The organism is Embleya sp. NPDC059213, assembly GCF_042754445.1.
Taxonomy (GTDB): Bacteria; Actinomycetota; Actinomycetes; order Streptomycetales; family Streptomycetaceae; genus Embleya.
Genome location: NZ_JBHZAV010000032.1, coordinates 1 through 57,671, shown reverse-complemented (window position 1 = coordinate 57,671; position 57,671 = coordinate 1). Strand labels below are relative to the sequence as shown.

The following is a 57,671-nucleotide window of genomic DNA, read 5'->3' as shown; positions in this document are numbered from 1 at the left end:
CGTTCGGTAGTGTCGCGGGGTGGCCGCGCCGACGAGCAGTGGAAACCGGGTGGGCAGGACCGGGAGGCGCGCGGCATTGGCGCGCTCCGGGCGCCGGGTCGTGTCCTGGCTGCGGCATCACGTGCTGCCCTCGGACGGGTTCGCCCTGGCCGGACTGCTGGCCTCGGTCACCGCGTGCGGCCTGTTGTCGGACGTGAACGCGTCGTGGTTTCCCGCGACGATGGCGGTGGTGCCCATCCTGATCGGCGGGCTGGTGCTGCGGATGCCCAGCCTGTTGCTCCTGTACGCGGCCACCGCGGGTGTGCTGATCGCCCAGCACCAGGTGCACGACCCCGCGGAGGTCACCGGCGGCACCGTCCTGGTGGTCGGCGCGATCGCGGGCATCGTGCTGCTGATGGCGCGGATGCGGACCCGCCTGGGGGTGCAGTGGACGCGCGGCGAGTCGATGTTGTTCGACCTGCGCGACCGGTTGCGGGCCCAGGGCGAGATGCCGGTGTTGCCGCCGCAGTGGCATACCGAGGTGGTGTTGCGGCCGGCCGGTGGGCAATCGTTCTCCGGTGACTTCCTGGTCGCCTCCCGGGGGGCCGGCGGCGGGCGGGTGCTGGAGGTGGTGCTTGTCGACGTCTCCGGCAAGGGGCTGGCCGCGGGCTCGCGCGCGCTGATGCTCTCCGGCGCGTTCGGCGGGCTGCTCGGCTCGTTGCCCCCACGCGACTTCCTGCCGGCGGCGAACGACTACCTGCTGCGCCAGGAGTGGGCGGAGGGCTTCGCGACGGCGGTGCACGTCGTGCTCGACCTGGAGTCGGGCGACTACGAGTTGATCTCGGCGGGCCACCCGCCGGGCGTGCACTGGATCGCCGGTTCCGGCCGGTGGCAGGTGATCGAGGCGGTCGGCCCGCTCCTGGGGGTGATCGAGGACGCCGGCTTCGAGGGCGTCAAGGGCCGGCTGGGCCGAGGGGACGCGCTCCTGTTGTTCACCGACGGCATGGTGGAGCTGCCGGGCGAGGACATCGCCACCGGCATCGACCGCTTCCTCGGTGAGGCCGAGCGCATGGTCCGGGACGACTTCCGCGACGCGGCGCGGCGGATCGTGGCGGCGGCCGGCCGCAATGTGAGCGACGACCGCGCGGTGGTGTTGTTGCGCCGGCGCTGAGCGGCCCTGGCGGGCCGGCTCAACCGGAGCGGGGTTCGAGGGTCGTCGGTCGTACCGCCAGGGCGGCCAACTCGGTCGGCGTCCGGGGCAGCACGCCCGCCGGCGCCAGGCCGTGTGCGGCCAGCACGGCGGCGGCCGCGTGTGCCCAGGTCGGCCGCAGACTCGCCGCGGCCAGCAACGCGGTGTCCGCGAGCAGCACCGGGGCCGGCCCGGTGTGCAGCCGCCCGTCGGCGAGCACGGCCGCGTCGTCGGCCCAGCGCAGCGCGAGGTCCACATCGTGGGTGGCCATCACCACCGTCGTCCCGGCCGCGCGCAACTCGGCGAGGGTGTCCAGGAGCGCCTCCTGCCCGGCCGGGTCCAGGCCCGCGGTCGGCTCGTCCAACACCAGCACCTCGGGCCGCATCGCGATCGCCCCGGCGATGGCGGCCCGCTTGCGCTGGCCGAAGGACAGCAGGTGCACCGGCCGTTCGGCCAGCGCGGTGATCCCGAGCGCGGCCAGCGCCTCGGCCACCCGCGAGCGCACCTCGGCCGGGTCCAGCCCCAGGTTGAGCGGCCCGAACGAGACGTCCTGGGCCACCGACGCGGAGAACAACTGGTCGTCGGGATCCTGGACGACCAACTGCACGACGCGGCGCAGCGCGGTGAGCCCCTTGCGGTCGTGCCGAATCGGCACCCCGTGCAGCTCGACCCGCCCCGAGTCCGGCACCAGACCGCCGGTCAACAGCCGCAGCAGCGTGGTCTTCCCGCTGCCGTTCGGCCCGAGCAGGGCCAGCGCCCGCCCGGCCGAAACGGTCAGGGACAGGTCGCTCAACACCGGCGGCCCGTCCTGGTAGGCATAGCCGATCTCTCGTACACGCAACGGAATCACGGCACCACCGATACCAGGAGAAGGGTGGCGGCGACGACCGCCGCCACCAGGGTCAGGGAGCCCGCCACGAAGGCGCGCGAGATCGGTACCTCGTCCACCAGCACCCGCAGCCGCCCGTCGTAGCCGCGCCCGGCCAGGCCCGCCTCCAGCCGCTGGGCGCGGGCGAACGCGTGCACGAACACCGCCGAGCCGAGCCCGGCCACCGACCGCCAGCGGGCCCGCCGGGTGCGGTGGCCCAGCCGGCCGGCCTGCGCCTGGTTGATCCGCGCGGTCGTGTCGTAGAGCAGGAACAACATCCGGTACATCACCGCCGCGACGTCCACCACGGCGGCCGGGACACCCACCCGGGTCAGTCTGGGCAACACGTCCGACAGCGGCGTGGTGAACGCGAACAGCAACATCGCCAGACCGGCGGCACCGGAGCGGACCAGCAACTCGGCCGCGCGCCGCGGCCCGTCCTCGGCCCAGCCGACGCCGTCCGCGCCGATGGTCACGAGCAGCGTCAGGGCGCCGGTCGCGGCGAAGCCCAGCGGTGCCCGGGCGGCCCGCCACAGTCGCCGGGCGGGCACCTTCGCGAACCCGAACGCGATCACCAGCACGGTCGCGGCGACCAGCACCGCGCCGGGCCACGGCGGCAGCGCCACCGCGCATCCGAGCAGCCCGAAGGAGAGCACGGCCTTGTCGGCCGGATGGCGGCGGCGCCACGAACTCGCGTGCGCCGCCGCGTCGATCGGCAACACGGAATCAGCGACCCGGGACCGATACCGGTGCCTCGCCGGTGGTGTCCGCCGGCTCGTCGGGCGTATCCGCCGCCTCCGGCGCGAGTCGGCGCCGGGTGCGCTTGACGCCGAACATGTAACCGACCACGCCCGCGCCGAGGGCGGCCTGCAACGCGAACAGACCGGACTCGATCTCGCCGGACGGCGGTTCGTACAGCGGGCTGAACCACGGTTTGTAGTCCGGGTCGTTCTCGGTGATCGCGGTCTCCGCCTGGGAGTCGGCGCCGGTGAACGGCTCGTCCTTGTGGTCGCCCATCCCGAACACCACGGGCAGCGCCGCGAGCAGCACCACGGCCAGCACGATCAGCAGGTTGATCTTCGTCGAGCGCTTCACTTGCTCTTCTCCTCCTCGCGGGCGACCCGCGCGTCCGTGAGCACGCCGAGGCGGATGAGGTCGCCGCGACTGGACTGCCGCAGCAGGCGTACGACCAGCACGGTCAGCAGACCCTCGCTGATCGCCAGCGGGATCTGGGTGAGCGAGAAGATGCCGCCGAACTTGGCCAGGGCACCGGCGAATCCGCTGTCGGGGTCGGGGAAGGCCAGCGCGAGCTGCACGCTGGTGACGCAGTAGGTGCTCAGGTCGGCGACGAACGCGCCCAGGAACACCGCGACATCCAGCGGCATGGTGCCGCCGCGTCGATCGAGCAGCGAGCGGGCCAGCCGATAGGCGCCGTAGCCGGCCCACGGGCCGACGATGGCCATCGAGAACACGTTCGCGCCGAGCGTGGTCAGCCCGCCGTGCGCCAGCAACAGCGCCTGGAAGAGCAGGGTGATCGTGCCCAGCACGGCCACGATCGGTGGTCGAAACAGGATGGCGCCCAGCCCGGTGCCGGTGGGATGCGAGCAACTCCCGGTGACCGAAGGGATCTTCAGCGCGGACAGGACGAACGAGAAGGCGCCCGAAGCGCCCAGCAGCAGGGTGTTCTCGGGGCGGTCGCGCACCTCGCGGGTGAGCGCGCGGGCGCCGTGTACGACGAACGGGGTCGACGCGACGCCCCAGGCGACGGCGTGTTCCCAGGGTAGATAGCCCTCGGCGATATGCATGAGGAAGGGTCCCTCTCCAACACCTCGTGGACGGACGATCGCCGTGGCCGGTCTCCTGGCTGACGGGTCGTACGTTCACGTCTCCGCCTTCCCGGGGCCGCGCAAGCGGTCCCAGTGGCTTCCCCGAGGCGACGACTCAACGTTTCCGCGGGGATGGAGGAGAACTTCCCGATCACAGTGGCGAGGGCCGCGCCGGCATCGAACCGGCTTCCCGAACACCACGGCGAGCCGACACTAGTGGTCGGATGGACATGGCGACAAGGTGGCATTTGCAAACCGTGCGCAAGGCCACAAGAGGGGCGGAGCGGTCGAGCAATAGCCGCATTCCGGCACGCCGTCGAGGTGCGGGGACGGGCCGTTCGCGGGCGCGACGGGGGAGGGCGGCGGGTGGCACCGACCCGCGGCCCGACACCGCGCGGGCCGCTCAGTCCAGGCCGGGTCCGCGACCGCGGACCACCAGGGTGCCCGCCACCCGGTCGCCGACCCGCTGGCGCCGCTCGCTGGTGAGCACCGCGGTCAGCCCGATCGCCCCGAGCGCGAAGGCGTCGACGAGCAACAGCAGCCAACGGGTCCCGAGTTGGCGTCGGCCGGCGCGTCCCCCGGAGACGTCCACGACGCGGATGCCGAACACCTGCATGCCCCAGGTGCGCCCGTCGTGCTCGGCGGGTCGCAGCACCCAGTACCAGAACAGGATCGCGACCGCGACCACGACCACGCCGGCGGTGATCGTCGCGGTCAGCGGACCGCTGCGGATCGAACCGTCGGGGTGCGTGGGCAGCAGGACGAACAGGAACATCGCGGCTCCGGGCAACAGCGCCGACGCCACCACGTCCACCAGGAACTGGCCGAATCGACGCCACAACACCAACGGATCGAGCCGGCTCTCGACCTCGGGCAGCCACACTCGGGCACCCGACCGGGCGGGGCGCGCCGAACGCGCGAAGTGCTGCGGAAGGCTCCGTTCGTACATGCCTTTGTACTTTCCGCAACCGGGCGGGTTGACTCCCGCCGCGACCGGATATCGCCGAGATTGCGCCCGGTCGGCGCACACGGGTGCCGACCGGGCGGCAGCGGGTGATCGAGCGGTCACCGCAAGCGTGGGAACGTCGCGATCCGGTGACCGCGGCGATCAGAGCGTCATCGGCCCCTGGGCCCCGAACAGGTCCGGCTCGGAGCGGCTGATCACGTCGTAGAGCGGCTTGTAGTTGATCCAGGCCACCGTGTCGTTGCCCAGTTGCTCGCGGGTCAGCCGCGCGTTCTCCGGTGAGATCGGCTTGAGCTCGCCGGCCGCCCGGGCGAGCAGTTGCACCTGGCAGGAGCGCTCCATGGTGATGAACCACCACGCCGCGGCGTCGACCGACTGCCCGACCGTGAGCAGGCCGTGATTGCGCAGGATCAGCGCCTTGCGCGGGCCGAGCGTCTTGGCGATCCGGCGCCCCTCCTCGGCGTCGAGCACGACGCCCGCGTAGTCGTCGAACACCTCGTGGTCCTCGTAGAAGGGACACACGTCCTGGGTGATCGGTTCGAGCCGGACGCCGAGCGCGGAGATCGCCCGCCCGTGCACGGAGTGGCTGTGCGCCGCCGCGACCACGTCCGGGCGGGCCGCGTGGATCTGCGAGTGGATCGCGAACGCGGCCTGGTTGACGTGGAATCGGCCCTCGACGACCTGCCCGTCGTGGTTGACCAGGATCAGGTCGTCCACGGTGATGTGCTTGAACGACATCCCGAACGGGTTGACCCAGAAGTGGTCGGTGAACTCCGGGTCGCGCGCCGTGATGTGCCCGGCCACGCCCTCCTCGAAGCCGAATCGGCCGAACAGCCGCAGGGCCGCGGTCAATCGCTCCTTGCGGTGCCGGCGCTCCCGCTCGACGGTGTCGAACGTGGGCGGCAGCGCGAAGGTCAGGTCCGCGGGCGACACCGGTTGCGGCGGGGCCTGGGCCTGCACGTCCTGGGCCTGCTGGGCATCGGTGTCGGACATGTCCATCTCCTCGGACTCGGCGCGCGCGGGACTTCGGCCGACGCTACCGGCGAGTCACATCCGGGGACAGCCCTCGGCGGGCGTTCGTTCGTGCGAAGCCGGGGAGTTTAGCGCCCCGTCGTCGTTCGGGTCGGGTTTCCGGGAATTAAGCGAATATTGCCCGCAGTCCGCTTCGGGCTGCTTCTACGCTGCCGTTCAGCGAGTCCGGGACGTCGAGTTCGAAGCGGTCGAACTCGAATTACCGGATCCGCCCCGCGAAATCCGAGCACGCGCGGCAAAATGCGGGCGCGCGGGCAACTCGGGCGGGCATACGGCAACTCGACCGGCGCACACCAGGGGGAAGGGGCGCGTGACGTGAGCGGTGGCGGCGGGAATTCGACGGAGGTCGTCGGTATCGGCGCCCGGGCGCCCTCGGTGTCCGGCCTCGGGCGCGCCGATCCGGCGGTGTCCCGGGCCGGGACGGACCGGTTCCGGGGCGACTCGGGCCGGCGAGGGTCGCTCGCGCCGGGGTCGCCGGCGCGGAGCCCGATGGCGAGGAGCCGGCCGGAGATGGCACAACCCCCGAGGCGGTCCAGGCCGTCCCGACGCAGATCAGGCGACCCGCCGGTCGGGTCCGACACCGAGCGGGGCGCGGTGACCGAGACGAACGTCAGCGAAGCAGTCGAGGTCGACACCCCTGCGGCGGGCGCCGCCGAACCGATCGACCCGGTCCCGGTCGCCGTGCCGACCCCGGGTGACGCACCGCCCGAGGACGAGCCCGTCGGAGTCCACCGGAAAGCCGCACCGCCGATCGCCCCGGAGGCAATCATGGCCAATATGGAAACGGCCCTCAAGGAAGCAATGACGATCGAGGGCGCCGTGGGAGTGGCCCTGGTCGACTACACCAGCGGAATGGCGCTGGGAATTCTCGGCGGCAGCAAGGAACTCGACCTGAACGTGGCCGCCGCCGGAAACACCGACGTGATGCGCGCCAAGATGCGCACGATGGAGATGTTGCACCTCGGCGATCAGATCGAGGACATCCTGATCACGCTCGGCAAGCAGTATCACCTGATCCGGCCGCTCTCCGGGCGGGCCGGCAAGGGTCTGTTCCTGTATCTCGTGCTGATGAAGGACCGCGCCAATCTCGCGCTGGCCCGACACAGCCTCAAGCGGGTCGAGGAGGAGATCGAGGTCTGAGTTCGGGCCCGGCCGACGTGCCCGGGCCCGCCGTCCGGGCGCGCAGGCCCGTCCTCGATACCCCGGCGCCCTCCGCCACCCCCGTGCGGAGGGCGCCGTCGGGGTGTTCGGCGACACGTGTGGACGCTCTGGTCTCCCCGCACCGTCTCGGATATGACGGTACGTCAGATGTAGCGTCGAGTTCGACGTCGTACATCGCGTACGGATCGCAGCCGGATCCCGTACGGATCGTGTGCCCGAGTACCCGAGTCACCCGAGGAGCCGCATGTTGTCCGGCGAGAAGATCCTGATCACCGGTCCCGCGGGCCAGATCGCCTACCCGCTGACCGAGTACCTGGCCCGGGACAACGAGGTGTGGGGCATCGCCCGCTTCTCGAACCCCGAGGACCGCAAGCGGGTCGACGCGCTGGGGGTGACCACGCGCGCCGTCGACCTCGGCGCCGGGCGGTTCGACGAACTGCCCCGGGACTTCACCTACGTGCTGCACCTGGCCACCTTCCAGGGGCCCGGACTCGACTACGACGAGGCGCTGCGGGTCAACGCGGAGGGCACCGGGCTGCTGCTCCAGCACTGTCGCCGGGCCAAGGCGGCGCTGGTGATGTCCACCGCGTCGGTGCTCAAGCCGCAGCCGGACCCGATGCACGTCTTCCACGAGAGCGACCCGCTCGGCGACGCCAACGTCTCGCACGCGCCCACCTACTCGGTCTCCAAGACCGCCGAGGAGGCCGTATCGCGCTACTGCGCCCGCGCCTTCGACCTCCCGGTGGTGATCGCCCGGATGAACGCCTCCTACGGCCCGGGCGGCGGCCTGCCGACGATGCACCTGGACGCGGTGCTGGCCGGAAAGCCGATCGTCACCCGCTGGGATCCGTGCATGTACAGCCCGATCCACCAGGACGACATCAACAGCCAGACGGCGGCCCTGCTGGACGCGGCGTCCACCCCCGCGACGGTGGTCAACTGGGGCGGCGACGAGCCGGTGAGCGTGCAGGAGTGGGCGGCGCACATGGCCGGCCTGAGCGGGCTGCCGGCCGAGGTGGTGGTCCGCGAACAGCCCGGCACGCTGCGCGGACAGGTGCAGGACACGACCAGGCGCGCGGCCATCACCGGGCCGTGCGCGGTGGGGTGGCGGGCGGGGCTGGCGGGTGTGTACGCCGCCCGGCGCGGTGATTCGGCCTGACCGGGTCGGGCAGCCTACGGCTGTGCTCGATAGCGTCGAGTCTTCAGGTCTTACTCGCGCCGCCGCACAGCGCTCCACGTCACCGGACCGCGTCGCTGCGAGCGGCACCACGCAGGAAGGACAACGATCATGGGCATCCTCGATACACCCATCGCCACGCTGGCGGGGGAGAGCACGACCCTGGGCGGCGTCACCGAGGGCAAGGTCGCACTGGTCGTCAACGTCGCGTCCAAGTGCGGTCTGACCCCGCAGTACACCGGCCTCGAAGAACTGCAGAAGGAACTGGGCGCCCGCGGCTTCACCGTGGTGGGCGTGCCGTGCAACCAGTTCATGGGCCAGGAGCCGGGCAGCGCCCAGGAGATCCTCGAATTCTGCTCCACGACGTATGGCGTGACGTTCCCGCTGACCGAGAAGATCGACGTCAACGGTCCGGACCGGCACCCGCTCTACGACGTGCTCACCGCGGCCTCCGACGCCGAGGGCGGCTCGGGTGACGTGCAGTGGAACTTCGAGAAGTTCCTGCTCTCCGCCGACGGCGCGATCGTCGGCCGGTTCCGGCCGCAGACCGACCCGCACGACCCGAACCTGATCGCGGCGATCGAGAGCGTGCTGCCGAAATAGGTCGGTGGACGGGTAGAACGCCGGTCGGGTCGTCGGGGGCCCGGCCGGCGGTCGTGGGTCTGCCGGGGGTGGGCGTCCTTCGTGGGCCCTTCGCCGCGTCTTCGCCGGGCTCTTCGCCGGGTCCGGGGCCGGGTCGGGGTCTACACCAGTGCCCACACGGCGGTCGCGTCGTCGCAGATCTTGCCGCGCGGCCACCTGGCCCCGTCCGCGTCGGAGCTCTCCGCGGCCCGCACCCGGGCCAGCAGTTCGGCCGGCCCGAAGTGCCGCAGTGTGGTCATCAATCGATCCCAGTCGCTCAGCCCGTACCGGTCCACCAGTCGACTGGCCCCGTCGCTCAGCGCGGCCAGCGCGTGCACCTCGCCCAGCGCCAGACCACCCGTCAGCGCCTCGCCGGCCGCCGCCGGATCGGCCGCCGCGACCCAGTAGCCGCCGGCCACGTTCCGCGACATCCGCAGGGTGTCCAGGTACTCCTGATGTGCCGTCAGGTAGGCCGGACCGCCGACCGCGTGCTCGTCCCGGCGCCGCCGCGCGGCCACCGAGATCACGTCCAGGCGATCGTCGGTGACCACGGTCAGATCCTCGTCGCGCTCGATCAACAACGTCGAGTCGGACAACACGAGGTATTCCAACCGGTCCTCGACCACCCGCGCCACCACCGCCGTCGCGGCGGGCGCGTCCGGCCGGGCCAGATCGCAACCGTCCACGTGCAGCGCCGAGGTGTCCTCGATCGCGTCGTGCAGGCACTCGGCCAGGGACCGGTCCGGCCGCCCGGCGCTGTGCGTGAACAAGGCGGTGCCCAACCGCTGGACGAACCACGGGACGCCGTGCTTGCAGCCGTTCTCCGAACCGGACGTCACCCCGTCGAGCAGCACCATCGTCGTCGGCCCCGCGACGACGAAATCCTCGTTCGGCGTGCCCGGATGACCCGGTTCTGTCGCGAATTCCACGCGCATCGCGGACATCCCTCCCTTTTAGGTGCCACGCCGTACGGCTGCCCAGCCCTCGGGGGTGGGAAACGGTGGTTGATCATGCCCTATGCGCGGTAGCGGCCACATAAGTTCACAGCGGTTTCACGCATCGGTTTCGCGTGAGGTCTCGTGCCGGTCGGTGAACTGCCCCTAATCTCTGGCTGCGAGACACGTTCAGTGCCCACTTCTACGCGCGTCACCACTGAGCGCGCCATCCGAAGGGATCCCATGCTCGGGAACAGACGACGCCGCGGTCGCCTCGCCCTCACCGGCCTGGTCGCCGCGAGCCTGTTGGCGATGACCGGCCCGGCCATGGCCGACGCACGCGGCGGTCACGGCCGACCCACCGGCACGACGGACCTCGAATTCCTCGCGCTCAACGACCTGCACGGCAACCTGGAGGAACCGCAGGGTTCCGCCGGCACCGTCACCGAACTCGGCCCCGACGGCAAGCCCGTGGCGATCCCGGCCGGCGGCATCGAGCACCTCGCCACCCAACTGCGCGCGGAGCGGGCGAAGAACCCCAACTCGCTGACCATCGCGGCCGGCGACATGATCGGCGCGAGCCCGCTCCTGTCGGGGCTGTTCCACGACGAGCCGACGATCGAGGCGCTGAACAAGGTCGGCCTGGACGTCACCTCGGTGGGCAACCACGAGTTCGACGAGGGCAAGAAGGAACTGCAGCGCATGCAGTGGGGCGGTTGCCACCCGACCGAGGGCTGTTACACGCCCGGTCGCAAGTTCGAGGGCGCCGACTTCCAGTACCTGGCCGCCAACGTGCTCGACGAGCGCACCGGCCTGCCGATCCTGGCGCCGGTGACGATCAAGAACGTGGGCGGTGCCCGGGTCGGCTTCATCGGCATGACCCTGGAGGGCACGCCGGACATCGTCACGGCCGAGGGCGTCAAGGGCCTGAAGTTCAAGGACGAGATCAAGACCGCCAACAACATCGTGCCGTGGCTGCGCCTGATCGGCGTCGAGTCGATCGTGGTACTGCTGCACGAAGGCGGGTTGCCCGCGAGCAACGCGTACAACTACGACTGCAACGCGGGCGGCAACCTCGGTCTGTCCGGCCCGGTCGTGGACATCGCCAAGGGCCTGGACCCGGCGATCGACATGGTCGTCACCGGCCACACGCACCAGGCGTACTCGTGCAACATCCCGGACCCGGCCGGGCAGCCGCGACTGGTCACCAGCGCCTCGTCGTTCGGCAAGATGTACACGAAGATCGACGCCACCTACGACAAGCGCACGCGCGACATCGTGCGTACGTCGGTCAAGGCGACGAACACCGTCGTGCGCCGGGACACCCCGAAGGCCCCGGACCTGACGCAGTTGCTCGCCGAGTGGCAAAAGCTCGCGGCTCCGGTCGCCAACCGCTCGATCGGGTACATCACCGGCGACATCCGCGGCCGCGGCGCGACCACGCCCGAGTCGCCGCTCGGCGACGTGATCGCCGACGCGCAACTGGAGGCGACCGCGCCGGCCGACAAGGGCGGCGCGCAGATCGCCTTCATGAACCCGGGCGGGATCCGGTCCGACCTGCAGTTCGCGGCGGCCGGCGCCGAGGGCGACGGCGTCGTCACCTACGGCGAGGCGTTCACGGTGCAGCCGTTCACCAACATGATGCAGACCCTGGACCTCAAGGGTCAGGCCGTACTCGACGTGCTCGCACAGCAGTTCACCGGTTCGAACGCGGCCAACCCGAAGATCCTGCAGATCTCCAAGGGCCTGACCTACACGGTGGACCGGGCGCAGACCGGCGCGGCCCGGATCGTGGCGGGCAGCGTCAAGCTCAACGGTGTGCCGATCGACCCGGCGGCGACCTACAAGGTCAGCGCGAACGAGTTCCTGGCCGGTGGCGGCGACGGTTTCGCGGCCTTCAAGACCGGTACGAACAAGCTGGTCGGCGCGTCCGACCTGGACGCGCTGCTGGCCTACTTCGCGGCCCACTCCTCGGCGAGCGCGCCCCTGGCGCCGCCGGCGGCGGACCGGATCACCTTCATCGGGTGACCCTGTTCGGATGCTCCCGGAAGGCCCGGCCGCGATGCGGCCGGGCCTTTCTGACACATAGTCAGCCATTCGGGGCGAGTGCCTCGACACGCGGGCCGGCCGGCGGCCCGGGTGCCGGGCGCCGCCCCGATCTGGGCGACAATCGCCCCATGAGCACAACGAGACGCCCCCCGACCGGGGCCGATGTGGCCCGCGCCGCAGGCGTTTCGCGCGCGACCGTGTCGTACGCGATGAACGACGTCCAGGACAGCCGGGTCCCGGAGGAGACCAGACGCCGGGTCCGCGAGGTGGCCGCCGACCTCGGCTACGAGCCGCGTTCGGACGCCCGGTCGTTGCGGCGCGGGCGGACCGACCTGGTGCTCGTGCCGACCTACGAGGTGCCGTTCGGACAACTGATCCAGCGCTTCCTGGACGACCTGGCCCGGGAATTGCACGTCCTGGGACACACGCTGGTGATCCACGGCAATCCCGCCACGCACGGCATCGAGGCGGTGAAGGCGTGGGGCGCGCTGAATCCGGCGGTGGTGCTGGTCCTGCCGGAACGCATGTCGGCCGAGGGCGTCGAGTATCTGGCCGGGCGGGGCATCGCCGTGGTGGCCCTGGGCGAGAGTTCGGTTCCGGTCGCGCTCAGCCTCAAGGTCGACCACGTGGCGGCGGGGGGCCGGGCCGCCGAACACCTGGTCGAGCGGGGGCGACGGGATTTCGCCGTGGTGGTGCCGCGTGAGCCGGGCCTGGACGAATTGGGCCTGGCGCGGCTCACCGGCTTTCGTGCCGCGGCGGAGGGCGCGGGCGGGCGGGTCCGGGTGGTCGAGATGGCCGAGAATCCGGCCGAGGCCGCCCGGATCGCGCGGGAGTGGCAGGGCGAGGGCCGCCCGGACGCGGTGTACGGCTACAACGACGAATACGCGGCCCTGCTGCTCGGCGCGTTGGCCGACGTCGGCATCCGGGTCCCCGAGCAGATCGCCGTCGTGGGCACCGACGACCTGACGCTGTGCGAGATGGTCCGTCCCCGGTTGACCTCGGTCGCCTTCGAACAACTGATGCCGACGAGTGCGGTGGCGCAGGCCATCGTCGCGGTCGGCGAAGGGGACGTACGGGGAGATCTGACGCTGTGGCAGATGACCTTGCGGGCACGGGAGTCGAGCTGATTCGGCGGCGGGGCGCGGACCGGTGTCCACGCCCCGCCGCGCCTGGTTCGGTGCCTACGGTCGGGCGCTCGCCAGGAGCTTGCCGAGCTGGCGGGTGACGAGGTCGTCGGCGGGCAGGGCGGGCGTGGTCGCGGACAGGTCCGCGTTGCTGACCACCACGACCGTCGGGCCGACCCGGACCACGATCAGGCCCAGCGCGCCGCCCGCCTGGGGGGTCATGCCGATCGCCAGCGATTCGTCGCCGAGGGACGCGTGCGGGATGGCCGCGTACTTGTCGGTGCTCGTCGCGCCGTCGCCGTCGGTGGAGGCGACCGATGGGCAGTTCGCCAGCGCCGCGCGGCCCTTGGTGAACAGGTCCTGTGCGCCGGTACCGGCGAAGGAGAACAACTCGACGATGGTGAAGCCGGTCGGCGTCGGATCGCCCCGGGTCACCGCCGCCTGGGCGGCGGCGGCCGGTGCCGAGGCGGCCTGGCCGGGGCGGGTGAGGTCGATGAGTGCCTGGCAGTTGGTGTCCCGGGCGGTCTCCCGGGTCTCGGTGCCGTCCGTGCCGGCCTCGTAGGAGCCGGGCGGCATTTCCGCGGCGGTCAACAGGGCGGCGTCGAGGCGGGCCTGGGCGGTGGGGTCGGTCCCGTTGCCGTTGCCGGTTCCGTTGCCGGTTCCGGACGGGGCGGGGGACTCGTCGGTGGGTGGCAGCGCGGGCGGGGGTTCGCCGGGAGAGGAGGCCGAGGCGGGCGGCGCGGGGGCCGGCGGGGCGGAGCCGGCGGGCGTGCTCGCGGGTGGCGCCGGGGTGCCCGCCTCGGGCGTGGCCGTCGGCGCGTTCGGGTACTTGCGCGCCAACGCCTCCTCGTCACGACCGCATGCGGTGGCGGCCAGGAGCAGGGTCCCGGCGATCACCGCCGTGCTCACTCGGATCACGATTTTGCGCATGCAGCATTCCTTCAAAGAAGCTCGGTCGTTCCGGTGGCGGCCCGAACGCCGGACGAGGACGGCGATCGGGCCGACGGGATCCGATGGGCCGTCAGGAAGCGGAACAGCGGCCGACCGGCCGCCCGCTCACCCCACCCGCGAGCGGGGCATCCGGCGCCGGGTCGGGCGGAGTTCGCCGCTTCGAAGCCGAAGCGTCGGTGTCCGGTCGGAGCGGCCACCCCGTCGACAGGGGCAGCGAACGAGAGCGGCAACATCATGCTGGAACCTACTCGCCTTTGCCACCCGCGCGCCGGTGTCCCGGTCGGGAATCAGGACTTCGCCGCTGCCGTGACCCTTTCGACCTGCTTGGTCACCAGGGCGAGATCCGGCAGCTTGACCGTGTTGCCGGAGAGTTCCGCCGAAGCGACCACGATCAGCGTGGAGCCGACCCGGATCGCGATCGACGCGCGGGCGCCGCCGTCCTCGGGCGTGCTGGTGATCGCCAGGGTGTCGTCGCCGAGCTTCGGGTGGGCGACCTCGGCGTGCCTGGTCGTCGCGGTCTCGCCCTCGGGGTCCTTCGTCGACACCGACCCGCAGTTCTTCAGGGCCGCGCGCCCCTTGGCCATCACGGTTTCGGCGTCGGTGCCCGAGAAGGAGAACAACTCGCCACCGATCACACCGGTGGGGATCGGGCTGCCGATCGACACATACGCCTGGGCCGCGGCGGTCGGCTTCATGGCGCCCTGCCTCGGCAGGAACAGGTCGACGAGCGGTTGGCAGTCGGCGGGCGTCGCGGTCGCGCGGTTGCCGGCCCCCGCCGCCGCCTTCGTCAGGTAGACGCCCTGCGGGAGGTCGGCGGCGGTGAGTACGGCCTTCTCCAACTGTGGGCCGGTCAGCGCGGACGCCGCGCCGGCGGGCGAGGACGGGGCAACCGGCGGCCGGGTGTCGGCCGCCGGCGTGCTCGGACCCGGCGTGGCCGGCGCACCGGCGGTCGCCTTCCCGGTGTCCTTCTTGTCGTCGTCGGAACCGCACGCGGCGGCCGCGAGGACCAGTGCACCGGCGATCACGATCGAGGCCGGCTTGGACATGGATGTGCGCATGGAACGAGTTCCTCCGAGGAAGGTCGGCCCGCCGCGACGCCCGGGCCGGTTCGCCTCGACGCGGGAGGGCGACGAAGCGGGCCGCGAACGAGGGTGGCGGGCCTTCGGGAAATCGACACACCGAACCCGCGGCCCGGACCACGTCTCCCCACAAGACGGTTCAGCCGGCGACGAACGAGTCGGGGCTCTGCCGCGACGCGCTGCGAACCGGCTTGCCCGGCAGGCATGTTGGTGCCGATCGCCGCATCGCGAGGAGAGCGCCCTCATCTTCGGGTACCTCGGCGAACTTTGCCAACTATTTGAGCGGCGAGTTCGCCTGCGCGTCCTGCCACCAGGCCGGCAGCGCTTCCACGTGCTCCGTCCACTCGGCGGGCAACTCCGCCCGGATGCCCACGATCGAGCCGACGATCGCGCACGTGGTGTCCACGTCGCCGCCCGCGCTCGCGGTGGACCAGAAGGCCGCCGCGTAGTCGTCGAGGTGCCGGGCCGCGGACCACACCGCGAACGGGACCGTGTCGGGCGCGCTCACCTGGCGGCCGTTGCCGAGCAACCGGCCGATCTCGACCGAGTCCTGACGATCCACCAGATCCAGTGCGGCGCCCAGCCGTTCGCGCACCACACCGGCGGGGGTGCGATCGCGGACGAAGCTCACGAAGTCGCCCGCGCCCGGTTGGTCCGGAGTCGCCGCACCCGCCGCCGCGACGGCCACCGCCACCGCGCCGGCGATGCCCTCCGGATGCATGTGGGTCACCTCGGCGGACAACGTGGCCTGCGCCACCACCGCGTCCAGGTCGTCGGCGAACCACGCCCCCAACGGGGCGACCCGCATCGAGGCTCCGTTGCCCCACGACCCCTGGCCCTCGAACGGCGCGGCGGCCAGGGCCCGCCAGTCACCGCCCTGCCGGACCAGCCGCAACATGCGGTTCGTGGTCGGCCCGTAGCCCCGATCGAAGTCGTGCCGACGGGCGAAGGACTTGATCAACGCGTCCTGATCGACCGTGCCGTGCGACGTCAACTCGGCATGCAGCACGCACGCCATCTCGGTGTCGTCGGTCCATGGCCAACTGCCCTCGGGCAGGCTGCGATCGGCCAGGTGCGGAAGGTTGTCGGGGACGAAGAACTGGGCGCCGAGCGCGTCGCCGAGCGCGAGGCCGCGCAGCGAGGCGAGGGCGGAAGAGGTGTGCGTCATATGGGCGGTCATTATTCCGGTACGCGTGCTTGGATGTCCCGAGTGACGTCCCCTCAGATGGCGGAAACCGTCCCCGAGTTGCGGACACGACAGACTCCGCCGACGGCCGAGAAGCCGGCCGCGGCGGCCGAACGCCGAAGCGGGGCGGCCGTCCGCCCCCTGCCGCGCGGCCGCGCGTGACCCCGGCGGTCACCGTCGCCGTCCTCGGCTCGGCCGGCCTGCACGCGGCCTGGAACGCGCTCGCGCACGGCCTCAAGGACCGCCTCGGCACGATGGTGATGATCCAGGTGGCGAGCCTGGCCATCGGCCTGACCTGCCTGCCCTTCGTCGGCGTCCCGGCCGCCGGCGCCTGGCCGTGGCTGCTCGGCTCCGCCGCCCTGCACGTCGTCTACAACCTGCTCCTGCTGGAGACGTATCGGCTGGGCGACTTCGGCCAGGTGTACCCGATCGCCCGCGGCACCTCCCCGTGGGTCACCGCGCTGATCGGGGCGACCCTGCTGCACGAATACCTGACCGTGACCCAGACCGTCGGCGTGGTGGTGATCTCGGCCGGCATGCTCGTGCTCGCCCTGGCCGGCGGCATCCCGCGCCGCGCCGAGGCCGCCGCCGTGCTCGCCGCCCTGGCCACGGGCTGCGCGATCGCGCTCTACACCGTCCTGGACGGCGTCGGCGCCCGCTCGTCGGGCTCGGCCATGTCGTACGCGGCCTGGCTGTTCGTCCTCGAATCGGCGCCGACCATCCTGGTCCTGCGCCGCCGCCGCGACCCCGCCGCCGAACCCAACCGCCAACGCGCCTGGGGCCTACTCGGCGGCGCCATGTCCCTGGCCGCCTACACCCTCGTCATCTGGGCCCAGACCCGAGGCACCCTGGCCACGATCGCCGCCCTCCGCGAAACCTCGGTCGTCTTCGGCGCGATCATCGGCACCCTGATCTTCCACGAGACCTACGGCCGCCACCGAATAACCGCGACCATCCTGGTCCTCGCCGGCATCACGGCGATCAACCTCCCGTAGGGGTCCGCCCCCCGAAGCCGCACCCGGCCCCGCCGCCGGCCCGCTCCAGGCCCCACGCCCACCCATCCCGATCGGCGGCCATGGCCCCACGGTCCGCCACGGCGACACCCGGCACCCCCGGGCGCCACCACCCGATGGCTCAAAAGGCACAGCCCCCAGTCCGGCGCGCCGCCGCCGACCAGCGATAGCCACCCGGCATCGCCACGCCTTCACCGAGCACACCAGTCAAAACACCCACGATCGTGAGATTGCCGACGCTCTCGATGCGAAGGTGCGGGCGGTTCACAGGGCGCCGGGGCCGAAAACTACTCCGAAGAGCTGGAAGAGTCGGGACGAAGGTCGGCCGGCCGGGGGACCAACGTCCCGGCCATCCGGCACGAATTCGGCCCGCCGCCCACCAAACATCCGGACACGACAAAGGCCCAGATCAGAGAACCTGCCTCTGACCTGGGCCTTTACCTTTGGAGCGGGTGACGAGGATCGAACTCGCACCACTAGCTTGGAAGGCTAGGGCTCTACCATTGAGCTACACCCGCAGCTGGTGTGGCGTGCACGTGGCGCCTAGGTTAGCGGATTGGTGCGCGGCCAGTGCAGACTCTAGCGTGTCGTCCTCTAGACTTCATCGGGCGCCACGGGGCGTAGCGTAGTGGCTAGCGCGCCTGCTTTGGGAGCAGGAGATCGGGAGTTCGAGTCTCCCCGCCCCGACCACCACATCATGAATTCGCTGCAGGATGGATCGGTAGCACCGGTTCTGAACCTTCAGTGTGCCGTCAGGCAAGATGCACAGGCCCGGAAGAACAGCCCGCAGCAAGGAGACCCTTACCGTGAAGAGCGCCGTCGAGACGCTGAACCCGACCCGGGTTCGGCTCACCGTCGAGGTTCCCTCCGAGGAGCTGAAGCCCAGCCTCGACGCGGCGTACAAGAAGATCGGCAAGCAGGTGACGGTCCCGGGCTTCCGTAAGGGCAAGATCCCTGCGCGCATCATCGACCAGCGCTTCGGCCGTGAGGCCGTCTTCGTCGAGGCGTTCGATGACATCCTGTCCTCCTCGTACGGCAAGGCCGTCGAGGAGAACGAGCTGCGCGTCCTGGGCCAGCCCGAGGTCACCGAGGTCACCGACGTGACCGAGCTGGCCGGCGGCGCCGATCTGAAGTTCACCGCAGAGGTCGACACCCGTCCCGAGATCGAGCTGCCGGACTACTCCGGCATCGAGGTCGAGGTCGATGACATCACCGTCACCGACGAGGACGTCGCCGAGAAGATCGAAGAGCTGCGTGACCGCTTCGGTGCGCTGAACACCGTCGAGCGGGCCGCGGCCGAGGGCGACACCGTCGTCGTCGACATCGAGGCCAAGGTCGACGGCGAGGTGCTGGAGGACGGCGTCGCCAAGGCGATGTCGTACCAGATCGGCGGCGACACGATGCTGGACGGCCTCGACGCCGCCGTCATCGGTGCGTCGGCCGGCGAGACCAAGACCTTCGAGACCGAGCTCCAGGGTGGCAGCGCCGCCGGGCAGACGGCCGAGGTGTCGGTCGTGGTGACCACCGTCAAGGCCAAGGAGCTCCCCGAGCTCGACGACGACTTCGCGCAGCTCGCGAGCGAGTTCGACACGCTCGACGAGCTGAAGGCGGACCTGCGCGAGAAGCTCGACCACCAGAAGCTGCACGACCAGCAGAACGAGGGTCGCGACAAGGTTCTGGAAGCCCTGCTCGAGCAGATCGAGGTGCCGCTCCCGGAGAGCGTGGTCACCGAGGAGATCGAGCAGCGTCGTGGTCAGCTCGAGCAGCAGCTCGGCATGATGGGCATGGACCTGGCCAAGTGGCTGGAGATCCAGGGCCAGAGCGCCGAGGAGTACGAGACCGAGCTCCAGGACAGCGTCCGCAAGGGCATGCGTGCCCAGTTCGTGCTCGACGAGGTCGTGAAGAAGGAGCAGCTCTCCGTCAACCAGGAAGAGCTGACCCAGCACCTCATCCAGCGTGCGCAGCAGTCCGGCATGAGCCCGGACCAGTTCGCGCAGCAGGTCATGCAGTCCGGCTACGTGCCGGTCCTGGTCGGCGAGGTCGCTCGCGGCAAGGCCCTCGAGGTCATCGCCAAGGGCGCCAAGGCCAAGGACGCGTCCGGCAACGAGGTCAGCCTCGGTGTCGACCTGCACGCGGACGACGCGGACGACCACGAGGGCCACGACCACGCCGAGACCGAAGAGGTCGCCGCGTCGGACGAGGCCAAGGAGGAGAAGGCCGAGGCCTGATCCATCCCCCCGCGCGAACCGCGACCGCCGCCCGAATCGCGGCGTGAGCGCTTCCCGCAGCACCCCACACGTGGGCCCGATCACCGTCGGTTGGTGATCGGGCCCACGTGCGTTTCGGCGACCCGAACGAGGCATGTCCGGGCGATTCGGACCCGGCGCGTGACATACGGATCGTGATGACCCGTCACTCGATCCGCTCCACACGTTGGGTCCGGTGGTCCGAACATCCCGGCCCGGGCCGGGTTCGTCCAAGGCGTACGGGGGATCGCATGGGCGCTGATTTCGGAGTCGACCTCGCCTGGTTGCGGGGGATGGTGGGTGTCTTCAACGGCTGCGCGGAAAGCGCCGAGCGGGCGCTGCACGCCCCGGAGGAGACCGGTCCCATCCGGATGGGACCCCACAGGACTGGATGAACCAGGTGCGCGGACGGTTGGCCGGGACCACGCCGGTGGTCGGCCAGGAGATCACCGATCTGCTGCGGTACCTGGTTCTCGACGCCCGGGTCCGGCGGCGTGGCGGCCTCCGTCGTCCTGCGGCCCGCGGTCGAGCCGAGCACCTCGACCGAGCCGCGCAGCGCGCCGACCGCGCCGACCCGGGCTCCGGAGCCGGGCTCCTGGACCATGTACATCCGCGGGTCCCGGGCGGCTCCGGAGCTCTACTTCTACATGGGCGACCCCGACGCACGAGTCGTCCACCCCTTCCACCGCACCGGACGGTGACCCGCGCCGGACCGTGACCCACGCCGCCGCCCGCGCCCACCGCGACGCCCGGCCCACCCCGACGCGGCGCCGCACCCCGACCCCGGGACCGCCCTCGCCCGCCGTGACGATCCGCGCGACTACCCCGTTACCGCCCGGATATCGCCCTGCTGCGCTCTGGGCGAACAGTCCTGAGTCTGGGATGGCCTGCGACGATCCGCGCGTTAGGGTCGCTGTACGAAGGGGGTCACCCGCCACAAACGCAGGTGCCTCCCAAGGTCGACTTCGTGACGGCTCGGGATTGCCGTCGGAAACGAGCAGGTGGATACGTGACGAATCCGCAGATCGTGACTCCGGGGCTCGCGGTGCCCACTTCGCGTGCATCTCAGCCGGGTGGGATGGGGCTCGACGACCAGGTCTACAACCGGTTGCTGCGCGAGCGGATCATCTTCCTCGGCTCGGTGGTCGAGGACCAGATCGCCAACGCGATTTCCGCCCAGCTCCTGTTGCTGAACGCAGAGGACCCGGAAAAGGACATCTGGCTCTACGTCAACTCGCCCGGTGGTTCCATCACCGCCGGCATGGCGATCTACGACACGATGCAGTGGATCAGCAACGATGTCGCGACCGTCGCGATGGGCCTGGCCGCCTCGATGGGCCAGTTCCTGTTGACCGCCGGAGCCCCCGGCAAGCGCATCGCGCTCGCCAACTCCGAGATCCTGATGCACCAGCCGTCCGCCGGTCTCGGTGGTTCGGCGTCGGACATCAAGATCCAGGCCGAGCAGCTCCTGCGCACCAAGCGCAAGATGACTCGCCTGATCGCGCACCATTCCGGGCAGACCCCCGAGAAGATCGAGCACGACTCGGACCGCGACCGCTGGTTCTCCGCCGAGGAGGCCAAGGAATACGGCCTGGTGGACCACGTGGTTCGCAGTGCGGCCGAGGTGCCCAACACCGGCAGCACGAGCTGATATCGGCGCCCCGACACCGCTGACACGTCGGCCGAACCAGCCCCGGTCAGCTTCAGGTCGCCCAGCCACTGAGTCGAGTCCGCAGTCCCGGAGGGCTGAGATTTCCATGAATGACAATCTGTTCCACCGGCCCGAGGGCCTGGCACCGATGGCCTCGCGCAGCGCCGAGAGCCGTTACGTCCTGCCGCGCTTCATCGAGCGCACGTCGCAGGGCATCCGCGAGCAGGACCCGTACACCAAGCTGTTCGAAGAGCGCATCATCTTCCTGGGTGTCCAGGTCGACGACGCGTCCGCGAACGACGTGATGGCGCAGCTCCTGACGCTCGAGTCGATGGACCCCGATCGGGACATCTCGATCTACATCAACTCGCCCGGCGGTTCCTTCACCGCGCTGACGGCCATCTACGACACGATGCAGTTCGTGCGCCCCGACATCCAGACGGTGTGCATGGGCCAGGCGGCCTCCGCCGCCGCCGTTCTGCTCGCCGCGGGAACTCCGGGCAAGCGAATGGCGCTGCCGAACTCCCGCATCCTCATCCACCAGCCGTACAGTGAAACCGGGCGCGCGCAAGTCAGCGACCTGGAGATCCAGGCTCGTGAGATCCAGCGCATGCGCACCATGCTGGAAACCATGCTCGCGCAGCACAGCACGAGGCCGATCGAGCAGGTTCGCGACGACATCGAGCGCGACAAGATTCTGACGGCCGAAGAGGCGCTCGCGTACGGCCTCATCGACGAGATCACCGCACCTCGGAAGGTCGTCGGCTAGTGTCCCCGCCCGGTCGGCGGCTTGCCGCCGACCGGACAACGGTGACCGGTTGATGGTCAAAACCGGGGGATCGGAGATTCCGGCGGGGTACCGTCGAAAGACCAGGCACCAGGTCCGGGACATCCGGGGCCCAGGCGAAGGAGATGCACCTCGTGGCACGCATCGGTGACGGTGGCGACCTGCTCAAGTGCTCGTTCTGCGGAAAGAGCCAGAAGCAGGTGAAGAAGCTCATTGCCGGTCCGGGTGTCTACATCTGTGACGAGTGCATCGACCTGTGCAACGAGATCATCGAGGAGGAGCTCTCCGAGTCCTCCGAGTTGAAGTTCGAGGAGCTCCCCAAGCCACGGGAGATCTACGAGTTCCTCGACGGCTACGTGGTCGGGCAGGAAGTCGCCAAGAAGGCGCTCTCGGTGGCGGTGTACAACCACTACAAGCGGGTCCAGGCCGGCGAGTCGGCCAAGGCGTCCCGCGACGACGGCGTCGAACTGGCCAAGTCGAACATCCTGCTGCTCGGGCCGACCGGCTGTGGCAAGACGCTGCTGGCGCAGACCCTGGCCCGGATGCTGAACGTACCGTTCGCCATCGCCGACGCGACCGCGCTCACCGAGGCGGGCTACGTCGGCGAGGACGTCGAGAACATCCTGCTGAAGCTGATCCAGGCGGCCGACTACGACGTCAAGAAGGCCGAGACCGGGATCATCTACATCGACGAGGTCGACAAGATCGCTCGCAAGAGCGAGAACCCGTCGATCACCCGCGACGTGTCCGGTGAGGGCGTCCAGCAAGCGCTGCTGAAGATCATCGAGGGCACCACCGCGAGTGTGCCGCCGCAGGGCGGGCGCAAGCACCCGCACCAGGAGTTCATCCAGATCGACACGACGAACGTGTTGTTCATCGTGGGCGGCGCGTTCGCCGGCCTGGAGAAGATCATCGAGGGCCGGGTCGGCCGCAAGGGCATCGGCTTCGGCGCGCAGATCCGCTCCAAGCGCGATGTGGAGAGCGCCGACTCGTTCGCCGACGTGATGCCCGAGGACCTGCTGAAGTTCGGCATGATCCCGGAGTTCATCGGTCGGCTTCCGGTACTCACCTCGGTGCACAACCTGGATCGCGAGGCGCTCATCCAGATCCTGACCGAGCCCAAGAACGCGCTGGTGAAGCAGTACCGCCGGCTGTTCGAACTCGACGGTGTCGAGCTGGACTTCGAGATGGAGGCGCTGGAGGCGATCGCCGACCAGGCGATCATGCGCGGCACCGGTGCGCGTGGCCTGCGGGCGATCCTCGAAGAGGTGCTCCAGTCGGTGATGTACGAGGTCCCCTCCCGCAAGGACGTGGCCCGCGTCGTGGTCACCGACCAGGTGGTCCTCAAGCACGTCAACCCCACGCTGGTACCGCGCGACGTGGTCAAGCGCGAGCGGCGCGACAAGAGCGCCTGAGCCGAGCGGCGCCGGACCGTCCTAGCGGGCACTGCCCGCGTACACGTTCGCGATCACCAGTCGGGCGTGGGCGACGCCGGCCCCGTCGCTGACGTAGACGAGGTCCTGCTCGTCGCCCCACAGACACATCGCCGTGGCGGGGTTGCTCCAGCAGCGGAGCAACCCCGGCGGGCCGGGCACGGCCGGGTCCTCGGTCACCGGCACCGCCGGCACGAAGTCCCGGACGTAGATCGCAGGCGCGGTGTCCCGCCTGGTGGCCAGCGTCAGCAACACCGTCTCGCTGGTCCGTCCGCCACCGAAGACCTCGGTTCGCACGCCCGTGAAGGTACGCCCCATCGTCGCGTCGAGTTCGCCGACCGCGGTCGGCAGCGCGCTCCGGGCCACCGGACCCCTGGCCTCGATCGTGGCCGGCATCGCGAGCGGCCCGGCGACCCGCCCGGCGACCGGCGCGGTCGGCAGGCCGCGCGGCCGACGCGGGCCGTCGTCGCCGGGGTCGAGGAAGACCAGCACGACCACCACCGCGGCGAGCACCACCAGCACGCTGCCCAGCACGCCCGCCACGAGCGCGAACCGGTCCCGCGAACCGCGCGGCGCTCGGCCCGGCGGACCGGTCGGATACCCCGCCCCGCCGGTCCCGGGCCCCTGCCACCCGTCGTATCCGTCGCTCATCGCCCCCACCGCCCCGTGGTCCGGCCGCATGTCGTCGGCACCCGGTACAACGACGGTACGACCGGGAAGCGACGCGCGAACCGGGGTCGGCGCCCGCGCGTCGCCGACGGCGCGCTACTTCTCCAGATCCGCGCGCATCGCCTTGAACTTCGCCGCCGCCTGGTCCGCCGACGACTGCTCGAAATAGGCCACGGCCGTCGTGTACCGATCCGCCCACCCGCAGATCGCCGCCGGTTGCGCGACCGAGGCCGGCATGCACTCCAGCGTGCCGCCCAGTTGCCCCGGGTCGTAGTCCTTCATCGTCGCCCCGTCCGGGACGCTGCCGCCGCTGCCGTTCACGTACTCGACCATGCCGCGCACCATGTGCTCCAGCCGCTTGCCGTCGATCCCGGTCAGCCCGTCCACGCCGACGAACAACACCGAGCGCGGGCCCGCCGAGCTTGCGCCGAACGCCGCGACCAGGACGTTGTTGGTGGGGTGACGCACCTCGCCCGGGTCGACCGGAACGTCGGTGGGCCCGCCGGCGAGCAGCTTGGCCAGGCCGCCGGCCCGGGCGGACGGCTGGAGTCTGCGCGGCCCGGCCGAGGTCGGCCGCGCGGACGGGGCCGAGGTCGAGGGTTTCGCCGTGCCCGGCTCGCCCTTGGCCGACGGTACGGACGCCGGGCTCACCGCGGGGTCGACCGGCCCCGCCGTCGTGGCGACCGGCGGGCCGCTCCGGTCGTCCTTGTCCCCGTCCTTGGCCTGACAACCCGTCAGTACGGACACGCCGAGCACCGAAACGGTGACGGCGGCAAACAGTGTGGAAGTGCGAGCGTGCACGAAAATCCCCCCGGATTCACGAAATCATCGATACCCGGGCCGCCTGCGGCGCTTCGACCGATGCCCCCATCGTCGAAACCGGAACCGACCCAGGGCGCGACAGTAGCGCCCGCCCGCAACCGGTGGAACGGCGCCGGAACGGCGGTGACACCACGGTGACAAGGGCGGGACGCCCTCATCGACAAACGGAACGTCGCCGTCGACGCGGGCCCACCCCGCCGCGTCCAAGGTGCTCGCGCGCCTTCCGTAGACTGGGGCGGTGACCGAGAACACCACTCCCGCAGCCGCTGCCGCCGAGCAGCCGCAGGCCCTTCCCTCCCAGTACACCCCCGCCGAGGTAGAGGGGAAGCTGTACGAGCGCTGGGTAGCCGCGGGTTGGTTCGAGGCCGACGCCAAGAGCGACAAGCCGCCGTACACGATCGTCATCCCGCCGCCGAACGTCACCGGGCAACTGCACCTGGGCCACGCGTTCCAGCACACGCTGATGGACGCGCTCACCCGCCGCAAGCGCATGCAGGGCTTCGAGGCGCTGTGGTTGCCCGGCATGGACCACGCCGGCATCGCCACCCAGAACGTGGTCGAGCGCGAGCTGGCCAAGGAGAGCAAGTCGCGGCACGACCTGGGCCGCGAGGCGTTCGTGGAGCGGGTCTGGCAGTGGAAGGAAGAGTACGGCGGCAAGATCCTCGGCCAGATGCGTCGCCTCGGCGACGGCGTGGACTGGTCGCGTGAGCGCTTCACCATGGACGAGGGCCTGTCCCAGGCCGTGCAGACCATCTTCAAGCGGCTCTACGACGACGAGCTGATCTACCGCGCCGAGCGCATCATCAACTGGTGCCCGCGCTGCCTGACCGCGATCTCCGACATCGAGGTCGAGCACCAGGACGACGACGGCGAACTGGTCTCGATCCGCTACGGCGACGGCGACGACGCGATCGTGGTGGCCACCACGCGCGCCGAGACGATGCTCGGCGACACCGCCGTCGCGGTGCACCCGAGCGACGAGCGGTACGCGCACCTGGTCGGCACCGAGATCGAACTGCCGCTCACCGGGCGGCGGATCCCGATCGTGGCGGACGAGCACGTGGACCCCGAGTTCGGTACCGGCGCGGTCAAGGTGACCCCGGCGCACGACCCGAACGACTTCGAGATCGGCCGTCGGCACAACCTGCCGATGCCCTCGGTGATGAACGAGCGGGCGATCATCACGGTGCACGGCCCGTTCGAGGGCCTGGACCGCTACGAGGCGCGGTTCGCGATCGTGGCCGCGCTGCGCGAGCAGGGTCGGATCGTCGCCGAGAAGCGCCCGTACACGCACGCGGTCGGGCACTGCTCGCGCTGCAAGACCACGGTCGAGCCGCGGCTGTCCATGCAGTGGTGGGTCAGGGTCGAGCCGCTGGCCAAGGCGGCCGGCGACGCGGTGCGCGACGGCCGGGTGGCCATCCACCCGCAGGAGTTGGCCGGGCGCTACTTCGGCTGGGTCGACAACATGCACGACTGGTGCATCTCGCGGCAGCTCTGGTGGGGTCACCGGATCCCGGTCTGGTACGGCCCGAACGGCGAGACGGTCTGCGTGGGCCCGAACGACGAGCCGCCCACCGGCGAGGGCTGGACGCAGGACAGCGACGTGCTCGACACGTGGTTCTCCTCCGCGCTGTGGCCGTTCTCCACGCTGGGCTGGCCCGAGCAGACCGCCGACCTGGCCAAGTTCTATCCGACCGACGTGCTGCTCACCGGGCACGACATCATCTTTTTCTGGGTCGCCCGGATGATGATGTTCGGGCTGTACGCGATGGACGGGCAGGCGCCGTTCCACACCATCACGCTCACCGGCCTGGTCCGCGACCAGTTCGGCAAGAAGATGTCCAAGTCGTTCGGCAACGTGGTCGACCCGATCGACTGGATGGACGCGTATGGTACCGACGCGCTGCGCTTCACCCTGGCCCGCGGCGCCAACCCGGGCACCGACGTGCCGATCGGTGAGGACTGGGTCCAGGGCTCGCGCAACTTCTGCAACAAGATCTGGAACGCCACCCGATTCGCGCTGATGAACGGCGCCACCGTCGAGGGCCCGATGCCGGCCGCCGAGCAGCTCTCGGCGACCGACCGTTGGATCCTGTCCCGGCTGGACGCGGTCGTGGCGGAGGTGGACGCGTACTACGAGGACTACCAGTTCGCGAAGCTCTCCGACACGCTGTTCCACTTCGCCTGGGACGAGGTCTTCGACTGGTACGTCGAGCTGGCCAAGCTGCCGCTGAACGGCGACGACGAGGCCGCCGCGCAGGCCACCCGGCGGGTCCTGGGCCACGTCCTGGACGTGACGCTGCGGCTGCTGCACCCGATCGTGCCGTTCGTCACCGAGGAGTTGTGGACCACGCTCACCGGCGGCGAGTCGCTCGTGCCGGCCCGGTGGCCGACGCCCGGCGGGTTCGCCGACCCGGCCGCCGAGGCCGAGATCACCACGCTCCAGCAGGTGATCACCGAGGTCCGCCGGTTCCGCTCGGACCAGGGCCTCAAGCCCGGCCAGCGGGTGCCGGCCAACATCTCGCTCGCGGGCACCGCGATCGCCGCGCACGAGGCGGCGCTGCGTCAACTGGCCCGCTGCACACCGGCCGGCGAGGGCTTCTCGGCGACCACGTCCTTCCCGGTCGCGGGTGCGGTGATCGAGCTGGACCTCTCCGGCGCGATCGACTTCGTCGCCGAGCGCAAGCGCCTGTCCAAGGACCTGGCCGAGGCGGAGAAGGTCCGCGACGTGAACACCAAAAAGCTCGGCAACGCGGGCTTCCTGGCCAAGGCCGCCCCCGACGTGGTGGACAAGGTCCGGGACAAGCTGACCGGCGCCGAGGCCGACATCGAACGCATCAAGGGCCAGCTCGACCGGCTGCCCACCGCCTGACCCGACCGGCCGCGCGGCCGAGGCACTGGCCGCACAGCGCGCCGTCGAGGCCGAGCTGATCGGGCGCTGGCCCGAGACGAAGCTCGACCCCTCCACCGACCGGGTGGTCGCGCTGATGGACGTGCTCGGCGAACCCCAGCGGGCGTACCCGGTCATCCACATCACCGGCACCAACGGCAAGACCAGCACGGCCCGGATGATCGAGGCGCTGCTGCGCGCCTTCCAACTGCGCACCGGCCGCTACACCAGCCCGCACGTGGAGTCGATGACCGAGCGGATCAGCCTGGACGGCGAGCCGATCAGCGCCGAGCGGTTCGTCGAGACCTACCGCGACATCGAGCCCTACATCGACATCGTCGACGCCGCACAGCCGCACCGGTTGTCCTTCTTCGAGGTGATCACCGCGATGGCGTACGCGGCGTTCGCCGACGCGCCGGTGGACGTCGCGGTGATCGAGGTCGGCATGGGCGGCACGTGGGACGCCACCAACGTGGTCGACGGCACGGTGGCCGTGGTCACCCCGATCGCGGTGGACCACGCCGCCCGACTGGGCGGCACGCCCGGCGAGATCGCGGTGGAGAAGGCCGGGATCATCAAGCGGAACAGCCTGGTCGTGCTCGCCCACCAGCCGGTGGACGCGGCCGAGGCGCTGATCCGGCGCGCGGTCGAGACCGATGCCACGGTGGCCCGCGAGGGCATGGAGTTCGGCGTGGTCCGGCGCGACCTGGCGGTCGGCGGCCAATTGCTCACGCTGCGCGGCCTGGTGGGGGAGTACGAGGACGTCTTCCTGCCGCTGCACGGCAGCCACCAGGCGCACAACGCCGCGGTCGCGCTGGCCGCGGTCGAGGCGTTCCTGGGCGTCGGTGTGGCCGAGCGTCCCGGGCTCACCGGCGGCGGCGCGCTGAACGCCGACCTGGTCCGCGAGGCGTTCGCGTCGGTCACCTCGCCGGGCCGGCTGGAGGTCGTGCGCCGCAGTCCCACCGTCCTGATCGACGCCGCGCACAACCCCGCCGGCGCCCTGGCCGTCGCGCAGGCGATGACCGACTCGTTCGACTTCCGGCACCTGGTCGGGGTGATCGGCGTGATGGGCGACAAGGACGTGCGCGGGGTGCTGGAGGCGCTCGAACCGGTGCTCGCCGAGGTCGTGGTGACGCAGAACTCGCAACCGCGCGCGATGCCGGTGGACGAACTCGCCGCGCTCGCGGTCGAGGTGTTCGGCGCGGACCGGGTCGAGGTGCAGCCGAGCCTGCCGGACGCGATCGAGGCCGCCGTCACGCTTGCCGAGGAGGAGGGCGACCTCGGCGGCGCGGGGGTGCTGATCACCGGCTCCGTGGTCACCGTCGGCGAGGCCCGGGTGCTCCTCAAGGGTGGTGAACCGGGCTCGGCTTCGGGTTCGGGCGTGGGCCCGACCGCCGGCGGGAGCGGCGGCAACCGCAACGGAAGGGACGCCTGAGCATGCGCGCGCTGTGTTCGACCCACCTGATCGGCCAGGCCCTGGTGATCTGCCTCGCCGCGCTGGTGGCGATGCAACTCACCGACATCTCCACCGGCGTGTTGTGGGCGGTGGCCGGACCGTCCGCCCTGCTGTGCGTCTGGCTGTGCGCCAAGCTCGGCCGGCCGTGGGCGATCACGGCGGGCTGGGCGCTGCAAGTGGGCCTGTTCGTGACCGGTTTCGTGGTCCCGATGATGTTCCTGATCGGCGTGGTGTTCGGCGCGATCTGGTACGGCTGCGTCCGGGTCGGGCGGATCATCGACGCGGCCAAGGCGGCCCGAACGGTCACCGCGGACTGAGTCGCGAGATACGGCCGAAAGGTCGATGCGTTACCCCGGATAGGCTCTGGGCGTTGACCGTTCGTCGGGCCACCGGGTTCTTACCCGTACCCCCTCTTCGAGGAAGCAAGGAGCCAAACGTGTCCGAGCGCACGCTCGTCCTGGTCAAGCCGGACGGAGTCCGGCGTGGTCTCGTCGGCGAGGTCATCGGCCGCATCGAGCGCAAGGGCTTCACGCTGGCCGCGCTCGATCTGCGGGTGATGGATCGCGAGACGATCGAGCGCCACTACGCCGAGCACGAAGGCAAGCCGTTCTACGCCCCGCTCGTGGAGTTCATGACCTCGGCCCCCTCCGTGGCGCTGATCGTCGAGGGCGAGCGGGTGATCGAGTCCTTCCGCGTGCTCGCCGGCGTCACCGACCCGATCAAGGCCCTGCCGGGCACCATTCGCGGCGACTTCGCCACGATCACCCGGGAGAACATCGTGCACGGCTCCGACTCGTCGGAATCCGCCGAGCGCGAGATCAAGAACTTCTTCCCCGAACACGCCTGACGATCCGGTCGCGGCGTCGCGCACCGCGCGCGCCGCGCCGGATCGCGGTGCTCCCCACCGCGACGATCGCCCGGGGCCGCGCGACGCGCGCGGGCTGCCCCGGGGATCGATTTTTTTCGTGACCACATCGTGCGAAACTTCGCGCGACGCGCCGGGGCCGCTCTATCGGACCCCGACCGTGCGCTGTTAGAGGGAAATCCCTTTACTTGTCGCGCGTGGCACGCAACCCCTCGCCCCGTGATCACGTCATGGTGGATGGAGGGTGCAGCCGTGCCCCGGTACGTCGCGGTTCTGCCGCCGGTACACCGTGCCTACGATTGTGGTCGGTCGAACCGGCGTTGTTGGTACGACGTCCCTCGGCCGGCTCATGTCCTCATGGCTACGAGCTCGGGAAGGCCCTAGGTTCTTTATATGGCGAACAACTTGTCGTTCATCGGTCGTGACATGGCGGTCGACCTCGGTACGGCCAACACGCTGGTGTACGTCAGAGGCCGCGGCATCGTACTGAACGAGCCGTCGGTGGTCGCCAAGAACACCACCACCGGGGGCATCCTGGCGGTCGGCGCCGAGGCGAAGAAGATGATCGGGCGCACGCCCGGCAACATCGTGGCGATCCGACCGCTCAAGGACGGCGTGATCGCCGACTTCGAGATCACCGAGCGCATGTTGCGCTACTTCATCCTCAAGGTGCATCGGCGTCGCTATCTGGCCCGTCCGCGCGTGGTGATCTGCGTGCCCTCGGGCATCACCGGCGTCGAGCGCCGCGCCGTGGTCGAGGCGTCCAGCCAGGCCGGCGCGCGCAGCGTGCACATCATCGAGGAGCCGATGGCCGCCGCGATCGGCGCCGGTCTGCCGGTGCACGAGGCGACCGGCAACATGGTCGTCGACATCGGCGGCGGCACCACCGAGGTCGCGGTGATCTCGCTCGGCGGCATCGTCACCGCCCAGTCGATCCGGGTGGCCGGCGACGAGCTGGACAACGCGATCATCGCCTACGTCAAGAAGGAATACTCGCTGCTCCTGGGCGAGCGCAGTGCCGAGGAAATCAAGATGTCGATCGGCTCGGCCTTCGACCTCGGCGAGGACGAGCACAGCGAGATCCGTGGCCGCGACCTGGTCAGCGGCCTGCCCAAGACGATCGTGATCTCCACCTCGGAGGTCCGCAAGGCGATCGAGGAACCGGTCAACACCGTCGTGGACGCGGTCAAGAGCACGCTGGACCAGTGTCCGCCCGAGCTCGCCGGCGACGTGATGGACCGCGGCATCGTGCTCACCGGCGGCGGCGCCCTGCTGCGCGGCCTCGACGAGCGGCTGCGGACCGAGACCGGGATGCCGATCCACATCGCCGACAACCCGCTGGACTCGGTGGCCCTGGGCGCGGGCAAATGCGTCGAGGAGTACGAGAAGCTCCAGCAGGTATTGGACGCCCAACCGCGCCGCTGACCGAGGACGCGGGGGCGGTCGTTCGAATCGCCGCCCACCGTGTTCGGCCCGGCACGGCCACACACCACAACTGCCCACAAGCGCCGCAACGTACGAAAGGGGCGGGCGCGCATCGTGAGGGACTCCCGGCACGGTCGGCTGGTCCTCGTGCTGCTGCTAGCGATCTCTTTCGCCCTCATCACCGTGGACATCCGCGGTGGCCGGAACTCGCCCATCGCGAACGTCCGCGACTGGGCCTCGGCCGTGTTCGGCCCCGCCGAACGCGGCGTGTCCGCCGCAGTGGACCCCGTCGGCCGGGCCGTGAACGCGGTCAAGGACGCGGGATCCCACGAGGGCGAGAAGAAGCGTCTGCAGGACGAGAACGCCAAGCTTCGTCAACAGGTGGACAACATCCAGTTGGACCGCAATCGCGCGGCCGAACTGGACAAACTGCTCAAGGTCTCCTCGGCCGGGCAGTACAAGATCAAACCGGCGCGCGTGGTCGCCATCGGGCCCGCCCAGGGCTTCTCCTGGACGGTCACCATCGACACGGGCGCGGGCGACGGCATCAAGCCGGACATGACCGTGATCAACGGGGACGGGCTGGTCGGTCGGGTGACCCAGGTGGGTCCGATGACCGCGACCGTGCTGCTCGCCACCGACCCCGGATTCGCGGTCGGCTCGCGGCTGGCGGGATCGATGGAGATAGGGATCACCTCCGGCCGCGGCGACAAGCCGATGAACCTCAAGCTGCTCAACGGCCAGGCCGACGTCAAGAAGGGCGACCGGCTGGTGACGTTCGGCTCGCAGGGCGGCAAGCCGTTCGTGCCGGGCGTGCCGGTGGGCGAGGTCGCCGAGGTGCGCAACACCCCGGGCCAACTCACCCGCAGCGTCGAGGTGAAGTCCTACGTGCACTTCTCCAGCCTGGACACGGTGGGCGTGGTGATCGAGCCGCCGCGCACCGATCCGCGGGACTCGGTGCTGGCCCCGGCGCAGGCGGTCGCGGCGCCGCCGAGCACGCCGGCCGCGCCGCCGGCCCCGCCGGCGACCACCGAACCGCCCAAGAGCGCCTCGACCGGCAAACCGCCGGCCGGCGACACCCGCAGCACCAACGCGAACGCGGCCGACGGCCGCCGCAAACCGCCGCCCGGCGGCACCGCCCCACCGACCGGAAGGGACTGAGACGGTGCGGATCTCCCGCGTGTTCTACGCCGCGCTGCTGATCGTCGTCGCGCTCGTCGTCCAGGTGAGCGTGCTCGCCCGGCTCGGTCTGCCCGGCGCGGTGCCGGACCTGCTGCTCCTGGTGGTGATCGGGCTCGCGCTGACCTACGGGCCCACCTCCGGCTGCGTGATCGGCTTCGCGGCCGGCCTGTGCGCCGACCTGGCGCCGCCGGCGGACCACGCGGCGGGGCGGTACGCGTTCGTGTTGTGCCTGACCGGCTACGTCGCCGGCCTGTTCGTCTCGCGCAGCCCCAGACGCTCGGTGCTCGCGCCGATCGCGGTGGTCGCGGTCGCCGCGGCGGCAACCACGGTGCTGTACGCGGCCGTCGGCGCGCTGGTCGGCGACGGCGCGGTGCGCCAGGTGGGGCTGACCAAGCTGTTGCTGACGGCGGTGGTCTACGACGCGATCCTGGCGCCGTTCGTGGTGCCGTGGGTGATGGCGCTGGCCCGCAAGGTGGATCCGAAACCGATGCTCTCGGGCCTGTCCCGGTAGGGGGTGAACGCCCAAGATGCGTAAACGGATGCCGAGCCTGCTCAACTCCGGCCGCTCCAAGGGAGACGGCGCACACAGCGTGCGCGCCCGGATGGTGATCCTGCAGATCCTGGTCCTGTCGCTGATGATCACCCTGTTCGGCCGGCTGTGGTACCTACAGATCCGCGAGGGCGACCACTACGCCGCCGCCGCGTCGCAGAACCAGGTCCGGGACGTGGTGACCCCGGCCGTGCGCGGCCAGATCCTCGACGACAAGGGCCGCCCGCTGGTCAACAACCGCACCGCGCTGGTGGTGTCGGTCAGCCGTACCGAACTGCTGCGGATGCCCGACTCGGGTGTCGGTGTGCTGACCAAGCTGGCCGAGGTGCTGCAACTGCCCGCCGACGAGGTCAAGGCCCGCACCCGGCTGTGCGAGCGCAACGTGCCCAAGCCGTGCTGGAACGGCTCGCCGTACCAACCGATCCCGGTCACCGACAACGCCACCACCGAGCAGGCGCTGACCATCATGGAGCACCGCGAGGACTTCCCCGGGGTGACCGCCGAGCCCACCGCGGTACGGCAGTATCCGGCGCCCGAGGGAGCCAACGGCGCGCATGTCGTGGGCTATCTCTCGCCGGTCTCCGACGACGAGTTGAGCAAGCAGAAGGCCGAGGGCAAGAAGGATCTCCAGCGTGCCGACGAGGTCGGCCGCAGCGGTCTGGAGCGCAGCTACGACACGGACCTGCGCGGCAAATCCGGGGTCACCGGGCTGTCCGTGGACCACCTCGGTCGGGTCACCGGCACCGTCTCGGAAACCCCGCCGGTACCCGGGAACCACCTGGTCACCAGCATCGACGCGAAGATCCAGGCGATCACCGAGCAGCAGCTCGACGAGGCGATGAAGCGGGCCCGGTCGACCTTCGACGCGGGCAACACGCACAAGAACTTCATCGCCGACGCGGGCGCGGCGGTGGTGATGGACATCAAGACCGGCCGGGTGATCGCGATGGCCAGCGCGCCCAACTACGACCCGTCGGTGTGGGTGGGCGGCATCTCGCCGCAGGACTACAAGGCGCTCACCGACGAGAAGGCGGGCGTGCCGCTGGTGTCCCGGGCCATACAGGGTCAGTTCGCGCCGGGCTCGATCTTCAAGGTGATCTCCACCTCGGCCGCGGCCGAGTCGGGCTACTCCACCAAGGCCAACTACGACTGCTCGCCGAGCATCTCGGTCGGCGGCCAGACCTTCAACAACCTGGAGTCCAGGGGCTACGGCCCGATCTCGCTCCAGCGCGCCCTGGAGGTCTCCTGCAACACCGTCTTCTACGGCATCGGCTACGACATGTGGCTCAAGGACGGCGGGATCTTCGGCAAGAACCCCAAGGACCCGATGGTCACCATGGCCAAGAAGTACGGCCTGGGCGCCCCCACCGGCATCGACCTGCCCGGCGAGTCCGGCGGCCGGATCGCCGACCGGGCCTGGAAGAAGCGCAACTGGGAGCAGAACAAGGACGCGTGGTGCAAGCAGGGCGACACCGGCAACGAGTACGTGGACAAGATCGCCAAGGAGAACTGCGTCGACGGCTGGCAGTTCCGCGCCGGTGACGCGATCAACTTCGCGATCGGCCAGGGCGACACCACGGTCACCCCGTTGCAGATGGCGCGGGTGTACGCGGCGATCGCCAACGGCGGCACGTTGTGGAAGCCGAGTCTGGGCAAGGCCGTGGTCAGCCCGAGCGGCAAGCTGGTGCGCGAGATCCAGCCACAGGTGGCGGCCAAGCTGCCGATAAGCGACGCGACGCTCAAGTACCTGCAGAACGCGCTGATCGGCGTCGAGATGAACGGCACCGCGGCCGGCGTGTTCGCCAACTGGCCGAACGCCCAGATGCCGATAGCGGCCAAGACCGGCACCGGCTCGGTGTACGGCAAGCAGAGCACGTCCTGGTTCGCCACCTACGGCGGTCCCAAGGACGGGCCGCAGTACGCCGTGGTGATGATGGTCAGCCAGGGCGGCACCGGCTCCGGTACCTCGGGTCCGTCCGTACGCAAGATCTACGAGGCGTTGCTCGGCGTCGACGACAAGGGCGCGATCGACCCGACCAAGGCGCTGCTGCCCGCCCCGCCCGCCGGGCTGCCGCAGGTCAAGGAGGACGGCACGGTCGTGCCCGCGTCCTACCTGCTGCCGCCGCGCCCCGGCGGCGGCGAAGGCTCCACCACCACCGCGTCGTCCGCGCCCTGGGCGCTGCCGCCCGATCGGGGGATCCACCGGACGGGGAGAGGGACATGAGCCTGAAATTGCGGCCCGCCTCGCGGGTCGCCGGGTTCGGTACACCGGACCTGGGCCGACTCGCACCGGTGTTCACCCCACGCCGGTCGATCACCCGACAGATCATCCAGCGCGACGCCCCGGTGCGTCGGCTGGACTGGATACTCCTGGGCCCGGCGCTCGCGCTGTCCGCGGTGGGCTCGCTGCTGGTGTGGTCCGCGACCCGCAACCGGCGCGGACTCACCGGCGGGGATCCGCAGTTCTTCTTCAAGCGGCACCTGCTCAACCTGGCGATCGGGCTGGTCCTGGCCACCGTGGTGGCGATAATCGGTCACCGCCGGATAAGGGCGTTCGCGCCGTTCGTCGGGGTCGTCGCGGTGTTCGGACTGATGGCCGCGCTCAGCCCGCTGGGCAGCACGATCAACGGCCAGCGGGCCTGGATCCAACTGGGTGCGGGCTTCTCGGTGCAGCCCGCCGAGTTGGCCAAGATCGCGATCATCCTGTGCATGGCGATGATCCTGTCCGAACGGGTGGACACCGGGGATCTGGCCAGGCCCGGCGACAAGGCGGTGTTCTGGGCGCTCGTGGTGGCCGGCGTGCCGATGGCGGTGATCATGTTGATGCCCGACCTCGGCTCGGTCATGGTGCTCGCGATGATCGTGCTCGGCGTGTTGCTCGCGTCCGGCGCGCGGGCGCGCTGGATGATCGCGCTGATCGTGATGGCCGCGGCCGGAGCGGTCGCGATCGTGCATCTGGGGCTGCTCAGCGAGTACCAGATCGACCGGTTCCGGGCCTTCGCCGATCCGAACTTCGATCCGGGCGGCGTCGGCTACAACACCGCGATGGCCCGGCTGGCGATCGGCTCGGGCGGGCTCACCGGCCAGGGGTTGTTCCACGGCGAGCAGACCAGCGGCCAGTACGTGCCCGAACAACAGACCGACTTCGTCTTCTCGGTGGCCGGCGAGGAACTGGGCTTCATCGGCTGCTGCGCGATCATCGCGCTGTTCGGCGTCCTGCTGTGGCGCGGGATCCGGATCGCGCTGCACGCCGACGACCTCTACGGCACGATCGTGGCGGCGGGTGTGGTCGCCTGGTTCGCCTTCCAGGCGTTCGAGAACGTCGGGATGAACCTGGGCATCATGCCGGTGGCCGGTCTGCCGCTGCCGTTCGTCTCCTACGGCGGGTCCTCGATGTTCGCCATCTGGATGGGGATAGGGCTGTTGCAGTCGGTGCACATGCGGCACGCGGGTGCCTTCAAGTCGGCCTGACGACCGTCGCATCATCCGTCACGGGCGGGCTCCCACCGGGCATCTCGGTAGGGGGTCCGCCCGGATCGCGTTAGGCTGGGAGGTCGATCCCCCTCCCAGCCCCATCGGAAGGACCGCCATGCCCGTCGAGTCCCTGTTCCCGCGTCTGGAGCCGCTTCTGCCCCAGGTGCAGAAGCCCATCCAGTACGTCGGTGGCGAGCTCAACTCGACCGTCAAGGACTGGGACGCGTGCACGGTCCGCTGGGCCCTGATGTACCCGGACGCGTACGAGGTCGGCCTGCCCAACCAGGGTGTGATGATCCTGTACGAGGTCCTCAACGAGGTCGCCGACGTGCTCGCGGAGCGCACCTACGCGGTGTGGGGCGACCTGGAAAAGCTGATGCGCGAGCACGACGTGCCGCAGTTCACCGTGGACGGACATCGGCCGGTCGGCGCGTTCGACGTGTTCGGGCTGAGCTTCTCCACCGAGCTGGGCTACACGAACATGCTCAACGCGCTCGACCTGGCGGGCATCCCGATCGAGGCCAAGGACCGCACCGAGGACCACCCGATCGTGCTGGCCGGCGGACACGCCGCGTTCAACCCCGAGCCGATCGCGGACTTCATCGACTGCGCGGTGGTCGGCGACGGCGAGCAGGCCGTGCTCCAGATCACCGACATCATCCGGGCCTGGAAGGCCGAGGGCCGGCCCGGCGGCCGGGACGAGCTGCTCTTCCGCCTCGCGGTCACCGGCAACGTCTACGTGCCGCGTTTCTACGACGTGGACTACCTCGACGACGGCCGGATCCAGCGGGTCGCGCCGAACCGCTCGGGCGTGCCGTGGCGGGTGTCCAAGCACACCGTGATGGACCTGGACGAGTGGCCCTACCCCAAGCAGCCGCTGGTCCCGCTCGCCGAGACGGTGCACGAGCGCATGTCGGTGGAGATCTTCCGAGGCTGCACCCGAGGCTGCCGGTTCTGCCAGGCGGGCATGATCACCCGGCCGGTGCGCGAGCGCAGCATCAAAGGCATCGGCGAGATGGTCGACAAGGGCCTGAAGGCGACCGGCTTCGAGGAGGTCGGCCTGCTGTCGTTGTCCTCCGCCGACCACACCGAGATCGCCGAGGTGGCCAAGGGGCTGGCGGACCGCTACACCGACGACAAGATCGGCCTGTCGCTGCCGTCCACCCGGGTGGACGCGTTCAACATCGACCTGGCCAACGAGCTGACCCGCAACGGTCGCCGCTCGGGGCTGACCTTCGCACCCGAGGGCGGCAGCGAGCGGCTGCGCAAGGTGATCAACAAGATGGTGTCCGAGGAGGACCTCATCCGCACGGTCGCCACCGCGTACGGCAACGGCTGGCGCCAGGTGAAGCTCTACTTCATGGTCGGCCTGCCCACCGAGACCGACGAGGACGTGCTGCAGATCGCGGACATGGCCAAGAAGGTCATCCAGAAGGGCCGCGAGGTCTCCGGGAGCCGGGACATCCGCTGCACGGTGTCGATCGGCGGCTTCGTGCCCAAGCCGCACACCCCGTTCCAGTGGGCCCCGCAGCTCGACCCGGCCGCCACCGACGCGCGGCTGCACAAGCTGCGTGACGCGATCCGCGCGGACCGCCAGTACGGCAAGTCGATCGGCTTCCGCTACCACGACGGCAAGCCCGGCGCGATCGAGGGCCTGCTCTCGCGCGGCGACCGCCGGGTCGGCCGGATCATCCGGGCGGTCTGGGAGGACGGCGGCCGATTCGACGGCTGGAGCGAACACTTCAGCTACGACCGCTGGGTGCGCTGCGCCGACGAGGCGCTGTCCGACGAGCCGGTGGACCTGAACTGGTACACCACCCGCGAGCGCGAGTGGAACGAGGTGCTCCCGTGGGACCACCTCGACTCCGGCCTGGACAAGGACTGGCTCTGGGAGGACTGGCAGGACGCCCTCGACGAGACCGAGGTCGACGACTGCCGCTGGAGCCCCTGCTTCGACTGTGGCGTCTGTCCTCAACTCGGCACCGAAATTCAAATCGGCCCCACGGGCCAAAAGCTCCTCCCGCTCTCGGTGAAGCAGCCGGCCGCGCAGGGCTGACGGCCAAGAACGGGGGAGCGGTCGAGCACCTCGCGAGACTTCCGGAGGATGTCCCCGAGGCCGAGCAGGACGAGATCCTGCGGAGCCTCGGGGTTCGGAAGCGGGTTTCAGTGGCCGCCGCCAGGGCCACGACGCCCTCGCCGGCGCCGACAGCCAACTCGGACATCGTCGGCACGGTCGAGTGGACACAGGGCCGGCGGGGGAGGCTCGTCTCATGAGCGTCGGCATCGGGGAGCGGCTGCGAGACGTACGCAAGCGGCGGGGGATGACTCAGAGGGAGTTGTCCAGCCAGTCGGGAGTGTCACTCTCGCTCATCCGAAAATTGGAACAGGGCGAGCGCGACGACACGCGACTGGAGACCGCCCGACGGCTCGCGTCTGCCTTGCGCGTTCCCACCACGAGCCTGATGACGGACTCCCCCGAGGAGTCCGCGTCCCAGGTATCCCTCGATCGGTGGGAGCCGGTACGCCGGGCGCTCATTGCTCCTCTGGCGGCCGGCAATGACCTCGAAGGGCCGACGCTTCAAGGGGTTCGCGCCGCGCTGTGGGACGCAACGCCTTTGTTTTCCGGTGATCGATTCGCCGAACTCGGCGCGGTCCTCCCATCCCTGCTGCGGGACGCCGAGGAACTGGCCCAGGCCGATCCCGCCGGGCGCGCGGTGCGAGCGAGGCTGATGTTGCTCACCGGCTGGCTCCTCACGCAGACCAGGCAGTTCGACGCCGCCGAGATGGCCCTCGAACGAGCCCTCGACGGAGCCACGGATCGCCTTCAGGGTGCCTCCGCGGTCAGCACCCAGTGCTGGCTCCTGCTGCGGCGCGGGAGGCTGGCGGACGCCCGGGCTCTGGCCACCAGATGGGCCGACGACGCCGAGCCGCGCATCTCCAAGGCAACTCCTGCTGAGCTGAGCGCCTGGGGGTGGCTCCTGCTTCGCCTATCGGCTGCCAGTGTTCGGGACAACCGTCCGGGCGAGTCCGAGGACGCCTTGCGCCTCGCTCATTCGGCAGCCGTTGCCATGGGCCGCGAGTACGACCCTCCCGAGAACTTCCTGAGCAGCTTCGGCCCGATCACGGTGGCGCTGAAGCGCGTAGAAAATGCGGCGATCGTCAACCGACCCGATCGCGTGCTTCGACTCGCTGCACACATCCCTGTGGACAAGCTGAAGCCGACCTCGAACAACCGCAACCGGCACCTGCTCGACGTGGCGGACGCCTATGCCCGCACACGGCGTTTCGCAGAGGCCATTGACGTACTCCAGAAGGTCCGTGCGGGCTCTCCCGAGTGGCTCCCGAATCAGCGGTACGCCAGAGACATCATGGGACGCCTCGTAGTTGGCCGGCGCACGCTCACTCCCGAGATGCGTACCCTCTCCGACGCCGTAGGGCTGCCTCTGTAGCACCTTGTGGTACTTCGCCTCGGGGTGCTCGCGAAGTGCCATTGAGATCATGTGGCCACGCTTCGTAACGTTGCGTACATGACGGACAGCGAGCAAGCCGATCGTGTGCGTTACCCGGACAACGCTGCGACGGTCGGATGGAACAGCGATTCGGACGCCATGGCCGGCCGGGTGATCTCGTATCGGTACCTCGGTTCGCGAGTGCACGAGGACGTGCGAGGGCCTACGGGATATGAAGGCGATCCCCACGGACACCGACCCCGTGCATCCTCCGGGCGTGCTCACCGAAATCCAGTCGGGCCGCGACGGACGGCTGGGGGTTGTGCGGGCGCACGACGCCGACGACAAGCACGGTGATCCGCGGCGAGTTCGCCTTTGGTACGCCTACCTGCCGCGCATTGCCCCGGACGGGTGGCGTAAAGCAACTGCCGGCCTGGTTCGAGATTGCCTGGCGGCAGCACAGACTGAGATTTCTCCCAACGTCGCCAAGCGGCACGTCGTGGGCGCCAGAACGAAGGTGCCCCTCCGCGAGGGCTTGGCGACGACGGTCCGCCCCGAGCAGCGTCGCGACGATGAGGCCGCGGCCTGAGCGCGGACCGTCAAACCATCGACTCCCCGCCGCAATTGCGGCAGGGCTGGGTACAACGCCCAAGAGACAGCACGTCCTACTCGCACCACCGCCTATCGGCTGTCGGAGAGGACTTACGTCAATGCAGAAGGCCATCGAAGTACAGGCGCAGGCACCGGCCGGCGACCTTCTCGTTCCCCTTCAGGTGGACTACGGCACGCAGGTGCCGAACGACTTCACGCTCCCCGAGGGCTTGACCCTGGACGAGGGTCGGCAGATCACCGTGATGGGCGGCGAGGCCGTCATCGAGAGCGAGCTGAGCGCTCACATGGGGATCACGAAGTCCAACGCGGTTTCGGACGGGCAGCAGGGCGCGTTGGACCAGAACGTGCCGGACGACGCCACCCCCAATGCCTGACCCGCGAATCGTTGTCGCCACCGGCCCGCTCGACGTCACCGCCGATTTCGTGATCGAGGAACTCAATCGTCGGGGCGTTCCGCTCGCGCGGATCGATACCGGCGCGTTCCCGGACTCGGTGAACCTGTCGGCGACGTTCGGGCCGGATGGCTGGCGGGGCAAGCTCTCGGGAGGATCCCGGACCGTGCGCCTCGAATACTTGCGCGCGGTGTACTGGCGTCGCCCGTCGAACTTTCCCGCGGACAGTGTCGAGGCGGGCCCCTCCCGGGAGTTCGCCTCTCGGGAGGCCCGCAGCGGTATGACCGGTGTGCTGTACGCGCTCCCCGGTGTCGCTTGGGTGAATCATCCTCTCGCCATCACGGCATGCACCAAGCCGGCGCAACTCGCCGCGTTCGTCCGGGCCGGCTTGACCGTTCCGGCCACCTGGATCGGCAATGTTCCGCAGGAGCACGGCGACTTCTGCAAGGCGGGCCCAGCGGTATCGAAGACCCTCGGCCCGATCAACTACGACGGACCGGAGGGGTACCAGGTGCTGTACGCGGCGCGCGTCCCGCCGGAGCATTACGGCCATCCGCGAGCGCGGGCGACTGCCAACTGTCTCCAACGCGAGATCGAGCACAAGGTGGCCGAATACCGCGTGGCGGTGGTAGCGGATCGCCTTTTCATCAGCGAGGCGTCCGTCCTCGGCCCGTACCTCGACATCCGAGCAGTCGGCCAGGACGGCGTCACATACACACCGGGAACGCTCCCCGACGCTGTGCAGGCGGGCATCCGCACCGTAACTCGCAAGTTCGGCCTGGTGTTTGCCGCCTGGGACCTCGTGCGCGACGACACCGGAAAAATCTGGGCGCTGGAGCTGAACCCGGGCGGGCAGTGGGCCTTCACGCCCGACCGCGACGACATCTGCCGGGCCATCGCCGACTATCTGGAGGAAGCCGCAAACACATGACGACACTCGACGACGAAGCAACCGCACGGCGCACGGCCATGGTCAACGAATTGACCGCCGGCGGCCACGCAATCCGGCCCGACGTGGCCGACGCATTCCGGAATGAGCCCCGGCACGCCTACGTACGTCGGTTCACGCGCAGCCACCACATCGATGGTGCGTGGGTTTCCGAGGAGGTGAACGACGCGCACCCGGACTGGCTCGCCGAGGTCTATCGGGATCAGGTACTCCTCACCTCGACCTGGCCCGCGATGTCCTCGTCCACGGTGCCGTCGCTCATGGCCGACATGCTGGACGCCCTCGACGTGCACCCCGGCGCGACGGTGACCGAGATCGGCACGGGAACGGGCTACAACGCGGGACTCCTGGGTCGGCTCGTGGGGGACGAAAATGTTCTCTCCGTCGATGTCGCCCCGGAGCTGGTTTCCGCCGCGCGGGCCGCCCTTGAGGCCACCGGGCACGACAAGATCACCGTCGTCTGCGGTGACGGCTCAAGCCCTGAGGTGGTGAAGCCCAACAGCACCGATCGACTCATCGCCACCTGCGGAGTGAATCGTCTCCCAACCGCGTGGCGCCGGGCCGTTCATCCCGGCGGACTCATCGTTGTTCCACTCGGCGCCGGCATCGCCGTCCTCGACGTCAACAAGGAGCACGGCGTCCAGGGGCGGTTCCTGTCGACCGGGGCGTACTTCATGAGCCTGCGACCCGCAAACGGCGCTCCCCTGATGCCACGCCCCGACAACCCGGAGGGGCCGACGGAACCCTGCACTATGCCGGTGGCGGCATGGAGCGACAGCGAGTTCACGTTCCTGGTGTCCTTCTCGCTGGGGTTGGACGACGTCCTGACCGACACCTCATCGTCGGGTGCCCTGACCCTGTGGCACAGGGACGGCTCGATTGCGACCGTCGCTGCGGACGGAACCGCACGTCAGGCCGGGCCGCGGCGGCTGGCCGATCTGCTGGGCCGGCTCTGGGACGACTACCAGGCGCACGGCCGACCGCCGCGCAATGCGTATCGCATCGCGGTAAGCCCCGACGGGACGCACACCGTAAGTGCTCAATGCGCAAGCGGGCTGTGGGAAGTACTCCCGCCCTACGCCGAGTAGCTACCCCGGAGAGAGGGACCAAGCGTCCCCCTTGGCAAGGTCTCGTTCACGGCCCCACGTCGGCCGAGGTGGGGCCGTGCCCTATATGCGTGGAGCATCGATTGGTAAAGAGGTACCTCTCGGACGAAGAGTGGGACCTGGCTGTTGCGGTACTCCCGACGCGAGTTCAGGGGTTGTGCCGTACCGCAATTTCGTGGATTTCATCGCAATGCGCTATTGGGAGCGCTTGTCATGGAAGTCGCTTGCCCTTTGCAGTGCGACGCATGAGCGCTATCTGGAAGCCCGCTTCTCCCAGCGGCGGCAACAGGGGCGATGGGCCGCGCTGCACGAGGTCTTGGGTCACCGTCACGCCCCATGGTTGGCCGCGGCCGGGGACCCCGTGCCACCCCACCTCGCGCCGCGTCGATGCAGACATGCTGACGGACCACACCGGTGGCTATTCCGCGAACCGCATTGGCGAGCCTGCCATCCGATTCTCTACTCACGCGCGGGGCCCGCCTGGCATGAGTCCCTGGAGGCGGTGGCCGGTTACTACTCCGGGAGGTGGCCAACATGGGCGGCCGTTCCCGGCTGCATCTGCCGCAGTAGGGCTGCAACCATCGCGTCCCTCTCCACCTCGTGGCGCCGCGCCGGGATCTATCCGCAACCTTTTGGCGAGCGGGGTCGCGTCGTTTCTACGTGGAGTCTCCAGTTGGTACAGAGATACCTCGGCAGTCACCCGTTCCTCGAATATGCCTTCCGCGTAGGCGCGTTCGCCTCGGCCCGGGATCGAGAGCAGCACAAAAGAGCCCTTGATGGATCGATCGCCTCCACCCGAATGGTGGACGTGTAGACGTCAAGTTCGCTGCGGGGTACGAACTGGGTTATATATGGCGGTGGTTGGCGCGTATTTCGCGCATTTCGCAGAGTGGGCCGTCGAATTCGGCGAAGCCCGGGTAATGGGATTCCCGGGTGGCCGTGGTCGAGGAGGAGGTCGAAGTCCGGGACGGGCGTGGTCGGTACGTCGTCGGGCGTCGTGGGTGGGTGCGCACCGTCGTGGAGGATGCCGCCGCGCCGGCGCGGGGTGGCGAACCCCGCACCTTCGTGGGCCTGGCTTGATCCGGTCGGTCGTGGCGAGCCAGGCTCGGCAGGTCTTGTTCGCTCGCTATGTCAGCGATCGCCTGTTGTCGAGTAGTCGTGTGGTCACGTGGGGCAGCAATGGTGGTCCGGCCTCCTTGTCGGTGGAGGGGCCATTAATCTGCCGGGGTGAATCCAAACGGGGAGCAATCGGAACCGGCGCCGTGGACGCCGTCGGGGAGCAATCAGCCGCCGGGGGCGCCCGCCGGGGGCGAGCCTCCCGGGTGGCAGCAGCAGGTCGGGGGCGGGTACGCGCCGCGGGTCGGCGGCGGGAGTGGGTCCGAGCCGGAGGGCTGTCTGTACGCGGTCGTGCGGTGGCCGGCGCGGATCATCGCGCTGATCGTCGTGGTGCCGTTGCGGTTGTTGTGGGAGTTGTTGTGCCTGATCGGGCGGGGGATCAAGTTTCTGTTCTGGACCTGGTTCCTGCGGCCGATTCTGCGCGGGCTGAAGGTTCTGCTGTGGGACTGGTTCCTTTATCCGGTGCTCGCCTTCGTCGGCCGCTACATCCTGGTGCCGATCGGTAACGCGATCGCGTGGGTGGTGACCCACCTGCTGGCCCGCCCGCTCGTCTTCCTCTTTCGATACGTGCTGCTCAAGCCCGCGACCTGGTTGTGGCGGTATGTGCTGCGCCCGGTCGGGCGGGTGACGCTTCAGGCGCTGCGGTTCGCGTGGGACGTGTCCACCGCCGTGCTCAACTTCCTGATCGTCCGGCCGCTGTCCTGGTTGTGGCGGGCCGTGCTGGTCCCGATCGGTCGCGGCATCGCCGTGGTCTGGCATCACCTGGTCGTACTTCCGGTGTCCTGGGCCTGGCGCAACGTGCTCACGCCGATCGGCAGGGGTATCCGCGCGGTATGGCGGGTGCTGGTCGTGGTGCCGCTGCGCTGGGTCGGTCGCAACGTGCTCCGGCCGATCGGTCGGGCCACCGGCGAGGTGTTGCGGGCCTTCGGAATCGGGGGGCGCTGACCCGACCCGCGCGATGGCCGTAGTCTTGGAACGACTTCTGCCCACCCACTTGAGCCAAGGACTGAGCGAAACTGGCACGACGTACGCCCGAGGGACCGCCGCCCGCGCCGACGGTCCAGCGACTGCGCCTCCGGTACACCAAGCGCGGGCGCCTCCGGTTCACCAGCCACCGGGATTTCCAGCGCGCGTTCGAGCGGGCCCTGCGTCGGGCGGAAGTGCCGATGGCCTACTCCGCCGGTTTCACCCCACACCCCAAGGTGTCGTACGCGGGAGCGGCGCCCACCGGCGTCGCCAGCGAGGCCGAGTATCTCGAGATCGGCGTGGCCACGCACTGTGACCCGGCGCGTCTGCGAGACCTGCTCGACGCGTCCCTGCCGACCGGTCTCGACGTGCTCGAGATCGTCGAGGCACACGGCGGCAACCTGCCCGAACGCCTGGAGGCGTCGGTCTGGGAGCTGGCCCTCGCAGGCGTCACCCGCGAGGAGGCCGAGCGCGCGATCGGCGTGTTCCTGGCCGCCGAGACCGTCGAGGTCCAGCGGATGAGCAAGAACGGAATGCGTACATTCGACGCCCGTGGGGCGGTGATCGCGCTGACCGTCACCACCCCCGACGGGAACGACGCAGGTCACCAGGGTGTCGATGCGGGTAGCGCCGCACCCTGTGCGATACTGCGACTGGTTGTCCGGCACACCACACCCGCCGTACGACCCGACGACGTTCTGTCCGGTCTTCGCATGGTCGCCGAACTTGTTACGCCCACCGCCGCCGCGGTCACCCGCCTGGCGCAGGGGCCGCTCGACACCGCGACCGATTCGGTGACCGACCCGCTCGCGCCCGACCGCGCAGCATCGGCGGTGGAGCACACCTCGCAGGGGGACGAGGTACTCCGGACCGGCCCGCAGGGCGGTGCAGAACCCGTCGTCGAAGCCTCGAACCGGTGACGACCGGGTACACGAGGCCACAAGGCTTGAATTTCCGACAGACTTATCGCCCGGATCACGACCGCAAGGTCGGGACCGGCGAGTGAGAGAGAAGCTTCCGCGCGGCGCCCTGCGTTGGAGCGCCCGGAAGCGTGACGGGAGACAGACCCGCATGCTCGACACCGAGCCCAACGACACGCCTGAGACATCAGGTACACCCGGGGTTGTGAACTCCGGTATTTCCGACAACAGCACAGACAACGACAACAGTACGAAGGACGACACGGCCACGACGCCGGCCCCCCGCCGCCGTCGCCGCGCCGCCAGTCGTCCCGCAGGACCGCCGAGCGTGCCCTCCGTCGAGGCCGCGCCGGTTCCGGCTGCCGTGACCCCCGAGGTTCCCGCGCCCTCCGACGAGGAGGAGCCGGAGGCCGAGGAGGCCGTCGTGGCCGAGAGTGCCCCCGAGCCCGAGCCCGAGCCGGAGGCCCCGCGACGTGCGCGGCGCACCCGCAAGCGGGTGACCGCGCCGGTCACCGACACGGCCGAGGTCGCGTCCGCACCGGTGGAGGCTGCCGAGCCCGCACCGGTGGCGGCCGAGCCGGAGCCGGAGTCGGAGGAGGCGCCCCGGCGCGTCCGGCGTACCCGCAAGCGGGCGGCGGTCGCTCCCGAGGCGACCCCCGTGGCCTCGGACGAGGTGGTGCCGGAAGCCGCCCCCGCGCCCGTGCGGACCGAGCCGGTACAGGCCGAGCCCGCACAGCCCGAGGTCGAGGCGGAGCCGGAGGAGGCCCCGCGCCGGACCCGGCGTACCCGCAAGCGTGCGGTGCCCGCCGCCGAGGCGATCGAGGAGACCCCCGCGGCCGAGGCCGAGGCGGTCGCCGAGCCCGAGCCCGAGCCGGAGGCCGCCCCCGAGCCGCGTACCCGGGCCGGCCGCAAGACACCGCCGCCGGTTTTCCAGCCGCTGTTCCAGGCCCCGCAGGCGGCCGTCTTCGCCGAGCCCAAGCGCACGGCCGAGACGACTCCGACCCCGGCCGCCGGCCCGGCGCCCGCCGTCGCGGAGCCGGAGACCCGGACCGAGCCCGACGAGCCGCGCGGTCGGCGTCGCCGTCGACGCGCGCTGCCGGCGGACGAGGTGCACACGGCCGCCGAGGCCGAGCCGCAGGACTCGCGTTACCAGGACGAGCAGGAGCGCCACCCGGGCCGCACGGTCGCCACGACCGAGCAGGCCGAGCAGACCGAGCCGGAGGAGACCGAGGGCGCCGAGGCGCACGAGGACGAGACCGAGGGCGAGCGCCCGACCCGACGTCGTCGGCGCGGCGGTCGCCGCCGCCGCGGTCGCGGTGACGACGGTGCCGAGGACAGCTCCGACGAGGACGGCGAGCAGCAGGCCGAAGGCGTCGGCGACGGTCCCGACGACGACGAGGACGTCGACGAGCCGGGCGACCCCGGGGCGACCACCAGCAGCCGGCGGCGCCGGCGTCGGCGGCGTCGTGACGGCGCCGCCGAGGAGTCGCCCGCCGAGCCGCAGGACGACCCCGAGCGCACCGTCGTCAAGGTCCGCGAGCCGCGCAAGCGTGAGGCGCTCTCCGAGAGCCCCACCGACGAGGTGCAGGGCGTCAAGGGCTCGACCCGCCTGGAGGCCAAGAAGCAGCGCCGCCGCGAGGGGCGCGAGCAGGGCCGGCGTCGGGTGCCGATCATCACCGAGTCGGAGTTCCTGGCCCGCCGCGAGGCGGTCGAGCGCGTGATGGTCGTGCGCCAGAACGGCGAGCGCACCCAGATCGGCGTGCTGGAAGACGACGTGCTCGTCGAGCACTACGTCAACAAGGAACAGGCCACCTCGTACGTCGGCAACGTCTACCTGGGCAAGGTCCAGAACGTGCTGCCCTCGATGGAGGCCGCCTTCGTCGACATCGGCAAGGGCCGCAACGCGGTGCTGTACGCCGGCGAGGTCAACTTCGAGGCGGCGGGCTTCAGCGGCCCGCGCCGGATCGAGGCCGTGCTCAAGCCCGGCCAGTCGGTCCTGGTGCAGGTCACCAAGGACCCGATCGGTCACAAGGGCGCCCGGCTGACCAGCCAGGTCTCGCTGCCCGGTCGCTACCTGGTCTACGTGCCCGAGGGCACCATGACCGGGATCAGCCGCAAGCTCCCGGACACCGAGCGGGCCCGGCTGAAGACCATCCTCAAGAAGATCGTGCCGGAGAACGCGGGCGTCATCGTGCGCACCGCGGCCGAGGGCGCGACCGAGGAGGACCTGACCCGCGACGTGACGCGGCTCCAGGCCCAGTGGGAAGAGATCAAGAAGAAGTCCAAGATGATCACGACCAGTTCGCCCTCGCTGCTGTACGGCGAGCCGGACATGACGGTCCGGGTCATCCGCGACATCTTCAACGAGGACTTCTCGAAGCTGATCGTCTCGGGCGACGAGGCGTGGGGCGTCGTGCACGACTACGTCGGCCACGTGGCCCCGGACCTGGCCCCGCGCCTGTCCCGGTGGACCAGCGAGGTGGACGTCTTCGCGACGTACCGCATCGACGAGCAGCTGATGAAGGCGCTGGACCGCAAGGTCTGGCTGCCCAGCGGCGGCTCGCTGGTGATCGACCGCACCGAGGCGATGGTCGTGGTCGACGTCAACACCGGCAAGTTCACCGGCCAGGGCGGCAACCTCGAGGAGACCGTCACCCGCAACAACCTGGAGGCGGCCGAGGAGATCGTCCGCCAGCTCCGGCTGCGCGACCTCGGCGGGATCATCGTCGTCGACTTCATCGACATGGTTCTGGAGGGCAACCGCGACCTCGTGCTGCGGCGCCTGATGGAGTGCCTGGGCCGGGACCGGACCAAGCACCAGGTCGCCGAGGTCACCTCGCTCGGCCTGGTCCAGATGACCCGCAAGCGGGTCGGCCAGGGTCTGCTCGAAGCCTTCTCGGAGAACTGCGAGCGGTGCAACGGGCGCGGCGTGATCGTGCACATGGACGCGCCGGAGACCAAGGGCCACGGCAACGGCGGGCATCTGCACGGCGGCAACGGCAACGGCAGCCCCGCGGGCTCCGGGCGCCGCAAGCGCAACAAGGGCAACGCCGACAAGAACGGCAGCGGTCCGATCACCGAGATCGTCGAGACCGACGAGGTCGACCTGGACGGGCCGGAACTCGAGGACATCGCCGCGGACACCGAGCTGCCCGAGGTCGCCGAACTCGGTTCGGTCGAGCCGGTCGAGGTCGCCGAGGCGATCGAGGCCGCGGAGACCGCCGAGGTCGCCGTCGAGCCGGAGCCGGCCCCGCCGGTCGAGGCCGAGCCGGTCGAGGCCGAGGTGGTCGCCGAGGCACCGGCCGAGGAGGCCCCGGTGGCCGAGGCCCCGGCGGTCGAGGTCGAGGAGACCGAGCCGGCCGAGGCCGTCGAGGAGACCCCGGCACCGGCCAAGCGGGTACGCAAGGCCGCCGCCAAGAAGACGGTCGCCAAGAAGGCCGCCGCCAAGACCGCACCGGCGAAGAAGACGGCCGCGGCCAAGACGCCGCGCAAGTCGGCCAAGAAGGTCGCCGCCGAGGCGGCCGAGGCCGCGGCGGCGAGCGAGGCACCGGCCGAGCAGCCGATCGTCGAGCCGACGCCGGAACCGGCCGCCAAGCCCGCCAAGACGTCGACCCGGGCCAAGAAGGCCGCGGCCAAGGCCCAGGCCGCCGCCGAGGCCCCGACCGAGGCGGAGGCCGAGCCGGCCAAGCCCGCCAAGGCCGCCGCCAAGCCGCGCAAGACGTCGCGGCGGGCGACTCGCCCCGCCGGTCCGCCGGAGGGCGCCGTGGACGGCGCCGAACCCGTGTCGGCGACGAGCGGATCCTGAGTCACGACGGGTCCGCCCCGGGGACAAACCCCCGGGGCGGACCCGTTTGGCTTTCGGCCCCGGCCTTCCTGTAACCTTTCCCCTTGGTGTGCTTAGGCACAGGCTCCTGAGCAACCACCCTCCGGATCGCAAGCTTCGGAGGAGGCCCCCGATTTCTGTTCGGTGTGGCTGGCTTCAGGGGCTCGGACCCTGCAGAGAGAGAGATCCACGGTGTACGCGATCGTTCGCGCCGGTGGCAGGCAGCACAAGGTTGCCATCGGTGACGTCGTCCAGGTCGACCGCATTCGCGGTGCGGCGGGCACGGCAGTTGAGCTCCAGGCCATCCTCGTCGTAGACGGTGAAGCCGTGACGAGTGACCCGTGGGTCCTCGCGGGTGTGAAGGTGACGGCCGAGGTCGTCGATCACACCAAGGGCAAGAAGATCGACATTCTGAAGTACAAGAACAAGACCGGTTACCGCAAGCGCATGGGTCACCGCCAGCAGCACACCCAGCTTAAGATCACCGGCATCAACTCCGGGAAGTAGGGAGAAGCGACATGGCACACAAGAAGGGTGCATCCTCCACCCGGAACGGCCGTGACTCGAACGCTCAGCGCCTCGGCGTCAAGCGCTTCGGCGGCCAGCTCGTCAACGCCGGCGAGATCATCGTCCGCCAGCGTGGCACGCACTTCCACCCCGGTACCAACGTCGGTCGCGGTGGCGACGACACGCTGTTCGCGCTGTCGGCCGGTTCCGTGCAGTTCGGCACCGCGCGCGGTCGTCGCGTCGTGAACATCGTCCCGGCGGAATAATCACGCCGCGGCATTCGCTTTGACACCCGAGGGCGGACCCCATGCGGTCCGCCCTCGGGTGTTTGTCCACAGTGTTTCGCTCCCCGCTCGGGGAGCCGAGGAGGAATCCACGTGACGACCTTCGTCGACCGCGTCGTGCTGCATGTCGCGGCGGGTAACGGGGGCCACGGCGTGGCCTCCGTGCACCGTGAGAAGTTCAAGCCGCTCGGCGGCCCCGACGGCGGCAACGGTGGCCGGGGCGGCGATGTCACGCTGGTCGTGGACGCCAACACCACCACGCTGCTCGAATACCACCACCACCCGCACCGCAAGGCCACCAACGGCAAGCCCGGTGCCGGCGCCAACCGGACCGGCCCCGCCGGCGCCGACGTGGTGCTGCCGGTGCCGGACGGCACGGTGGTCAAGCGACTGCTGCCCAACGGCGACGAGGAGTTCGTCGAGGACCTGGTCGGCAACGGGGCCAGCTACGTGATCGCCCAGGGCGGTCGAGGCGGCCTCGGCAACGCGGCACTGGCCTCCCCGCGCCGCAAGGCCCCCGGCTTCGCGCTGCTCGGCGAGCCCGGCGAGGCCGGCGACTTCGTCCTGGAGCTCAAGACCGTCGCGGACGTCGCGCTCGTGGGTTACCCGAGCGCCGGAAAGTCCTCGTTGATCGCCACGCTCAGCGCCGCGCGGCCCAAGATCGCCGACTACCCGTTCACCACCCTGGTGCCGAACCTGGGCGTGGTCACCGCCGGCGACGTCGTCTACACCGTCGCCGACGTGCCCGGATTGATCCCCGGCGCGAGCGAGGGCAAGGGCCTGGGTCTGGAGTTCCTGCGGCACGTCGAGCGCTGCAAGGCGCTCGTGCACGTGCTCGACTGCGCGACGCTGGAGCCCGGCCGCGACCCGATCAGCGATCTGGACACCATCGAGGCCGAACTGAAGGCGTACGGCGGCCTGGAGGACCGGCCGCGGATGGTCGCGCTGAACAAGGTCGACGTGCCCGACGGCAACGACCTGGCCGAGATGGTCAAGGCCGAGTTGGAGGCGCGCGGGCTCCAGGTGTTCGCGGTCTCCGCGGTCAGTCGGGCGGGCCTGCGCGAGTTGTCCTTCGCGATGGCCGCCCAGGTGCAGGGTGCGCGCGACGCCGCGCCGGCGCCCGAGGCGACCCGGATCGTGTTGCGGCCGACCGCCGTCGACGACAGCGGCTTCACCGTCACCCGGCGCGACGAGGCGTTCATCGTGCGCGGGGCCAAGCCCGAACGCTGGGTGCGCCAGACCGACTTCAGCAACGACGAGGCGGTGGGCTACCTGGCCGACCGGCTCGCCCGACTCGGTGTCGAGGAGGCGCTGTGGTCGGCCGGCGCCGTGCCCGGTGCCGAGGTCGTCATCGGCGACGACGTCACCGGCGTGGTCTTCGACTGGGAGCCCACCGTGGCGGCCGGCGCGGAGATGCTGGGTCGACGCGGCGAGGACCACCGGTTGCAGACGCACCGCCCGGCGGTGGACCGCCGACGGGACCGCGAGGCGATCGAGTCGCAGTACGAGGAGTTCGACCCGTTCTCGGACTCCTGACCGACGGGTTTTCCGCCGACGAACGGTGATTAGGGAAGGCGGGGCCTGAGGTGCTCACAGGGGCCGGCGCGGCGCGCGAGGACGTGACCTCCGCGCGCCGCATCGTGGTCAAGGTCGGTTCGTCCTCGTTGACGTCCGCGCGCGGCGGCCTGGACGCGGACCGCGTCGACGCCCTCGTGGACGCGATAGCGGCCAGGCGGGCCGAGGGGGCCCAGGTCGTACTGGTCTCCTCCGGCGCCATCGCCGCCGGGCTGGCCCCGCTGGGCCTGTCCCGTCGACCGCGGGATCTGGCCACCCAGCAGGCCGCGGCGAGCGTGGGCCAGGGGCTGCTGGTGGCCCGCTACACCGCGTCGTTCGCGCGGCACGGCCTGCGGGTCGGCCAAGTGCTGCTGACCGTCGACGACGTCACCCGCCGGGCGCACTACCGCAACGCGTACAACACGCTGGACAAGTTGCTCGCGATGGGCGCGGTGCCGGTGGTCAACGAGAACGACACGGTGGCCACCGAGGAGATCCGGTTCGGCGACAACGACCGACTAGCCGCGCTGGTCGCGCACGTCGTGCACGCCGACCTGCTGGTGCTGTTGTCCGACGTGGACGGGCTCTACGACGGCGACCCGGCGAAGCCGACCTCGGCCCGGGTCGCGTCCGTGAGCGGGGCGCAGGATCTCGAAGGCATCGAGATCGGCAAGGCCGGCAAGGCCGGCCTGGGGACCGGCGGCATGGTCACCAAGGTCGAGGCGGCGGGCATCGCGACCTCGGCGGGCATCCCCGTGGTGCTCACCGCAGCTCGATTCGCGTCCGACGCGCTGGCCGGCAAGGATACCGGAACGCTCTTTCACCGCACCGGAGTTCGCACCGCCGACCGACTCCTGTGGCTGGCCCACGCGAGCACCGCGCGCGGCCGACTCACGCTGGATCCCGGCGCGGTCCGGGCCGTGGTCGAGCGGCGCAGCTCGCTGTTGCCCGCCGGGATCACCGGTGTCCAGGGCGGTTTCGTCGCCGGCGATCCGGTGGACCTGGTTGACGAAAACGGTCACATCGTGGCCCGCGGACTGGTCAACTTTGATGCGAAGGAACTGCCGGGCCTGTTCGGGCGATCGACTCGAGAGTTGGCCCGGGAGTTGGGTCCGGCCTACGAGCGCGAGGTCGTCCACCGCGACGACCTGGTGCTGCTGCGCCGCTGAGCGACGACCACCGAAGATCAGCAGCTCGCCGACGGGAGGCCGGCCGTGCCGGAGCGTGGGGACCGCCCCTGGGGGCAGCCGAATACGACGGCGCGGGTCGAGGACGACGTCGCGGGCCGAATGTGGCACATCACGCTGACCCTCGCCGGCAAGCCGGGTGACCCCGAGGACGTCCGGCGCGCGCTCGAACGGCTCGCCCACGAACACCCGTTCCTGCTCGCGGGCCGCTACGCGGCCGACCACGCCGAGGTGCGCTACTGGGAAGAGGCGCCCAACCTGCACGACGCCGCGGCGATCGCGTTGCGGTTGTGGGGCGAGCATCGGCAGAGCGCGGGCCTGCCGCCGTGGGAACTGATCGGGCTGGAGGTGGTCGACCGCCCGACGTACCAGAAGCGGGCCGGCGCCCCGGCCCCGCTGCCGGTGCAACCGGGCCGGGTGCAGCCCTTCTAGGAGATGCCCCGGGGTGCCTGCCGGGCGGCGCGCCCGGGCGGGTCGAACGGGCGGGGTCGAACGGGCGGCCGGGCGCGGGCGAATAATGCGTGGCCCGAAAAACTCTCGCGCGTTAGCGTCGCAGGACAATGCGTACGTTTCCCGTCGCCGACCCCGGCGATCCCGATATCCGGTCGGCGGGCCGATACCTGATCTGGCTCGCCGTTCGTTGTCGCCGGACCATCTGTATGGGCATCCTGTGGGCGTCCGTGTGGATGGTCGCCCAGGCGTTGATGCCCGCCGCGGTCGGCCGCGCGATCGACGCGATCGAAGCGCGCGACGAGCAGGCGCTGTTCGGGTGGTCGGGCGCGCTGTTGGGGCTCGCCGTGCTGATCGGCTTCACCGGGATCATGCGCCACCGCAACGCGGTCGCCAACTTCCTGGACGGCGCGTTTCGCACGATCCAACTGGTCACCCGACACGCCTCCCGGCTCGGTGCCGCCCTCCAACACCGGATCGCCACCGGCGAGGTGGTCGGGGTGGGCACCTCGGACGTGGACGCGATCGGCTCGGTGCTCGACATCACCGCCCGCGGTTCCGCGTCGGTGGTCACGCTCGTCGTGGTCGCGGTGGTGCTGCTGAACATGTCGGTGCCGCTGGGCCTGCTCGTACTGATCGGCGTGCCACTGCTGATGGGCCTGGTCTCGCTGCTGCTGCGGCCGCTGCACCGACGCCAGAACGCCTATCGCGACCTGCAGGCCGGGCTGGCCGATCGGGCCGTGGACATCGCATCCGGTCTGCGGGTGCTGCGCGGGATCGGCGGCGAGCGCACGTTCGGCGCCCGCTATCGACGCGAGTCGCAACAACTGCGGGTGGCCGGCGTACGCACCGCCCGGATCGAATCCCTTTTGGAAGCCGCGCAGTTCCTGGTGCCCGGCTTCTTCATCGCGTTCGGCACCTGGTTGGCCGCCCGGTTCGCCCTGGACGGTCGGTTGACGGTCGGTCAGATGGTGTCCTTCTACGGCTACGCGGCGTTCCTGACGGTGCCGCTCTCCACCATCACCGAGTTCGCCGACCGGATCGTGCGCGGGCATGTCGCGGCCCGGCGGGTGACGCGGGTGCTCGCCCTGGAACCGGGTGTGCCGGACCCCGCCGCGCCGGTCGCCTGGCCGCCGCCGGGAGATCTGGTGGATCGGCGTTCGGGCCTGCTGGTCCGACCCGGTGCGCTGCTCGGCGTCGCGTGCGAAGACCCGCAGGACGCACCGGCGTTGGCAGATCGGCTCGGTCGCTACGAGGAGGCCGACGTGCTCTATGCCGACGTGCCGCTCGCCGACCTGGCGCTCGCCGACGTGCGGGCGCGGATCCTGGTCGGGCACCACGACGCCGGGCTGTTCGCCGGGCCGCTGCGCCGCGAACTGACGCCGGGCGACGGCGGATCGGGTGATCTGGCCACGGCGGTCGAGGTGGCCTGCGCCGACGACGTGATCGATGCGCTGGACGCGGGACTGGACAGCGAGATCGCGGCGCGCGGCCGGGAGTTCTCCGGCGGTCAGGTGCAACGTCTGCGACTGGTAAGGGCGTTGGTGGCCGACCCGCAGACGCTGGTATTGATCGAACCCACCAGCGCGGTGGACGCGCACACCGAGGCGCGGATAGCCGCCCGGCTCGCCGCGCACCGCCGGGGCCGGACCACGGTGGTGGCCACCACGAGTCCGCTCGTGCTGGACACGATGGACGAGGTCGCCTACGTCGAGGACGGCAAGGTGATGGCGGTCGGGCCGCACCGCGAACTGTTGGCGACCGAGCCTCGGTACGCGGCGTTGGTCACCCGGGTCGACGAGGACGAGGACGACGAGAAAGAGGAGGAGGACGCGTGAGCGCGCGGGAACTGCTCCCGATCGCGCCGGCCGCCGAGGTCGGCAGGCACGCCGTACGGCTGTTGCGCGAGCGGCGGCGCGATCTGATTCTGACCGTGCTGTTCTACGCGCTCGCCGCGGTGGCCGGTCTGGTCGCGCCGCGGTTGCTCGGGGTGTTGATCGAGAAGGTCCGCGCGGACAGCCCGACCCGCACGATCGACCTGCTCGGACTGGGCATCGCCGGCGCGCTGTTGCTGCAGGCGCTGATCGTGCGGCAGGCCGCGGTGGCCGCCGCGCGGTTGGGCGAGGGGCTGCTCGCGCAGGTCCGCGAGGAGTTCGTGGACCGGATCCTGGACCTGCCGCTGTCCACGGTCGAGCGGGCCGGCTCCGGCGACCTGCTCGGGCGGGCGAACCGCGATGTGGCCGCGATGTCCCGGTCGGCCCGGCGGGCGGTGCCGTCCGTGCTGGTCGCGGCGGTGACGATCGTGCTCACCTTCGCGGGGCTGCTGCTGCTCAATCCGCTGCTCGCGCTGCCGTTGTTGATCACGCTGCCGCTGTTGGTGCCGGTCACCTACTGGTACCTGCGCCGCGCGCCGGCCGGCTACCTGCGCGAGAACGCGGCGTGGGCGCAGGTGACCGACTCGCTCGCGGAGACGGTCGAGGGGGCGCGCACGGTCGAGGCGCTGCGGCTGGCCGACCGGCGCCGGCGGCGGGGCGACGAGGACGTCAGGCAGGCGTACGCGGCCGAGCGGTACACGCTGTGGCTGCGCACGATCTGGTTTCCGTCGGTGGACTTCGGCTACATGTTGCCGGTGGTGGCGACCACGGGGTTCGGTGGCTGGGCGTATCTGCACGGCTGGGCCTCGCTCGGCGAGGTGGCGACGGCCGTGTTGTACGTGCAGTTGATCATCGGCCCGATGGACGAGTTGTTGAACTGGCTGGACGAGGTGCAGATCTCGGCGGCCTCGCTGGCCCGGTTGCTGGGGGTGGCCGATGTGCCCTCCGATCGCGAACCGACCGACGCCGTGCCGGTGGACGAGACGTTGACCGTGCGCGACGTGCGGTTCGCCTATGCGGCGGGCCGGGAGGTGCTGCACGGCATCGACCTGACGATTCGGCCGGGGGAGCGGATCGCGGTGGTGGGGCCCAGTGGGGCCGGGAAGTCCACGCTGGGGCGGCTGTTGGCCGGGGTCAACGCACCCACTTCGGGGAGCGTGTCGGTGGGCGGGGTGCCGCTGGTGGGGCTTCCGCTGGACGAACTGCGGGGCCGGGTCGCGTTGGTGACGCAGGAGCACCACGTCTTCCGGGGCACGTTGCGGGACAACCTGCTGCTGGCGCGGGAGCACGCCTCCGACGAGGAGGTGCTGGAAGCGTTGCGGGCGGTCGACGCGGACTGGGTGGCGACGTTGCCTGCCGGCGTGGATACCGAAGTGGGGCCCAAGGGGCACGAGTTGACCGCACCGCAGGCGCAGCAGCTCGCGTTGGCGCGGTTGGTGTTGGCCGATCCGCACACGCTCGTGCTGGATGAGGCGACGTCGTTGATCGATCCTCGGGCGGCTCGGCATCTGGAGCGGTCGTTGGGGGCGGTGATTTCGGGGCGGACGGTGGTGGCGATCGCGCATCGGTTGTATACGGCGCATGATGCGGATCGGGTTGCGGTGGTGGAGGGTGGGCGGATTACCGAGTTGGGGAGTCATCGGGAGTTGATTGCGGCCTCCGGTGCGTATGCTGCGCTTTGGCGGTCTTGGCATGGGTGAGCCGGGTTTTTGGCCTCATGCGCCGGCCGGGCTGGTTCGCCTCAAGCGCCGGCGGGGCTGGGTGGCCTCAAGCGCCGGCCGGGCTGGGTTCGCCTCAAGCGCCGGCGGGGCTGAGTGGCCTCAAGCGCCGGCCGGGCTGGGTTCGCCTCAAGCGCCGGCGGGGCTGGGTGGCCTCAAG

49 protein-coding genes, 2 tRNA genes, 1 pseudogene and 1 riboswitch are annotated in these 57,671 nt (G+C 70.4%); of the genes and pseudogenes, 39 read left to right on the top strand and 13 right to left on the bottom strand.

What is annotated here, in order from left to right:
- Positions 1–49 precede the first annotated feature (49 nt).
- Complete coding sequence (locus tag ACFXMF_RS15050; protein ID WP_360304441.1) at positions 50–1,150, top strand: PP2C family protein-serine/threonine phosphatase; 1,101 nt, start codon at positions 50–52, stop codon at positions 1,148–1,150.
- A 19-nt stretch (positions 1,151–1,169) separates the two neighbouring features.
- On the opposite strand, the gene ACFXMF_RS15045 is transcribed toward ACFXMF_RS15050, so the two are convergent.
- The 6 genes from ACFXMF_RS15045 to ACFXMF_RS15020 form a co-directional block, all read right to left on the bottom strand.
- A complete protein-coding gene (locus ACFXMF_RS15045; protein WP_360304443.1) occupies positions 1,170–2,018 on the bottom strand; it encodes an ATP-binding cassette domain-containing protein in 849 nt (282 codons plus the stop codon).
- Positions 2,015–2,758 carry a cobalt ECF transporter T component CbiQ gene (gene cbiQ, locus ACFXMF_RS15040; RefSeq protein WP_360304445.1) on the bottom strand — a complete coding sequence of 248 codons (744 nt, stop codon included), beginning with the start codon at positions 2,756–2,758 and terminating at the stop codon, positions 2,015–2,017. Before cbiQ ends, ACFXMF_RS15045 begins: the two co-directional genes overlap by 4 nt.
- 4 nt (positions 2,759–2,762) lie before the next feature.
- Complete coding sequence (locus ACFXMF_RS15035) at positions 2,763–3,131, bottom strand: energy-coupling factor ABC transporter substrate-binding protein (protein ID WP_360304447.1); 369 nt, start codon at positions 3,129–3,131, stop codon at positions 2,763–2,765.
- Positions 3,128–3,841 carry an energy-coupling factor ABC transporter permease gene (locus tag ACFXMF_RS15030; RefSeq protein ID WP_360304449.1) on the bottom strand — a complete coding sequence of 238 codons (714 nt, stop codon included), beginning with the start codon at positions 3,839–3,841 and terminating at the stop codon, positions 3,128–3,130. Before ACFXMF_RS15030 ends, ACFXMF_RS15035 begins: the two co-directional genes overlap by 4 nt.
- Positions 3,842–3,868: 27 nt before the next feature.
- Positions 3,869–4,079, bottom strand: a riboswitch (cobalamin riboswitch).
- Positions 4,080–4,265: 186 nt separating this feature from the next.
- Positions 4,266–4,811 carry an RDD family protein gene (locus ACFXMF_RS15025; protein WP_360304451.1) on the bottom strand — a complete coding sequence of 182 codons (546 nt, stop codon included), beginning with the start codon at positions 4,809–4,811 and terminating at the stop codon, positions 4,266–4,268.
- A gap of 159 nt (positions 4,812–4,970) precedes the next feature.
- A complete protein-coding gene (locus ACFXMF_RS15020; protein WP_360304453.1) occupies positions 4,971–5,819 on the bottom strand; it encodes a class II aldolase/adducin family protein in 849 nt (282 codons plus the stop codon).
- A gap of 807 nt (positions 5,820–6,626) precedes the next feature.
- Between ACFXMF_RS15020 and ACFXMF_RS15015 the strand changes: the two genes are divergently transcribed.
- The 3 genes from ACFXMF_RS15015 to ACFXMF_RS15005 all read left to right on the top strand — a co-directional run bounded on the left by ACFXMF_RS15015 (position 6,627) and on the right by ACFXMF_RS15005 (position 8,799).
- Positions 6,627–6,998, top strand: a complete 372-nt coding sequence (locus ACFXMF_RS15015; protein ID WP_126642630.1) for a hypothetical protein — start codon at positions 6,627–6,629, stop codon at positions 6,996–6,998.
- 265 nt (positions 6,999–7,263) lie between these two features.
- Positions 7,264–8,178 carry an NAD-dependent epimerase/dehydratase family protein gene (locus ACFXMF_RS15010; protein WP_379991476.1) on the top strand — a complete coding sequence of 305 codons (915 nt, stop codon included), beginning with the start codon at positions 7,264–7,266 and terminating at the stop codon, positions 8,176–8,178.
- 129 nt (positions 8,179–8,307) lie between these two features.
- On the top strand, positions 8,308–8,799 hold the full coding sequence (locus ACFXMF_RS15005) for a glutathione peroxidase (RefSeq protein ID WP_360304457.1): 492 nt from the start codon (positions 8,308–8,310) through the stop codon (positions 8,797–8,799).
- A gap of 140 nt (positions 8,800–8,939) precedes the next feature.
- Here the strand turns inward: ACFXMF_RS15005 and ACFXMF_RS15000 are convergent, their stop codons facing one another.
- Positions 8,940–9,752: an integrase gene (locus ACFXMF_RS15000; RefSeq protein WP_360304459.1), complete on the bottom strand. Its 813-nt coding sequence runs from the start codon at positions 9,750–9,752 to the stop codon at positions 8,940–8,942.
- Between the two features lie 243 nt (positions 9,753–9,995).
- Between ACFXMF_RS15000 and ACFXMF_RS14995 the strand changes: the two genes are divergently transcribed.
- Both ACFXMF_RS14995 and ACFXMF_RS14990 read left to right on the top strand, forming a co-directional pair.
- Complete coding sequence (locus ACFXMF_RS14995) at positions 9,996–11,780, top strand: bifunctional metallophosphatase/5'-nucleotidase (RefSeq protein ID WP_379991475.1); 1,785 nt, start codon at positions 9,996–9,998, stop codon at positions 11,778–11,780.
- 149 nt (positions 11,781–11,929) lie between these two features.
- Positions 11,930–12,928: a LacI family DNA-binding transcriptional regulator gene (locus ACFXMF_RS14990; protein ID WP_360304461.1), complete on the top strand. Its 999-nt coding sequence runs from the start codon at positions 11,930–11,932 to the stop codon at positions 12,926–12,928.
- 54 nt (positions 12,929–12,982) lie between these two features.
- On the opposite strand, the gene ACFXMF_RS14985 is transcribed toward ACFXMF_RS14990, so the two are convergent.
- The 3 genes from ACFXMF_RS14985 to ACFXMF_RS14975 form a co-directional block, all read right to left on the bottom strand.
- The gene (locus tag ACFXMF_RS14985) at positions 12,983–13,855 is read right to left on the bottom strand and encodes a hypothetical protein (protein ID WP_379991397.1); all 873 of its coding nucleotides are present in this window, start codon (positions 13,853–13,855) and stop codon (positions 12,983–12,985) included.
- Between the two features lie 308 nt (positions 13,856–14,163).
- Positions 14,164–14,934, bottom strand: a complete 771-nt coding sequence (locus ACFXMF_RS14980) for a hypothetical protein (RefSeq protein ID WP_360304465.1) — start codon at positions 14,932–14,934, stop codon at positions 14,164–14,166.
- Positions 14,935–15,229: 295 nt separating this feature from the next.
- On the bottom strand, positions 15,230–16,123 hold the full coding sequence (locus ACFXMF_RS14975; RefSeq protein ID WP_379991398.1) for an ADP-ribosylglycohydrolase family protein: 894 nt from the start codon (positions 16,121–16,123) through the stop codon (positions 15,230–15,232).
- A gap of 176 nt (positions 16,124–16,299) precedes the next feature.
- Here ACFXMF_RS14975 and ACFXMF_RS14970 point away from each other — a divergent pair, with 176 nt between their 5' ends.
- The gene (locus ACFXMF_RS14970) at positions 16,300–17,136 is read left to right on the top strand and encodes a DMT family transporter (protein ID WP_360304469.1); all 837 of its coding nucleotides are present in this window, start codon (positions 16,300–16,302) and stop codon (positions 17,134–17,136) included.
- A gap of 462 nt (positions 17,137–17,598) precedes the next feature.
- Here ACFXMF_RS14970 and ACFXMF_RS14965 read toward each other — a convergent pair.
- Positions 17,599–17,672, bottom strand: a tRNA-Gly gene (locus tag ACFXMF_RS14965).
- A 96-nt stretch (positions 17,673–17,768) separates the two neighbouring features.
- Here ACFXMF_RS14965 and ACFXMF_RS14960 point away from each other — a divergent pair.
- The 6 genes from ACFXMF_RS14960 (at position 17,769) to clpX (ending at position 23,253) form a co-directional block, all read left to right on the top strand.
- Positions 17,769–17,844, top strand: a tRNA-Pro gene (locus tag ACFXMF_RS14960).
- 116 nt (positions 17,845–17,960) lie between these two features.
- Positions 17,961–19,382 (top strand): trigger factor, encoded by a 1,422-nt coding sequence (tig, locus tag ACFXMF_RS14955; RefSeq protein ID WP_360304471.1) that lies wholly within the window; start codon positions 17,961–17,963, stop codon positions 19,380–19,382.
- A 512-nt stretch (positions 19,383–19,894) separates the two neighbouring features.
- Complete coding sequence (locus ACFXMF_RS14950) at positions 19,895–20,101, top strand: hypothetical protein (protein ID WP_379991399.1); 207 nt, start codon at positions 19,895–19,897, stop codon at positions 20,099–20,101.
- Positions 20,102–20,409: 308 nt separating this feature from the next.
- Positions 20,410–21,051 (top strand): ATP-dependent Clp protease proteolytic subunit, encoded by a 642-nt coding sequence (locus ACFXMF_RS14945; protein ID WP_371863129.1) that lies wholly within the window; start codon positions 20,410–20,412, stop codon positions 21,049–21,051.
- Between the two features lie 106 nt (positions 21,052–21,157).
- Positions 21,158–21,820 carry an ATP-dependent Clp protease proteolytic subunit gene (locus ACFXMF_RS14940; protein ID WP_360304475.1) on the top strand — a complete coding sequence of 221 codons (663 nt, stop codon included), beginning with the start codon at positions 21,158–21,160 and terminating at the stop codon, positions 21,818–21,820.
- A gap of 152 nt (positions 21,821–21,972) precedes the next feature.
- Positions 21,973–23,253 carry an ATP-dependent Clp protease ATP-binding subunit ClpX gene (clpX, locus tag ACFXMF_RS14935; RefSeq protein ID WP_360304477.1) on the top strand — a complete coding sequence of 427 codons (1,281 nt, stop codon included), beginning with the start codon at positions 21,973–21,975 and terminating at the stop codon, positions 23,251–23,253.
- A 21-nt stretch (positions 23,254–23,274) separates the two neighbouring features.
- Here the strand turns inward: clpX and ACFXMF_RS14930 are convergent, their stop codons facing one another.
- Positions 23,275–23,922, bottom strand: a complete 648-nt coding sequence (locus ACFXMF_RS14930) for a hypothetical protein (RefSeq protein WP_360304479.1) — start codon at positions 23,920–23,922, stop codon at positions 23,275–23,277.
- Between the two features lie 114 nt (positions 23,923–24,036).
- On the bottom strand, positions 24,037–24,687 hold the full coding sequence (locus ACFXMF_RS14925; RefSeq protein WP_379991400.1) for a hypothetical protein: 651 nt from the start codon (positions 24,685–24,687) through the stop codon (positions 24,037–24,039).
- 313 nt (positions 24,688–25,000) lie between these two features.
- Here ACFXMF_RS14925 and ACFXMF_RS14920 point away from each other — a divergent pair, with 313 nt between their 5' ends.
- The 26 genes and pseudogenes from ACFXMF_RS14920 (at position 25,001) to ACFXMF_RS14795 (ending at position 57,493) form a co-directional block, all read left to right on the top strand.
- Positions 25,001–27,634, top strand: a complete 2,634-nt coding sequence (locus ACFXMF_RS14920) for a valine--tRNA ligase (protein WP_360304483.1) — start codon at positions 25,001–25,003, stop codon at positions 27,632–27,634.
- 25 nt (positions 27,635–27,659) lie between these two features.
- The gene (locus tag ACFXMF_RS14915; protein WP_380020652.1) at positions 27,660–29,087 is read left to right on the top strand and encodes a bifunctional folylpolyglutamate synthase/dihydrofolate synthase; all 1,428 of its coding nucleotides are present in this window, start codon (positions 27,660–27,662) and stop codon (positions 29,085–29,087) included.
- Positions 29,088–29,089: 2 nt separating this feature from the next.
- Positions 29,090–29,425: a DUF4233 domain-containing protein gene (locus tag ACFXMF_RS14910; protein WP_360304487.1), complete on the top strand. Its 336-nt coding sequence runs from the start codon at positions 29,090–29,092 to the stop codon at positions 29,423–29,425.
- Between the two features lie 119 nt (positions 29,426–29,544).
- Positions 29,545–29,955 (top strand): nucleoside-diphosphate kinase, encoded by a 411-nt coding sequence (gene ndk / locus ACFXMF_RS14905; RefSeq protein WP_355543167.1) that lies wholly within the window; start codon positions 29,545–29,547, stop codon positions 29,953–29,955.
- A 423-nt stretch (positions 29,956–30,378) separates the two neighbouring features.
- The gene (locus ACFXMF_RS14900; protein WP_078979486.1) at positions 30,379–31,398 is read left to right on the top strand and encodes a rod shape-determining protein; all 1,020 of its coding nucleotides are present in this window, start codon (positions 30,379–30,381) and stop codon (positions 31,396–31,398) included.
- 114 nt (positions 31,399–31,512) lie between these two features.
- Complete coding sequence (mreC, locus tag ACFXMF_RS14895; RefSeq protein WP_360304489.1) at positions 31,513–32,559, top strand: rod shape-determining protein MreC; 1,047 nt, start codon at positions 31,513–31,515, stop codon at positions 32,557–32,559.
- Positions 32,560–32,563: 4 nt separating this feature from the next.
- Positions 32,564–33,070: pseudogene (gene mreD, locus ACFXMF_RS14890) on the top strand (rod shape-determining protein MreD); the annotation flags it as partial.
- A gap of 49 nt (positions 33,071–33,119) precedes the next feature.
- Positions 33,120–35,354, top strand: coding sequence for a penicillin-binding protein 2 (gene mrdA / locus ACFXMF_RS14885; protein WP_379990263.1), 2,235 nt, complete (start codon positions 33,120–33,122; stop codon positions 35,352–35,354).
- On the top strand, positions 35,351–36,601 hold the full coding sequence (gene rodA, locus ACFXMF_RS14880) for a rod shape-determining protein RodA (protein ID WP_379990255.1): 1,251 nt from the start codon (positions 35,351–35,353) through the stop codon (positions 36,599–36,601). Before mrdA ends, rodA begins: the two co-directional genes overlap by 4 nt.
- A gap of 118 nt (positions 36,602–36,719) precedes the next feature.
- Complete coding sequence (locus ACFXMF_RS14875; protein ID WP_360304493.1) at positions 36,720–38,660, top strand: TIGR03960 family B12-binding radical SAM protein; 1,941 nt, start codon at positions 36,720–36,722, stop codon at positions 38,658–38,660.
- Between the two features lie 214 nt (positions 38,661–38,874).
- Positions 38,875–40,053 (top strand): helix-turn-helix domain-containing protein, encoded by a 1,179-nt coding sequence (locus ACFXMF_RS14870; protein ID WP_379990257.1) that lies wholly within the window; start codon positions 38,875–38,877, stop codon positions 40,051–40,053.
- A gap of 277 nt (positions 40,054–40,330) precedes the next feature.
- Positions 40,331–40,642, top strand: coding sequence for a hypothetical protein (locus ACFXMF_RS14865; RefSeq protein ID WP_379990258.1), 312 nt, complete (start codon positions 40,331–40,333; stop codon positions 40,640–40,642).
- Positions 40,643–40,763: 121 nt separating this feature from the next.
- Positions 40,764–41,039, top strand: a complete 276-nt coding sequence (locus tag ACFXMF_RS14860; protein ID WP_360304498.1) for a hypothetical protein — start codon at positions 40,764–40,766, stop codon at positions 41,037–41,039.
- Positions 41,032–41,988, top strand: coding sequence for an MvdC/MvdD family ATP grasp protein (locus tag ACFXMF_RS14855; protein ID WP_379990259.1), 957 nt, complete (start codon positions 41,032–41,034; stop codon positions 41,986–41,988). Before ACFXMF_RS14860 ends, ACFXMF_RS14855 begins: the two co-directional genes overlap by 8 nt.
- Entirely contained in the window at positions 41,985–43,094 is a 1,110-nt protein-coding gene (locus ACFXMF_RS14850) for a methyltransferase domain-containing protein (RefSeq protein ID WP_360304502.1), read from the top strand. The genes ACFXMF_RS14855 and ACFXMF_RS14850 overlap by 4 nt, the downstream gene beginning before the upstream one ends.
- A gap of 951 nt (positions 43,095–44,045) precedes the next feature.
- Complete coding sequence (locus ACFXMF_RS14845; protein WP_379990260.1) at positions 44,046–44,192, top strand: hypothetical protein; 147 nt, start codon at positions 44,046–44,048, stop codon at positions 44,190–44,192.
- 147 nt (positions 44,193–44,339) lie between these two features.
- A complete protein-coding gene (locus ACFXMF_RS14840) occupies positions 44,340–45,173 on the top strand; it encodes a hypothetical protein (RefSeq protein WP_379990261.1) in 834 nt (277 codons plus the stop codon).
- 71 nt (positions 45,174–45,244) lie between these two features.
- Entirely contained in the window at positions 45,245–46,114 is an 870-nt protein-coding gene (locus ACFXMF_RS14835; protein WP_360305439.1) for a TIGR03936 family radical SAM-associated protein, read from the top strand.
- A 217-nt stretch (positions 46,115–46,331) separates the two neighbouring features.
- On the top strand, positions 46,332–49,919 hold the full coding sequence (locus tag ACFXMF_RS14830; RefSeq protein WP_380020650.1) for an Rne/Rng family ribonuclease: 3,588 nt from the start codon (positions 46,332–46,334) through the stop codon (positions 49,917–49,919).
- Positions 49,920–50,129: 210 nt separating this feature from the next.
- The gene (gene rplU / locus ACFXMF_RS14825) at positions 50,130–50,444 is read left to right on the top strand and encodes a 50S ribosomal protein L21 (RefSeq protein ID WP_078977259.1); all 315 of its coding nucleotides are present in this window, start codon (positions 50,130–50,132) and stop codon (positions 50,442–50,444) included.
- 11 nt (positions 50,445–50,455) lie between these two features.
- Positions 50,456–50,710, top strand: a complete 255-nt coding sequence (gene rpmA / locus ACFXMF_RS14820; protein WP_360304510.1) for a 50S ribosomal protein L27 — start codon at positions 50,456–50,458, stop codon at positions 50,708–50,710.
- 111 nt (positions 50,711–50,821) lie between these two features.
- On the top strand, positions 50,822–52,264 hold the full coding sequence (gene obgE, locus ACFXMF_RS14815; protein WP_360304512.1) for a GTPase ObgE: 1,443 nt from the start codon (positions 50,822–50,824) through the stop codon (positions 52,262–52,264).
- An 83-nt stretch (positions 52,265–52,347) separates the two neighbouring features.
- Positions 52,348–53,451 (top strand): glutamate 5-kinase, encoded by a 1,104-nt coding sequence (gene proB, locus ACFXMF_RS14810; protein WP_379992274.1) that lies wholly within the window; start codon positions 52,348–52,350, stop codon positions 53,449–53,451.
- 45 nt (positions 53,452–53,496) lie between these two features.
- Complete coding sequence (locus ACFXMF_RS14805) at positions 53,497–53,901, top strand: hypothetical protein (protein ID WP_360304516.1); 405 nt, start codon at positions 53,497–53,499, stop codon at positions 53,899–53,901.
- A gap of 128 nt (positions 53,902–54,029) precedes the next feature.
- Positions 54,030–55,757, top strand: coding sequence for an ABC transporter ATP-binding protein (locus ACFXMF_RS14800; RefSeq protein WP_360304517.1), 1,728 nt, complete (start codon positions 54,030–54,032; stop codon positions 55,755–55,757).
- Positions 55,754–57,493, top strand: coding sequence for an ABC transporter ATP-binding protein (locus ACFXMF_RS14795; protein ID WP_360304519.1), 1,740 nt, complete (start codon positions 55,754–55,756; stop codon positions 57,491–57,493). Before ACFXMF_RS14800 ends, ACFXMF_RS14795 begins: the two co-directional genes overlap by 4 nt.
- The last annotated feature ends 178 nt before the right edge of the window (positions 57,494–57,671 follow it).

Coding starts and splice junctions, on each gene's coding strand:
- ACFXMF_RS15030 (WP_360304449.1), bottom strand. CDS start 3,841: ATGCATATCGCCGAGGGCTATCTACCCTGGGAACACGCCGTCGCCTGG.
- ACFXMF_RS15025 (WP_360304451.1), bottom strand. CDS start 4,811: ATGTACGAACGGAGCCTTCCGCAGCACTTCGCGCGTTCGGCGCGCCCC.
- ACFXMF_RS15020 (WP_360304453.1), bottom strand. CDS start 5,819: ATGTCCGACACCGATGCCCAGCAGGCCCAGGACGTGCAGGCCCAGGCC.
- ACFXMF_RS15015 (WP_126642630.1), top strand. CDS start 6,627: ATGGCCAATATGGAAACGGCCCTCAAGGAAGCAATGACGATCGAGGGC.
- ACFXMF_RS15010 (WP_379991476.1), top strand. CDS start 7,264: ATGTTGTCCGGCGAGAAGATCCTGATCACCGGTCCCGCGGGCCAGATC.
- ACFXMF_RS15005 (WP_360304457.1), top strand. CDS start 8,308: ATGGGCATCCTCGATACACCCATCGCCACGCTGGCGGGGGAGAGCACG.
- ACFXMF_RS15000 (WP_360304459.1), bottom strand. CDS start 9,752: ATGCGCGTGGAATTCGCGACAGAACCGGGTCATCCGGGCACGCCGAAC.
- ACFXMF_RS14995 (WP_379991475.1), top strand. CDS start 9,996: ATGCTCGGGAACAGACGACGCCGCGGTCGCCTCGCCCTCACCGGCCTG.
- ACFXMF_RS14990 (WP_360304461.1), top strand. CDS start 11,930: ATGAGCACAACGAGACGCCCCCCGACCGGGGCCGATGTGGCCCGCGCC.
- ACFXMF_RS14985 (WP_379991397.1), bottom strand. CDS start 13,855: ATGCGCAAAATCGTGATCCGAGTGAGCACGGCGGTGATCGCCGGGACC.
- ACFXMF_RS14980 (WP_360304465.1), bottom strand. CDS start 14,934: ATGCGCACATCCATGTCCAAGCCGGCCTCGATCGTGATCGCCGGTGCA.
- ACFXMF_RS14975 (WP_379991398.1), bottom strand. CDS start 16,123: ATGACGCACACCTCTTCCGCCCTCGCCTCGCTGCGCGGCCTCGCGCTC.
- ACFXMF_RS14940 (WP_360304475.1), top strand. CDS start 21,158: ATGAATGACAATCTGTTCCACCGGCCCGAGGGCCTGGCACCGATGGCC.
- ACFXMF_RS14930 (WP_360304479.1), bottom strand. CDS start 23,922: ATGAGCGACGGATACGACGGGTGGCAGGGGCCCGGGACCGGCGGGGCG.
- ACFXMF_RS14910 (WP_360304487.1), top strand. CDS start 29,090: ATGCGCGCGCTGTGTTCGACCCACCTGATCGGCCAGGCCCTGGTGATC.
- mrdA (WP_379990263.1), top strand. CDS start 33,120: ATGCCGAGCCTGCTCAACTCCGGCCGCTCCAAGGGAGACGGCGCACAC.
- rodA (WP_379990255.1), top strand. CDS start 35,351: ATGAGCCTGAAATTGCGGCCCGCCTCGCGGGTCGCCGGGTTCGGTACA.
- ACFXMF_RS14875 (WP_360304493.1), top strand. CDS start 36,720: ATGCCCGTCGAGTCCCTGTTCCCGCGTCTGGAGCCGCTTCTGCCCCAG.
- ACFXMF_RS14870 (WP_379990257.1), top strand. CDS start 38,875: ATGAGCGTCGGCATCGGGGAGCGGCTGCGAGACGTACGCAAGCGGCGG.
- ACFXMF_RS14860 (WP_360304498.1), top strand. CDS start 40,764: ATGCAGAAGGCCATCGAAGTACAGGCGCAGGCACCGGCCGGCGACCTT.
- ACFXMF_RS14855 (WP_379990259.1), top strand. CDS start 41,032: ATGCCTGACCCGCGAATCGTTGTCGCCACCGGCCCGCTCGACGTCACC.
- ACFXMF_RS14850 (WP_360304502.1), top strand. CDS start 41,985: ATGACGACACTCGACGACGAAGCAACCGCACGGCGCACGGCCATGGTC.
- rpmA (WP_360304510.1), top strand. CDS start 50,456: ATGGCACACAAGAAGGGTGCATCCTCCACCCGGAACGGCCGTGACTCG.
- ACFXMF_RS14800 (WP_360304517.1), top strand. CDS start 54,030: ATGCGTACGTTTCCCGTCGCCGACCCCGGCGATCCCGATATCCGGTCG.